This is a genomic window from Arthrobacter alkaliphilus (genome assembly GCF_021483235.1).
Taxonomy (GTDB): Bacteria; Actinomycetota; Actinomycetes; order Actinomycetales; family Micrococcaceae; genus Arthrobacter; species Arthrobacter alkaliphilus.
This window is the reverse complement of the sequence record NZ_JAKEEC010000001.1, coordinates 456,543-497,707: the sequence shown is the minus strand read 5'-3', so window position 1 is coordinate 497,707 and position 41,165 is coordinate 456,543. Positions and strand designations below refer to the sequence as shown.

General features: G+C 62.5%; 41 protein-coding genes, 2 pseudogenes and 1 riboswitch. Of the genes and pseudogenes, 25 read left to right on the top strand and 18 right to left on the bottom strand.

The window, feature by feature from the left end; all coding sequences use genetic code 11:
• Together L0B83_RS02320 and L0B83_RS02315 are read right to left on the bottom strand one after the other, a co-directional pair.
• Positions 1–442: pseudogene (locus L0B83_RS02320) on the bottom strand (hypothetical protein); the annotation flags it as partial.
• Between the two features lie 92 nt (positions 443–534).
• Positions 535–858, bottom strand: a complete 324-nt coding sequence (locus L0B83_RS02315; protein WP_234756561.1) for a hypothetical protein — start codon at positions 856–858, stop codon at positions 535–537.
• A gap of 127 nt (positions 859–985) precedes the next feature.
• On the opposite strand from L0B83_RS02315, the gene L0B83_RS02310 reads away from it, so the two are divergent.
• Both L0B83_RS02310 and L0B83_RS02305 read left to right on the top strand, forming a co-directional pair.
• Positions 986–1,513: an AAA family ATPase gene (locus tag L0B83_RS02310; RefSeq protein WP_234756559.1), complete on the top strand. Its 528-nt coding sequence runs from the start codon at positions 986–988 to the stop codon at positions 1,511–1,513.
• A gap of 29 nt (positions 1,514–1,542) precedes the next feature.
• Complete coding sequence (locus tag L0B83_RS02305; protein WP_234756557.1) at positions 1,543–2,046, top strand: mycothiol transferase; 504 nt, start codon at positions 1,543–1,545, stop codon at positions 2,044–2,046.
• 25 nt (positions 2,047–2,071) lie between these two features.
• Here the strand turns inward: L0B83_RS02305 and L0B83_RS02300 are convergent, their stop codons facing one another.
• Positions 2,072–3,499, bottom strand: a complete 1,428-nt coding sequence (locus L0B83_RS02300) for an MFS transporter (protein WP_234756555.1) — start codon at positions 3,497–3,499, stop codon at positions 2,072–2,074.
• Between the two features lie 115 nt (positions 3,500–3,614).
• Here L0B83_RS02300 and L0B83_RS02295 point away from each other — a divergent pair, with 115 nt between their 5' ends.
• From L0B83_RS02295 to L0B83_RS02275, 5 genes are all read left to right on the top strand, one after another.
• Complete coding sequence (locus L0B83_RS02295; protein WP_234756553.1) at positions 3,615–4,163, top strand: TetR/AcrR family transcriptional regulator; 549 nt, start codon at positions 3,615–3,617, stop codon at positions 4,161–4,163.
• Positions 4,164–4,381: 218 nt separating this feature from the next.
• Positions 4,382–5,473, top strand: coding sequence for a hypothetical protein (locus tag L0B83_RS20110; RefSeq protein WP_504745241.1), 1,092 nt, complete (start codon positions 4,382–4,384; stop codon positions 5,471–5,473).
• Positions 5,474–5,542: 69 nt separating this feature from the next.
• The gene (locus tag L0B83_RS02285; RefSeq protein ID WP_234756549.1) at positions 5,543–6,910 is read left to right on the top strand and encodes an MFS transporter; all 1,368 of its coding nucleotides are present in this window, start codon (positions 5,543–5,545) and stop codon (positions 6,908–6,910) included.
• An 85-nt stretch (positions 6,911–6,995) separates the two neighbouring features.
• Positions 6,996–7,544 (top strand): hypothetical protein, encoded by a 549-nt coding sequence (locus L0B83_RS02280; RefSeq protein ID WP_234756548.1) that lies wholly within the window; start codon positions 6,996–6,998, stop codon positions 7,542–7,544.
• 128 nt (positions 7,545–7,672) lie between these two features.
• Entirely contained in the window at positions 7,673–8,236 is a 564-nt protein-coding gene (locus tag L0B83_RS02275; RefSeq protein ID WP_234756546.1) for a YceI family protein, read from the top strand.
• Positions 8,237–8,259: 23 nt separating this feature from the next.
• On the opposite strand, the gene L0B83_RS02270 is transcribed toward L0B83_RS02275, so the two are convergent.
• Positions 8,260–8,928 (bottom strand): response regulator, encoded by a 669-nt coding sequence (locus L0B83_RS02270; protein WP_234756544.1) that lies wholly within the window; start codon positions 8,926–8,928, stop codon positions 8,260–8,262.
• A 224-nt stretch (positions 8,929–9,152) separates the two neighbouring features.
• Here L0B83_RS02270 and L0B83_RS02265 point away from each other — a divergent pair, with 224 nt between their 5' ends.
• The 3 genes from L0B83_RS02265 to L0B83_RS02255 all read left to right on the top strand — a co-directional run bounded on the left by L0B83_RS02265 (position 9,153) and on the right by L0B83_RS02255 (position 12,073).
• A complete protein-coding gene (locus tag L0B83_RS02265; protein WP_234756542.1) occupies positions 9,153–10,010 on the top strand; it encodes an ABC transporter ATP-binding protein in 858 nt (285 codons plus the stop codon).
• On the top strand, positions 10,007–10,891 hold the full coding sequence (locus L0B83_RS02260) for an ABC transporter permease (RefSeq protein WP_234756541.1): 885 nt from the start codon (positions 10,007–10,009) through the stop codon (positions 10,889–10,891). The genes L0B83_RS02265 and L0B83_RS02260 overlap by 4 nt, the downstream gene beginning before the upstream one ends.
• 69 nt (positions 10,892–10,960) lie before the next feature.
• Positions 10,961–12,073: an ABC transporter substrate-binding protein gene (locus tag L0B83_RS02255; protein WP_234756539.1), complete on the top strand. Its 1,113-nt coding sequence runs from the start codon at positions 10,961–10,963 to the stop codon at positions 12,071–12,073.
• A gap of 94 nt (positions 12,074–12,167) precedes the next feature.
• On the opposite strand, the gene L0B83_RS02250 is transcribed toward L0B83_RS02255, so the two are convergent.
• Positions 12,168–12,359, bottom strand: a complete 192-nt coding sequence (locus L0B83_RS02250) for a hypothetical protein (protein ID WP_234756538.1) — start codon at positions 12,357–12,359, stop codon at positions 12,168–12,170.
• Between the two features lie 490 nt (positions 12,360–12,849).
• On the opposite strand from L0B83_RS02250, the gene L0B83_RS02245 reads away from it, so the two are divergent.
• Positions 12,850–13,182 (top strand): hypothetical protein, encoded by a 333-nt coding sequence (locus tag L0B83_RS02245; RefSeq protein WP_234756537.1) that lies wholly within the window; start codon positions 12,850–12,852, stop codon positions 13,180–13,182.
• A gap of 123 nt (positions 13,183–13,305) precedes the next feature.
• Here L0B83_RS02245 and L0B83_RS02240 read toward each other — a convergent pair.
• Positions 13,306–14,279, bottom strand: a pseudogene (locus tag L0B83_RS02240) (aldo/keto reductase).
• 225 nt (positions 14,280–14,504) lie between these two features.
• Here L0B83_RS02240 and L0B83_RS02235 point away from each other — a divergent pair.
• On the top strand, positions 14,505–15,440 hold the full coding sequence (locus tag L0B83_RS02235) for a 2-hydroxyacid dehydrogenase (RefSeq protein ID WP_234756620.1): 936 nt from the start codon (positions 14,505–14,507) through the stop codon (positions 15,438–15,440).
• A gap of 3 nt (positions 15,441–15,443) precedes the next feature.
• Here the strand turns inward: L0B83_RS02235 and L0B83_RS02230 are convergent, their stop codons facing one another.
• Positions 15,444–16,679 carry an MFS transporter gene (locus L0B83_RS02230; protein WP_234756536.1) on the bottom strand — a complete coding sequence of 412 codons (1,236 nt, stop codon included), beginning with the start codon at positions 16,677–16,679 and terminating at the stop codon, positions 15,444–15,446.
• Between the two features lie 99 nt (positions 16,680–16,778).
• On the opposite strand from L0B83_RS02230, the gene L0B83_RS02225 reads away from it, so the two are divergent.
• On the top strand, positions 16,779–17,060 hold the full coding sequence (locus tag L0B83_RS02225; RefSeq protein WP_234756535.1) for a hypothetical protein: 282 nt from the start codon (positions 16,779–16,781) through the stop codon (positions 17,058–17,060).
• 175 nt (positions 17,061–17,235) lie between these two features.
• Here L0B83_RS02225 and L0B83_RS02220 read toward each other — a convergent pair whose 3' ends face one another.
• Positions 17,236–18,228, bottom strand: coding sequence for an HNH endonuclease signature motif containing protein (locus tag L0B83_RS02220; RefSeq protein ID WP_234756534.1), 993 nt, complete (start codon positions 18,226–18,228; stop codon positions 17,236–17,238).
• A gap of 524 nt (positions 18,229–18,752) precedes the next feature.
• Between L0B83_RS02220 and L0B83_RS02215 the strand changes: the two genes are divergently transcribed.
• Together L0B83_RS02215 and L0B83_RS02210 are read left to right on the top strand one after the other, a co-directional pair.
• The gene (locus tag L0B83_RS02215; protein WP_234756618.1) at positions 18,753–20,147 is read left to right on the top strand and encodes a GmrSD restriction endonuclease domain-containing protein; all 1,395 of its coding nucleotides are present in this window, start codon (positions 18,753–18,755) and stop codon (positions 20,145–20,147) included.
• 418 nt (positions 20,148–20,565) lie between these two features.
• Complete coding sequence (locus tag L0B83_RS02210) at positions 20,566–20,985, top strand: very short patch repair endonuclease (protein WP_308193940.1); 420 nt, start codon at positions 20,566–20,568, stop codon at positions 20,983–20,985.
• On the opposite strand, the gene L0B83_RS02205 is transcribed toward L0B83_RS02210, so the two are convergent.
• The 3 genes from L0B83_RS02205 to L0B83_RS02195 form a co-directional block, all read right to left on the bottom strand.
• Positions 20,950–22,206, bottom strand: a complete 1,257-nt coding sequence (locus L0B83_RS02205; protein ID WP_234756532.1) for an MvaI/BcnI family restriction endonuclease — start codon at positions 22,204–22,206, stop codon at positions 20,950–20,952. The two genes, L0B83_RS02210 and L0B83_RS02205, sit on opposite strands and share 36 nt — an antisense overlap.
• A complete protein-coding gene (locus L0B83_RS02200; RefSeq protein WP_234756616.1) occupies positions 22,184–23,581 on the bottom strand; it encodes a DNA cytosine methyltransferase in 1,398 nt (465 codons plus the stop codon). The genes L0B83_RS02205 and L0B83_RS02200 overlap by 23 nt, the downstream gene beginning before the upstream one ends.
• Before the next feature lie 1,156 nt (positions 23,582–24,737).
• Complete coding sequence (locus L0B83_RS02195) at positions 24,738–25,691, bottom strand: hypothetical protein (RefSeq protein ID WP_234756530.1); 954 nt, start codon at positions 25,689–25,691, stop codon at positions 24,738–24,740.
• A 1,153-nt stretch (positions 25,692–26,844) separates the two neighbouring features.
• Here L0B83_RS02195 and L0B83_RS02190 point away from each other — a divergent pair.
• The gene (locus L0B83_RS02190; RefSeq protein WP_234756528.1) at positions 26,845–27,027 is read left to right on the top strand and encodes a YegP family protein; all 183 of its coding nucleotides are present in this window, start codon (positions 26,845–26,847) and stop codon (positions 27,025–27,027) included.
• A gap of 37 nt (positions 27,028–27,064) precedes the next feature.
• Here L0B83_RS02190 and L0B83_RS02185 read toward each other — a convergent pair whose 3' ends face one another.
• Complete coding sequence (locus L0B83_RS02185; protein ID WP_234756526.1) at positions 27,065–27,430, bottom strand: TfoX/Sxy family protein; 366 nt, start codon at positions 27,428–27,430, stop codon at positions 27,065–27,067.
• A gap of 117 nt (positions 27,431–27,547) precedes the next feature.
• Here L0B83_RS02185 and L0B83_RS02180 point away from each other — a divergent pair, with 117 nt between their 5' ends.
• The 3 genes from L0B83_RS02180 to L0B83_RS02170 are packed head-to-tail and all read left to right on the top strand — an operon-like array spanning position 27,548 to position 29,345.
• Entirely contained in the window at positions 27,548–28,303 is a 756-nt protein-coding gene (locus L0B83_RS02180) for a GAF and ANTAR domain-containing protein (protein ID WP_234756524.1), read from the top strand.
• 18 nt (positions 28,304–28,321) lie between these two features.
• Entirely contained in the window at positions 28,322–28,867 is a 546-nt protein-coding gene (locus tag L0B83_RS02175; RefSeq protein WP_234756522.1) for a hypothetical protein, read from the top strand.
• A gap of 43 nt (positions 28,868–28,910) precedes the next feature.
• Entirely contained in the window at positions 28,911–29,345 is a 435-nt protein-coding gene (locus L0B83_RS02170) for a hypothetical protein (RefSeq protein ID WP_234756520.1), read from the top strand.
• Between the two features lie 15 nt (positions 29,346–29,360).
• Here the strand turns inward: L0B83_RS02170 and L0B83_RS02165 are convergent, their stop codons facing one another.
• The gene (locus L0B83_RS02165) at positions 29,361–30,662 is read right to left on the bottom strand and encodes a magnesium transporter MgtE N-terminal domain-containing protein (RefSeq protein ID WP_234756518.1); all 1,302 of its coding nucleotides are present in this window, start codon (positions 30,660–30,662) and stop codon (positions 29,361–29,363) included.
• Between the two features lie 64 nt (positions 30,663–30,726).
• Positions 30,727–32,388, bottom strand: coding sequence for an Nramp family divalent metal transporter (locus L0B83_RS02160; RefSeq protein WP_234756516.1), 1,662 nt, complete (start codon positions 32,386–32,388; stop codon positions 30,727–30,729).
• Between the two features lie 255 nt (positions 32,389–32,643).
• A riboswitch (M-box (ykoK) riboswitch) is annotated at positions 32,644–32,815 on the bottom strand.
• 47 nt (positions 32,816–32,862) lie between these two features.
• On the opposite strand from L0B83_RS02160, the gene L0B83_RS02155 reads away from it, so the two are divergent.
• Together L0B83_RS02155 and L0B83_RS02150 are read left to right on the top strand one after the other, a co-directional pair.
• Positions 32,863–33,228, top strand: a complete 366-nt coding sequence (locus L0B83_RS02155) for an ArsR/SmtB family transcription factor (RefSeq protein ID WP_234756514.1) — start codon at positions 32,863–32,865, stop codon at positions 33,226–33,228.
• Between the two features lie 56 nt (positions 33,229–33,284).
• The gene (locus L0B83_RS02150; protein WP_234756512.1) at positions 33,285–33,563 is read left to right on the top strand and encodes a YciI family protein; all 279 of its coding nucleotides are present in this window, start codon (positions 33,285–33,287) and stop codon (positions 33,561–33,563) included.
• A gap of 68 nt (positions 33,564–33,631) precedes the next feature.
• Here L0B83_RS02150 and L0B83_RS02145 read toward each other — a convergent pair whose 3' ends face one another.
• The gene (locus tag L0B83_RS02145; RefSeq protein WP_234756510.1) at positions 33,632–35,212 is read right to left on the bottom strand and encodes an MFS transporter; all 1,581 of its coding nucleotides are present in this window, start codon (positions 35,210–35,212) and stop codon (positions 33,632–33,634) included.
• A 63-nt stretch (positions 35,213–35,275) separates the two neighbouring features.
• On the opposite strand from L0B83_RS02145, the gene L0B83_RS02140 reads away from it, so the two are divergent.
• On the top strand, positions 35,276–35,950 hold the full coding sequence (locus L0B83_RS02140; RefSeq protein ID WP_234756508.1) for a TetR family transcriptional regulator: 675 nt from the start codon (positions 35,276–35,278) through the stop codon (positions 35,948–35,950).
• Here the strand turns inward: L0B83_RS02140 and L0B83_RS02135 are convergent.
• Positions 35,947–37,236: a flavin-containing monooxygenase gene (locus L0B83_RS02135; RefSeq protein WP_234756506.1), complete on the bottom strand. Its 1,290-nt coding sequence runs from the start codon at positions 37,234–37,236 to the stop codon at positions 35,947–35,949. The genes L0B83_RS02140 and L0B83_RS02135 overlap by 4 nt on opposite strands.
• A gap of 193 nt (positions 37,237–37,429) precedes the next feature.
• Here L0B83_RS02135 and L0B83_RS02130 point away from each other — a divergent pair, with 193 nt between their 5' ends.
• From L0B83_RS02130 to L0B83_RS02120, 3 genes are all read left to right on the top strand, one after another.
• Entirely contained in the window at positions 37,430–38,608 is a 1,179-nt protein-coding gene (locus tag L0B83_RS02130; RefSeq protein WP_234756504.1) for a hypothetical protein, read from the top strand.
• 40 nt (positions 38,609–38,648) lie between these two features.
• Entirely contained in the window at positions 38,649–39,008 is a 360-nt protein-coding gene (locus L0B83_RS02125) for a VOC family protein (protein ID WP_234756503.1), read from the top strand.
• A gap of 241 nt (positions 39,009–39,249) precedes the next feature.
• Positions 39,250–39,453, top strand: a complete 204-nt coding sequence (locus tag L0B83_RS02120) for a cold-shock protein (protein WP_234756502.1) — start codon at positions 39,250–39,252, stop codon at positions 39,451–39,453.
• 619 nt (positions 39,454–40,072) lie between these two features.
• On the opposite strand, the gene L0B83_RS19840 is transcribed toward L0B83_RS02120, so the two are convergent.
• Together L0B83_RS19840 and L0B83_RS19835 are read right to left on the bottom strand one after the other, a co-directional pair.
• On the bottom strand, positions 40,073–40,411 hold the full coding sequence (locus L0B83_RS19840) for an excalibur calcium-binding domain-containing protein (protein WP_308193939.1): 339 nt from the start codon (positions 40,409–40,411) through the stop codon (positions 40,073–40,075).
• Between the two features lie 58 nt (positions 40,412–40,469).
• On the bottom strand, positions 40,470–40,613 hold the full coding sequence (locus tag L0B83_RS19835; RefSeq protein WP_308193938.1) for a hypothetical protein: 144 nt from the start codon (positions 40,611–40,613) through the stop codon (positions 40,470–40,472).
• Between the last annotated feature and the right edge of the window lie 552 nt (positions 40,614–41,165).

Below are 41,165 nucleotides of genomic sequence, written 5' to 3'. Positions count from 1 at the left end.
ATTCCACCGTCCGCGAGATCTCCTCGACCTTCCCGGCGAAATCAGCGGCTTCCTGGACCCCAAACAAGCGGGCCTGGGAGAGCGCGGTTGAGCGCAGCGCGTCCATTGCCGCCACCACCGGATCAAGACCAGCGGCCGGGAACCGCACAGCCGCGGCCGGGTTTTGGAGCCGGGCCGGGTCTTGCAACCGGGCCAGGTTTTGAAACCACGTACCGTCCCGGAACCGGGCCCGGTCTTGAAGCAAAATACCGGCCTGGCTTTGGAACTGGGCATGCCGGGCACCGACGGGCTTCAAGCGCCGGGTCACGGGCCGGAGCGTCGCGATCCCGCCATCAGACGTCGCGATACCGCCATCAGACGGCGCGCTCCCGGCGTCGGACGGCGCGTTCACGGTGTCGGGCGGGGCTGCCCGACGTGCCGCGAGTTGTCCGATGCCTTCCATGAATAAACCCTGTCACGGGGGTCTGACATTTTAGGCTCCCGGACTGCCCCTCGGCGCAAAGAAAAGCGAAACAGGGAAAAACCTGCAAAAAATCAGGTGCCAAGCTCCCAATGAACCCGGATCGCCTCGGCGATCGGGCCTTCGGCGACGTCGATTTGGAAGGCAACTGGTGCGGTCCCGGTCTCTTCAATGACGGTGTCGTGGTAGACCCGCCCACATGAAGGACACAGAGTGTAGAGGTCCTCATCCTCGGGCCACGGAGCCAGCCCTGCGGGGACCGGTGTCCCAACTTCGGCGTAAACGGGGACGCCCTGCGAGTTGGCCTGAATCAATCCTTCTTTGCTGACCGTGTTTCCGCAGACGCAGGTGATCGTGGTGACATCATGACCGATGACATCAGCGAATTCAGTGTCCATTTGAGCTCCCGGAGTCAGTAGAGACGTCCTGCTTGTAGCTTATGCCCGCGGATCCCCTCCCGTCCCTGCCCTGTAGCCGCTTTGCCTGGGGCAGCGGTGCCTGCAGCCATCCGCCTAGACTCCTCGGATGGCTATGGATCCTGAGAGTGTCTTCCTCAACGGCACGGTTGGTGCTGGCAAGACGAGCACCGGCGAAGCCTTGCACTCGCTCCTCGCCGCCGACGGAATCAACAACGCCGTGATCGACCTCGATGGGTTTCGGCGGAGCTGGCCTGCACCACCGGGGGACCGCTTCAACCACGAGCTTGAACTGAGGAACCTCCGGGCTGTCGCCGGAAACTATCGCGACGCCGGCGTAAGGAGGTTCATTCTGGCGGGAGTGCTTGAGCAACCCGCGGAGGTGGACCGCTATCGTGCAGCTCTCGGGGGAGGAAAACTCACCGTGATCCGGCTGAAGGCGCCTATCGACATCGTTCAGGAACGCCTCAGGAACCGACACGAGCCCAAAAGTCTGGAGTTGGCCTGGCACCTGGATCGCAGCGTGGAGCTCGATGAAATCCTCAGCAACGTCCGTCTCGACACCCATGTGGTGACGACAGAACGACAAAGCCCAAACCTGGTTGCCCAAGCGGTTCGGGCTCTGGTTGGGTGGTAGAGGTAGCCAACGCACAGCGGGAGGAAACGATGCGATCCAACGAACTGCTGCTCGACGCTTTTGCCCGGATCCGCGACATAGTTGCCGCCACTCTGGACGGGGTCGACGGCGAGGCCCTGGTCCGCCGGCCCGACGGCACCGGAAACTCGATCGCGTGGTTGATCTGGCACCTCAGCCGGGTGGAGGACGTTCAAGTGGCGTCCGCCGCCGGCGTCGAACAGGTGTGGACCTCACAGGACTTTGCCAGCCGCTTCAAGCTGCCGCTGCCCGAACGCGACACCGGCTACGGCCACTCGAGCGACAAAGTCGATTCGGTCCAGGCTCCGCCGGAACTGTTGCTCGAATACTACGACGCCGTCCACAGCCAGACCGAAGAGTTCGTGAAAACGCTCGGCGACCAGGACCTCGATCGGATTGTCGACACCCGCTGGGATCCGCCGGTCACGCTCGGCGTGCGCCTGGTCAGTACGATTGCCGATTGCCTTCAGCACGCGGGACAGGCCGCCTATGCCAAGGGCCTAGGCGGCCTGTAACCTCACGGTCCAACTCAAGCCACGGTCAAACTTGAGCCGCCTCCCGGCGTCTGAAGACCAGCCCCAGGACGGCTGCTAGCGCAAGCGCCGAGAGGACGGTTGCGGACCAGAACCCTGCCCGGCCGCCGGTCAGGAAGTCGCCGGGGATCGCGAAGGCCGCGTAGGTCGAAGCCACGATCGCCAGGCCGACAGCGCCGCCCAGTTGCTGCATGGTCTGGAAGAGTCCCGACGCCGACCCCGCGTGCTCGGGTTCGACGTTGCGGAGCGCGAGCGTCGTGAGCGGCATGAACGTCAAGCCGGCCGAGATTCCAGTGCCCAGCAGTGCAAGCAGAACGAGGGCAAACGGGGTGTCCGTAGTCAGTTGCGTCAGCGGCAAGAAGGCGACGACGCGGAGCGCGGCACCGAGGATGACCAGCCTTACGGCCCCGACGCGCTCGAGGAGACGCGGGACGATCCGCGACATCGCGAAGATGCTGAGCGGCATCGGCAGGAACGCCAGCCCGGTCAGTATTGGCGTGAAGTGCAGATCGTCTTCGAGGTACTGGACCATGAGAAAGAACATCGCCAACATCCCGCCGTAGGTGGCAGCCATCGCTCCCAGCGCCGCCACTCGGCTCGGGCTGCGCAGCAGTTGCGGCCGGAGCAATGGGTGGGCCACCCTCCGCTCGGTGACGGCAAGCACTGCGATCAGCGCGGCCCCGACAGCAAGGCCGCCGATCGTGCGCGGGCTGGACCACCCGACGTCGCCCGCTTGGATGAGGGCCCACACGATGGCGATTGCGCCGCCTGTGGCGGTCACCGCTCCGAGGATGTCGAAGCGCCCGGGACGCCGGGGAGTTTCCGCGACCAGGCGCGGCACCGCAATGAGGACGACGACGCCGATCGGCACGTTGATGAAGAGGGTCCACCGCCAGCTGGTGGTGTCGGTGAGGAGCCCGCCGAGGATGAGTCCGAGCGCGCCGCCCATGGACGCGATGGCTGAGAAGAGGGCGAGCGCCCGGTTCCGCGCGCCGTCGTCCTTTGCGCTGGTGGTGATGAGCGCGAGCACGCTCGGGGCGGCGAATGCGGCGCCCAGGCCCTGGAGTGCGCGCGCGACGACGAGGAGGAGGGGCGAAGTGGCCAGGCCGCCAAGCAGTGAGAAGAGCGTGAAGGCCGCGACGCCCACCAGGAAGGTGCGACGGCGGCCGACGACGTCCCCGATCCGTCCGCCGAGCAGCAGGAGGCCGCCGAAAGCGACGGCGTAGCCGTTCAGGACCCAGCTGAGTTCGGCCCGGTCGAAGTGGAGGTCGGTGGCGATGTGGGGGAGCGCGACGTTCACGACCGTCGCGTCGAGGACAAGCATGAGTTGGGCCAGCATGACCAGCCAAAGGCCGATGCTGCTGGCGCGGCCGCGCGGGGTTCCGCTGCTCCGAGCGATCCCGGCGGGTGCGCGTGTGGCGATTGTGGGTGTCATGGGGGTGTCCTGTTCTAGCCGAGGGGGCTGACGTACACTAAGAGGAGAGTTGCTCCGCTTAGAACTATACGGAGACGCTCTCCGTTTTGCAATGGTGTATCGAAAGGTGTTTTCCGTGCGTGCTGACGCTCAACGCAACCGCGACCGAATCGTGGAGGTTGCACGCGCGCTCTTCCGGGCCAAAGGCTTCGAGGCCGTTTCGATGGACGAGGTCGCCAAGGCGGCCGAAGTGGGACCCGGCACGCTTTACCGGCACTTCCCGACCAAGGAGTCGCTGTACGACGCCGTCCTGGAAGCGTGGGCAGAGAAGGTCAACACCGCCGTCGACCGTGCCCTCACCTTGGACGCCCCCGCGCGGGATCGGTTGTTGAAGTGGTTGACGGCCTACGCATCGATGCTGACGGAACACAAGGGCGCCGCCGCGCGGATCACCGCTGCATTGGGCGACCCGGGTTCACCATTTGCCGCGAAGTGCCAGACCTACTTGGGCGCCAATCAGCGCATCATCGAAGCGTTGGACTCCGCCTTGCGCCCCGGAGTCGATGCGATGCAGATCAGCCGGCTCGTCGGTGGCGTTGCCGCAGTGGTGGATAACAGCGAACTTCCCGCCGATGCGGCAGCATCGATGCTCGCGGTAGTCGCTGACGGTCTTATCGCGTCCTGACGAAGGTTCCGCGGTGGGCTGAGTACTCCTGCATGGGCAGTACTCCAAGTGCAGGGCGCCCACTTACGCGCAAATTCGTTAATCAAGTCCAGTAGGGATCACTCAAGGCTGCCCAGAAGCCCGTCCGTAGGATCCGTAGTGAGCCGAAGATGGCTCACTGCCATTGCTTTTGGGACGCAATGTGCGGCAGTACCAGACCCCCGGCAGGGCCCTGATCCATGCCAAGGACGCACATCATGAAAACTACAAAACTCATGGCCGTCGTTTGCCTTTTACTTGCCGGGACAGCCGCACCACTCTCCCCCGCGCACGCCGCACCCATGGAGGCTTCGGGCATCGTCTTGGGCAGCGATATTTCCTGGCCCCAATGTGATGGCGGACTTCCCGCGGGCCAGGCGTTCGGCATTATCGGCGTGAACGACGGCCGGCCGGGCACCGCGAATCCCTGTCTCGCCGAGCAGCTGGGCTGGGCCAGCGGCTCGGCGGGCGGGACTAGCCAACCCGCAGCCGCCGTGTACGTCAACACGGCCAACCCCTCCGAGTACGGCGGGTGGTGGCCTGCCTCCGATGCGGACGTGGTCATGAGCAATCGCAACCCCTATGGGAGCTGCGACGGGACAGCTTCGGCCGCGTGCGCCTACCTCTACGGCTATGGCATGGCCTTCGACGACGTCAATCGGTACGGGGTCAGCGACCCAGCCAAGCGCATGTGGTGGCTGGATGTCGAGACCGGAAATGCGTGGTCTTCGGACACTGTCGCCAACGCCGCGGATATCGAAGGCATGGCCGCGTATTTGCAGAGCATCGGCGCGGCGGTAGGCATCTACTCAACCTCGTACCAGTTCGGGCTAATCGCCGGTCAACTTCATCCTGACAGCAATTTGAACGGGCTCAAGAGTTGGCTTGCCGGCGCGACATCTCCGGAGACCGCAGTGGAACTCTGTTCGGCGCCGCCGCTAACAGCCGGCGGTGTGGTTGCACTCACCCAATTCACCACGGACTTCGACTACAACTACTCGTGCATCCCGCCGGCCCCGGCGCCANCAGCCGGCGGTGTGGTTGCACTCACCCAATTCACCACGGACTTCGACTACAACTACTCGTGCATCCCGCCGGCCCCGGCGCCAGCTCCGGCACCAGCTCCCGCTCCGGCACCAGCTCCCGCTCCGGCACCAGCTCCCGCTCCGGCACCAGCTCCGGCACCCGCTCCGGCAGCTCCCGTTGTGGTCCCGCCGAAGCCCGCGGCTCCGACGCTCACCCAGGACGCCAACGGTAAGAAGAAGCCGCTACAGACCGAAGCGCAGAGCTGACGGTCCCCAAGCGAGGTTCGTGACGCGCCGTTTCGTGACCTCAGGCAACGATGTACCAGACTTAGGGACGTGACCAACCAATCCCGCCCCGGCCTAGCGATCGCTGCACTGAGTCTCGGGACGGCGCTGAACCCGTTGAACTCATCGATGATCGCGGTCGCGCTGGTGGTTCTGCGCCGGGACTTTGCGCTCGACGTCGCCACGGTCACGTGGGTTATTACGTCCTTCTACCTCGCCTCGGCGGCAGGCCAGCCGCTCATGGGCCGCCTGGCAGACCGCTTTGGTCCGCGGAGGTTGTTTACTTTCGGCATGGCGGTGGTCGCCATCTCGTGCCTTCTGGCACCGTTCTCACCGAACTTCGCGCTGGTCTGCGTAGCCCGCGCGCTCATGGCGGTGGGGACCGCCACGGCGTACCCGTGCGCCGTCGTCATGGTCTCGACGCTCAGCCGGCAGGCGAACATCAGCACCACCCGACCCCTGGGCCGCATCCAGATGGCGAACACTTCGGCCGCTGCGGTGGGGCCCGTCGTCGGCGGCCTTTTGGTGAGCCTGGTCGGCTGGCAGGCGCTGTTCGCGATCAACGTGCCGATCTCGCTTCTGGCCCTGGTTGTGGTGCAGCGGGTGGCGCCGCCCGACGTCGGACGCGAAAGCGGCAAGCTCTCAACCCTCCTCCGCGATTCCGACATTCCGGGCATCCTGGCGTTCATTGCCTCGTTGACGCTCGCGATGATGGCGCTGCTCAACGTGATGCCGGCGTACCGCTGGTGGTTCATCGGCGTCGCCGTGGTCCTGGCGGGGCTGTTCGCATTGCGCGAGTTGCGGTTCAGTCCGCCCTTCCTGGACCTGCGGCTGCTCGGCCGGAACCGGCCGCTGCTGGTGTTGTACTTGGGTTTCGCGGTGTTCAGCGCGGTCTACTATTTTGCTTTCTTCGGCCTTCCGCAGTTGCTGCAGCAGGCTGGAAAGTACGACGCCGGCGTGGTCGGCCTGCTGATGCTGCCCCTTGCTGCCATGTCGGTTTTCATGACCCCGGTGACCGTGCGGTTCATTGAGCGGTTCGGCGTGCGGTCCGTAATGATCGCCGGCGTCGTGCTTTTGACGCTGGCTTCCGGTGCGCTCGGAGCGCTGACGTTGTCCTTCTGGCCCCCGTTGGTGCTCGTGCTCACGGCACTAATGGGCGTGCCGTACGGCGTGGTCAGCACGTCGTCCAATCAAGGTTTGTATGTGTCCGCACGGCCGGAAGACAGGGGAGTAGCCGCCGGAATCTTCCAGACGTGCCGATACCTCGGGGCCATCACGGCGACGGTACTTATCGGTGTTCTGTACGGGCCCGGGGTCAACCAGGCGAACTGGGGCCTCATGGTGTTGGTGATGCTGGCGCTGAGCGCGGTGGTGTTCGTGTTGGCCCTGGCTTGGCGGAAACCGGGGGCGGTGGCTTAGCCGGACATTGCGCTGGGCGGACCGGCCAGGCGGGGTCGTAGAATATTCGATACCCCTCTATCAGTTTCGTCGAGGGATGATCTCCGTGAACCGCATGACCTTCGTTGGGCGCTCAGGCGTGGTCTCCGCGATGCTGCTCTCCGGCGCCGCGTTGACGGCCTGCGACGGAGGCGTCCAACGTCATGCCGGCTCAATACAAGCTACCGATCCGGTCCAGATTACCGAAGCGGCGCCGCAGAATGGGAAGCTGTCGTCGGCGGCCGACCTCATCACCAAGGAGTTACGCGGCGACCCCAACTTCGGGTCAGTCGCTCTGGAGCAAGGGAAGCTCGTCATCGTGTGGCACGGCCCGGAGAACGACAGCATCTCACGCTTGCGCAACCAGCTCCCTGGTATTGACATCTCGATCCGTTCGGCAGCATGCGTTCCCGGAACTGTCATGGACCGCGCGGGAACCCTTTTGACGGAAGATGCACGGGTCCGGGTGGTTGCTATGGCCAATGACGGATCCCATGTGGTGGTCACGGTCTCAGACAGCGCAGACAGCAGTGCCCTGGCTGCCGCCTACGAAGCGCGCCTCGGCTGCCCGGTCCGCCTGGAGAAGGGGGACGTGGTCCCGGCTACGGGGAAGTGACTGCTCCGGAGCTGGCAACCATGGGAGTTCCCTGTAAGCCGCCTTCGAGTCCTTGACTTCAACTTCGGGCTCAACAAGGGTGGAAGGGACCCATCCACGCGAGACTCTTTCGAATCAGGAGATCCACAATGACTCTTCCCCAAGGTTTCTCTTCAGGCACCTGGTTGTTGGACATGGCCCACAGCGAGATCGGGTTCAGCGTCCGGCACGCCGGCATCAGCAAGGTGCGCGGCCGTTTCACGGATGCAACTGCCGAGGCCCGCGTGCGCGAATCCCTGGCCGACGCGTCACTCCACGCCACCGTCAAGACCGCGAGCTTCGACTCGGGCGATGCGAACCGTGACGCCCACGTCCGCGGTGCCGACTTTTTCGACGTCGAGAAGTACCCGGAAATGACCTTCCGCGCCACGAGCGTAGAGGGCGACGGCGAGGACTACACCCTCACGGGTGACCTCACCATCAAGGGGATCACCAAGCCGGTGGAGCTGGAAGTCGAGTTCACCGGCGTCGCGGTTGATCCGTTCGGCGCGACCCGCGCCGGGTTCTCCGCCGAGTCCGAGATCAGCCGGAAGGACTTCGGGCTGACGTGGAACGCCGCGTTGGAGACCGGCGGTTTCCTGGTGAGCGACAAGGTGAAGATCAACCTCGAGGCTGCCCTTGTAAAGCAGACCGAACCGGTCGCAGCCGAGTAGTCAAAAGCGAACCGGCCGTCGGCTCAACTAAGGGTGTAGGAGTTGAGCGGGCGGCCGGTGCCGCCATACGTGAGGTCCAGCACCAGCAGGCCCTTTTGCTCCAGGACGCTGAGGTAACGCTGGGCCGTCGGACGGCTGACGCCGAGCTGCCCGGCGATCTCGGCGGCGGTGACGGGGCCCCGGGCGGCCCGGACGGCGTCGAGCGCTTTCTGCATGGTGGGCTGCAGGCGCGGTGCCGGGGCAGCGGGCCTGACCCCCGCCGAGCGCGCGTTGTAGAGGCTGTCAATAGTTGACTGGTCGGCAGTTGAAGCGGATTCCAGCTCCTGCCGCCAGTTCCGGTAAGCCTCCAACTGTGTGCGGAGCCGGTCAAAGCTGAAGGGCTTGACCAAGTAGTAGACCGCGCCGCTGGTCATCGCTGATTTGACGGTGTCCAGGTCCTGGGCCGCGGTAATGACGATGCAATCGACGTCGGTTCCGGCCGCCTGCAGGGATCGCAGCATTGAGATCCCGTCCTCGTCCGGAAGATGTACATCCAGCAAGAGCAAGTCCGGGTTGAGGCGCTCGATCGCCTCCCGCGCGGCTGCGGCGCTGTAAACCTCACCGACGCATTCGAAACCCTCAACCCTGGCCACGCGGGCAGCGTGGATTCCGGCGACCCGGAAATCGTCGTCGACTACCAATGCCTTAATCAACGTCTGCGCTCCATTCTTGCCCGCGACGGTGCGGGCTTCCCCTGCAGTTGATGCGACGGCAGAAAATGCACAAAACGTGCACATTTGCGGCTAAGGCGCACAACTTACTGAAGACTTCTGGCCCGAATGCTGCCTTCCTAAGCTTGTCACAGTTGCCGTGATCTACATCACGAATTCGAGGGACTCCCAATGGAGGGATTCCAAAGACAGAGAGGTCTTAGCAAATGAATTCCAACTATCCCAACCGGCCACCCGTGGCCCTAAAGGGGGCGGAGGTCGCCGCGGGCATCGATATCGTCGGGTTGACCAAGCGTTACCTGACTCCCAAGGGCGAGACCTTCACTGCGATCCGCGATGTGACGCTTAGGGTCGAACCCGGCGAGTTCTGCGCGATCGTCGGACCAACGGGCTGCGGCAAGTCGACCACCCTGGCCCAGGTATCCGGACTGGAGCGGCCAAGCACTGGCTCGGTGCGGGTCCACGATCAGCTGGTGGACGGCATCACCGACGGCGTCAGCTACATGTTCCAGGCGGACGCGCTCTTCCCGTGGAAGACCGTTCTCGGAAACGTCTTGATCGGCCCGGTCCTGCGCGGGACGCCCAAGAAGGAAGCCACGTTGCTCGCAAGGGACTGGCTGCGCCGCGTGGGCTTGGCCGGCTTCGAGGACCGTTACCCGCACCAGTTGTCCGGTGGCATGCGCAAGCGCGTCGCCATGGCGGCGGCGCTGATCAACAACCCGCGGATCCTGTTGATGGATGAGCCGTTCGGTGCTCTGGACGTGCAGACCAAGGCCATCATGCAGAACGAACTGCTGGCGCTCTGGGAAGAACTTCGCCCCTCGGTCCTGTTCATCACGCACGACCTCGACGAAGCCGTGGCGCTCGCAGACAAGGTGGTCATCATGACCAGCAGCCCCGGCACCATCAAGGATGTTTTCGAGATCGATCTGCCCCGGCCGCGTGGAGATGTCCAGAAGATCCGGCACGAGGAGCGGTTCCTGGAGCTGCAGGGCCAGATCTGGGAGTCCCTGAAGGACGAGGTCACCCGCGCGTATGCGCGCACATCAGGAGCAGCAGCATGACAACCCTCACGCATAGTGAAACACGCAAGAGCGAGCAGCCAGTGGAAACCGAGACAGCAATCAAGAACCTAGGCCGGACCAAGGCCCGGCGACGCAACGCATCGATCTGGATCGGCCGCGCGGTGCTCGCCGTCGTGGTGGTGGGCGGTTGGCAGTGGTTTACCACGGTGGGCTGGGTGGATAAGTTCTTCTTCGGCCAACCTTCGCAGATCTGGGACGCCCTGATCAAGCTCTTCACGGAAGGTACGGCTTTCGGCAGCATCTGGGAAAACCTCTGGGTCACGGCCCAGGAGGCATTCCTCGGGTTCTTCCTCGGCACGTTCGTCGGAGTGGTCCTCGGGATTCTCCTCGGCTCGAACAGATACCTGTCCGAAGTTGTGGGCCCGTACATCCGGATCGTCAACTCGATTCCCCGTATTGTGCTCGGCTCGATCTTCATCGTCGCATTCGGCCTCGGGACGTTCCCGAAGATCCTCCTCGCGGCCGTCCTCGTGTTCTTCGTGGTCTTCTTCAACGCTTTCCAGGGCGTCCGCGAAGTGGACCAGAACCTCGTCGCGAATGTGCGGGTGCTCGGCGCTTCACCGTTCCAGGTGGCGATGAACGTGACCATACCTTCCGCCATGACGTGGATCATCGCGAGCCTTCATACGGCATTCGGCTTCGCTATCATCGGCGCGCTGGTCGCCGAGGTGCTCGGCGCCCAGAAGGGGATCGGCCTGATCATCAGCCAAGCCCAGGGCACCTTCGATCCGGACACCGTCTTCGCCTGCATGGTGATCATCGCCGTCGTCACGCTCGCGGCCGAATACCTCATCGGGCTCCTTGAGCATAGGCTCCTCAAGTGGCGGCCGCCAAACCGCTCTGAAGCCCAGACCATCTAGTTTTCACCAACGTTCCCACCCAACCCCAAAAGCTCCAGGATCCCCTGGGCTGACAGAAGGAAAACACCAATGATGAAGCGCAGTATCTTTGCGGTTGCCGCTGCCGGAGCAGTCGCGCTCAGCCTTTCGGCTTGTGGCGGCGGAGCCCCTGCGTCGAGCGGAGGTTCGGCTAGCGGCAGCGCTGACGCTACGAACTCCGGCCCCATGCCCACCGTGAAAATGATGATCGGCGGCATCGACAAGCAGATCTACCTGCCGTACAAACTCGCCGACCAGCTTGGCTACTACAAGAAGTACGGCGTCAACATGGAGCTCTCCACCGAGACTGATGGCGGCGTCGGCGCCGAAGAAGCAATGGCCTCCGGCCAGGTGGACATGTCCGGTGCCTGGTACATCCACACGTTCGACTTCCAGTCCAAGGGCAAGAACATCATCAACATCGTCCAGCTCTCCGGAGCTCCGGGCGAGCGGATCATGTGCAGCCCGAACGCCAACGTCCACTCTCCCGCGGACATCAAGGGCAAGAAGATGGGCGTCACCGACCTTGGATCCGGAACCGACTCCCTGACGCAATTCATCGCCTCCAAGGCCGGACTCACTAAGAAGGACTACACCACGTACAAGGCCGGCGCCGGCGCCACGGCGATCGCAGCCATCAAGACGGGCGCCGCCGACTGCGTCATGACCACCCAGCCCACCGTCGCAGCGATGGAGAGCCAGGGAGTTGCGCAGTCCGCCATCGACCTCGCGACAACCGACGGCGCCACGAAGGCTGTCGGGGGCAACTGGCCGGCCGCTGGCGTCATCGCCAACGCCGACTGGGTCAAGTCCCACGAGGACGCCGTCCAGCGCGTCGTCAACGCCCTCGTGGACACGATGCACTGGATCAGCACGCACTCTGCCCAGGACATCGCGGACAAGCTCCCCGCCGACTACGTCCAGAACAAGAACGTGAAGAAGGAGGACTACGTCAAGGCGCTTGACCAGGACAAGGGCCAGTTCCTCCCGGATGGCATCATGCCTGCGGGCGGCCCGAAGACCATCGCCGCCATGGAGCAGACCCTCGGAATGGACACCTCGAAGATCCCGGTCGGTGGCACCTTCACCAACAAGTACGCCCAGGCCGCGCTCAAGCTCGAGGGCTACACCGCCACAACGAAGCCTGCCGGCGACGACGGCTAAGCTCTTCCTTCAATAGATAGCCCCCCAAAAAACAATCGGCCTGCGTGGTAGTCCACGCAGGCCGATTGTTTTTGTTTCTTGTCAAAGGCGATGATCACCGCAATTGGGTATCGGGCTTGAACCTTGTACGGCGGAACGTCCAGGTAGTGATCCAGAGCAGAACAACGACGATCAACGTCTCGGTCCCGTTCGGAGCAACGCCGAACAGCAAGTAGACAAGGTATGGAATGACAAACACGAGCACCGCCGTCGCTGACGCGGCAACGACAAAAGCACGACCAGTCATCTGGCAGACCTCCCTGACGATCCGATCGGGTCTCCACGCAGGCCGATCGTTTTGTTTCTGTACTTTGCGGACCCGCGGAGTTAGAGGCGCCGCGTACTGCTTCGATTCCTCGTTAGCCATTCCTCGGATTCGAAGAACTTTGCTAGCTCCGGTCCTGCATTCTCGGAGATGCGTGCGTTGCCATCGGTCAAATCAAACAGGGGAAGGTAGCCCTTTTGCTTGGCTAAATCATTCGCTATTTCGAGAACCGACTTTTCCTCAGTTGATACCGGGTCACCGCTGATCACTCGCTCGGCTATGTGCTCGCACCCGGAAACTTGCAGTATGACCATGAGGTCGACACCCCGATGAACCGCACACCAGTTTGAGGGAACAAGCCGAATGGGACTCGACGCCAAACAGAATCAAAGTCACGGGCTTGGGAACGCAAGAACGGCAGTTCGGCGGAGCCGAGGGCTCGTGGCACACAATTCGTGGCATTCTCAGAGGCATGAGCATCGAAGCGAACGCTGTGCTCGATCCTCCCGAGCACTGGCTCGACTCCTGGGCGGGAGGGGCCTCTAGCTACTCAGAGTCGGACCGACATAGGCCAACCGAGTGGTTTCTTAGCCCGGACCGTCAGGAGTTCCTGGAGGGAATCTTTGCCATGATCGATGAAAGTAAAGACTTTTGTCCGCGTATCTCGTCAGGACTTAGCGGTACCGATAGCGGCACCTTCTGCGTCAACATAAATATCATGGCGATCAACCAGAGTTTCGCAGCTTGGGCAGAAAACTACAGCCCGGATGACCTCCTTGTTCGATCTTTCGTTAGGGCCCTCTAGGGGCAGATGCATAACGACACTGGGCAATCAGACGCTGGGCAATCATCCGCATAAGCAAGGGCGGCCACCATGGATACCATGGTGGCCGCCCTCGCTTGCCGAGGTTCGAGAAGAGGTATGGGCCTAGACGTCGATGGTGGCCATGTTCGGGTAGCGGGCTCCGGCTGTGGAGCCGGCAGGCGCGAGCTCGTCCAGCCGCTGAAGGTCTTCAGGAGAGAGCACGACGGCGGTGGCCCCCAGGTTCTCTGCCAGGCGTTCGCGCTTCTTGGTGCCGGGGATCGGGACGATGTGCTCGCCCTGGGCCAGCAGCCACGCGAGGGCCAGCTGCCCCGGGGTGCAATGCTTCTGGTCGGCTAGTTCCTTCACCCGGTCCACTAGTTCGAGGTTCCGTGTGAAGTTCTCCCCTTGGAAGCGAGGGGAGTGCCGGCGGAAGTCGTTCTCGGCGAAGTCGTCCTCGCTGCGAATTTGGCCGGTCAGGAACCCGCGGCCGAGGGGGCTGTAGGGAACGAACCCGATGCCCAGCTCGGCAAGGACCGGGAAGACTTTCGTTTCGGGTTCCCGTTCCCAGAGGGAGTATTCGGTCTGCAGGGCGGTGATGGGATGGACGGCGTGGGCGCGGCCGAGGTGTCCTGCGCGGCCTCGGAGAGTCCCAGGTGCCGGACTTTTCCGGCCGGGACCAGTTCGGCCATCGCCCCGACGGTCTCCTCAATGGGGACGGTCTTGTCCACCCGGTGCTGGTAGTACAGATCGATGTGGTCGACGCCGAGGCGTTGCAGGCTTGCGTCGCACGCGGCGCGCACATACTCCGGCTTCCCGTTGATCCCAACCCAAGAGCCGTCGTCGCGCCTTTCGTTTCCGAACTTCGTGGCGAGGACTACGTCTTCACGGCGACCGGCGATGGCCTTGCCCACCAGCTTTTCGTTGGTGAACGGCCCGTACATGTCCGCGGTGTCCAAAAGGCTGCCGCCGGCGTCGAGGAAGTCGTTGATGGTGGCAATGGATTCGCGTTCATCCCCCTCGCCGTAGAACTCGCTCATGCCCATGCAGCCGAGGCCGATGGCAGATACGGTCAATGAACCAAGCGTGCGGTTTTCCATGGGGTTCTCTCCTCTAGGTGGCAGAACGTGCTGGATAGCACGACGATGCTCAGAGAAGGGTGCGGGTATGGCCACTATAGGCAGGTCGGTGGGGGTCGGGGCAATGCACTCAGTAAATTGGTGTTGGAATGCGAACTAGCCGTCCGGCTAATCGACCGGAAAATCGGGAAGCAGGGAATGGAAATGAGCGATACGGCGCTGTCCGCCGCGGAGGGTGTCGGCACGGTGACCGCCCGCCTTCGGGTGTGCCTGCCCGACCAGCAACTCCTCGAAGCCATGGAGCCTTCCGCCGACGTCGAGTTCGTGGTGTGGGACCTGACGGGTCCTGCCCCGGCGGACAATTTCGACCTGCTGGTGCCGCCCTACATGGGCCGGCCGGATGCGCTCGCGGCGCTGGACGGCGTGCCGGTCCGGCTGGTCCAGAGCCAGTCGATAGGGTACGACGGCGTCGCGGACGTTCTGCCGTCGGGTTGCGTTTTCGCCAACGCGGCTGGAGTCCATGAGACGTCGACGGCGGAACTCGCCGTGGGCATGATGATCGCCAGCCAGCGTGGGATTCCGGACTTCGTGCGAAACCAGGCAACCGGAACCTGGGCCAACGGCCAGCGCCCCAGCCTGGCGGACCGCCGTGTGCTCTTGGTCGGCTACGGGGGAGTGGGCAAGGCCATTGAAGCCAGGCTGTTGCCGTTCGAAACGCAGGTGACGCGGCTGGCCAGCCGGGAGCGGGACGACGAAAACGGCCATGTCTTTGGCATCGATGCGCTGTACGAGCAGTTGCCCCTCCACGAGATCGTGGTGGTCAGCGTGCCGTTGTCCGAGCACACCCGCAAGCTGGTGGACGCCCGGTTCCTCGCGTCGATGCAGGACGGTGCGTTGTTGGTCAACGTGGCGAGGGGCCCGGTGGCGGACACGGAAGCGTTACTGCGGGAGACGTCGTCGGGCCGGCTTCGTGCCGCATTGGACGTGACCGACCCCGAGCCGCTGCCTGCCGACCACCCGCTCTGGACGGTGCCCGGTGTGCTCATCACGCCGCATGTGGGCGGAGCAAGCTCGGCAATGTTCCCCAGGATGGTCCGGCTGATCAAGAAGCAGATTTCGTTGCTGCGGGCAGGGGAGCCGCCCGTGAACGTGGTGCTGGGCAAGGAATCGGTGGGCAAATAGCGGTTAGTGCTGGTCCGCCATTTCCTTGACCTTCGGCTCCGACCAGCCGGCTTCTTTCCGCCCGGGCGGGTAAGCGTGCCGCTTGCCCGTCAGCGTGATGACGAGTGCGACGACGACCGGCAGCGCTGCGGCGACGGGCACCATGAGCGGGCCGGCCAGCACCAGGGCGGCGGAGCCGTAGAGCGCGCCGATGGTGATGCCGAGTTGGATGGTGAGCACGGTGAGGCCGTTGGCGGCATCCCGGTATTCGCCGCCGGCGCGCAGGATGGCGGCCTGGTTGTAGATGCCGATCGCGCCAAGGCCCGCGCCCCAGACTGCCATAAGTGCAATGGCAGTGGGCATGGTTCCGCCCCCGAGCGGGAGGAGGAGCATAGCGATGGCGATTGCCGCCGTCGTAATCAGCAGTGAACGGCGGGGTCGCGAATCCACGGTGATGCCCGCAACCCAGATGCCGACCAGGCCGGACGCGCCGAGGACGGTGAGGGAGAGGCTGATGGCGTAGTCGGGCAGCCCGGCTTCGCGGATGAACGGCGCGATGTAGGTGAACAGCGCGAAGTGGGCGAGCACCAATAATGGCCAAGCGATGGCCACTGCTTTCACGCCGGGCTGGGCGATGGCAGTGCGCATGGAGGGTCGAGCGGCGTCGGAGGTCCGGCGGACCTGGGGAAGCAGCCAAAGCGCAAGGCCGGTCAGCAACAGGCCGAAACCGGCCAGGAAGAGGAAGGCTGCGCGCCAGCCGAGGACTGAACCGAGGGCTGTGCCGACGGGAGCTCCGATGGCCATGCCCAAGCTGTTGCCGCTGAAGACGATGGCGAGGGCCTTGCCTACTTTGTCGGACGGGACCACGCGTGAGACGAACGGTGCCATGGTGGTCCAGAGCAGGCCGTGCGCCAAGCCCCCAACGAGTCGGCCGCCCATGGCCGCGGCGAAGTTCGGTGCGAGGCCGACGAGCACGTTGCTCAACGCGAAGGTGAGGACGAGCGAGACGAGCAGGGTCTTCCGCGGGACCCTGGCCAACAGCCGCGCGGCCGGGATCACCGTAACTACGATGACGGCGGCATAGGCCGCAGCGAGGTACCCCGCCACGGGCTCCGACACCTCCAAGCCGACGCTGATCTGGGGGAGCAGGCCCGACGTCAAAAGCTCGGTGGTGATCGCGGTGAAGGCGATGGTGGCAAGGACCAGCATCGCGGCGATCGGGAAGCGTTTGGGCGCAGGCAAGGGCAGGGCGGAAGACATGGGGGAGTAGATCCATTCAAAAGGGTGGGAAGGAGGACGGCGCCTATGCCAGAGTCCTTCGTCCAAGCTACCCGTTTTGTTTTGCGTGAGGGAGGGTCTGTGAGGGCTAGGTTGGGGGAGCCGGGTTGCCCAACGCCTTGCGAGCGGCTCGCCCTGAATCTGGCCGTCACGGCAGATGAAATGCCGGTGGGCGTAGGCAGCACGGCCGTCCGCCAACAGATCATCACCGGGCTGCGCGATGCCGCGGGTGAAGCGGTGTTCGCATGGCGCTCCGTCGGGCTGCCGACCGGCGGGTATCTGGATCTGCGCACCGGACAGGCATCTGGTTACAGCCGCCACCGACCCGATGATCGTCGGGAAGGACACCGCGGGATGAGCTAGCGATCGGGAGCGCTTCGGATTTGGCTGGCGGTGATACCGCAAATTGACAGCGGTCGTTTCCCTGCTTTTGGTGACCGAGTTCCATCCGCGGTTAGCCGCGTATTCCAGCTGCAGGAGGGCGGTTATGTTCGTGTACTGCTCCAGAGGTGGTGCCCAAGTTCCACTGTTGGGCGCCTCAGGGCGATCGTGGATGCCACCGGAGGTCGGGAGTATTTGCGCCCGCCTGATCAACCTTGCCGGAATGGGCTTGGCGGTGCCATGCAAAGTAGCCGCGTGATCGCTCGTCGTGAGCCCGACATTTACGACCGGCGAGGCCCTCTATCCGGGCACTGACCTGCTTGGACGCCGGCTTGCACGCTTGGATGAGGCCTGACTCGTCGACGACGATGTAGCCGAGCTCGAACAGCGCGTCGCAGCCGAAGAGGCAGGCGAGCATGGACACGTTTCGAGTGTCCATGCGTTCCTTCTCCGAGCAGTCCTTACGGGGCTTGATGTGAGCGGCGACCAGTAGTTGTTCCGGGAAGGAATGACCACAGATCGAACAGGAGCTGCCCCTGAGCAGCAGTTGTTGGTTCCGTAGGAAGCGCTGCTCTGTGCGAATTGCCCCTAATGTCCATTTATCGCTCGGACCACCGAGGTGTTGGTCGGCCGACGCAGCCTCGGGCGGCCCTTCACAAGGGCCGTCAGTGATCTCCAGCCCAGCTTTCTGCAACAGCTGCAGGGCACCTTCTCTGGACACGTCAAAGAAGTAGCCCCTCATCGGCGTGCCTTTTATGGTTAGGGGGCGCTTTCCGGGAGGCAAAATGTCGCGAATGTCGTCCCATGGGATGTGGACTTCACGGACAGGGTCCGTTAGCACGAGCCTCCCCTCCGTGTCGGCGGGCTCTTTGTACCCACGTGCTGGTGGATATGCCAGCACTGGCAGCGTTGCTGCCCGGCTGATGCCGCGGATCGCGGGACGGACATAGTGCAGGACGATGTCACCTGGTCGGACGTCGAGCAAGGTGTCCCAGAAAGCATTTCGTTGTCCTATGCTGCCTCGCAGGGGTGCCCACAGCGTCCCGTCGGGAAAGACGTCCCGGAAGTTCTCCGATTGGCTAGCCCACCAGAAATTCGCTTCACGAGTGACGGATATCTTCATCGGAACAGGATGGGAGCTGCTGGTCATGTACTCATTCATACTGCATAGCGGCCCGTCCATTAGCTGACGACGCCGTAAGATTCGAGGGGGCTTCACGACGCTCAAGAGTGATGCGGTTCGCGCACTTTCCGCCGGGCAGTTTCGCGGGCAGGGAACGTGGCTCGATGAGGTCCGAAATGGCGAGGCTGAGAGAGAACATCAGCGACGCGCTGACTGCCAGTATTTGATTGCCCGTGAAGGCAAATCGAAATGGTGGTGTGTGAATTTGCCGCTCCGGGGTTCGTCCCGCGGATGCTCGTGGATCGGGACCTCGGGTGATTCAGGGCCGATGAGCGAGTGTTCACGGCGATGCCGTCGGCCGAAGGCCTTTGTCGACGACGCCTACGCGGCGTGAGGGTGGCCGCCACAGAGCGCACCTGCACCAGCACCGGGCTCCGTCTCGTCGCCGCGGACAGGGAAAGGCGTTCCGGGTCAGTCCAGCCTGTGCATCGGCTATCCGTTACTGTTGGTGCAGCGAGATGTCGACGATGTGAAGGGTGGCAGCAGTGACGATGGGGGCGAGTGAAATCAGGGTTGACGCGTGGCAGGTTTCCGCATTTGAGCAGGCGCGGTCATCGGGGACTTTAATCGTCTCACCTGAGTACCAGCGGCGCCCAGTATGGGCATCCAAAGACCAGATGCTGCTAATCGACTCGATCGCTCGGGGTGTCCCCATCGGCGCGATCACGCTGTACGCCGACTCCTCACAGGGATATGACGTCTACGAAGTCATTGATGGAAAGCAGAGGCTGACTTCGCTCCTGAACTTCGTCGGTGACAAGCTCACGATCAAGACCTCATATATCGAGAAGGCTGGTCTCGATGATGACGAATTCGACGTTGCGAACGATGAGGTTACGGTCAACTACCACGATCGGCTGTACTCCGACTTGGAGATCCAGTACAAAATGAGGCTGGGGCAGTACCAGATCCCGATCTTCCTTGTGCGGGGCGATCGATCGGCCGCTATTAGATCTTTTGCCCGCATGAACCGAAGCACTTACTCTTTGAAGCCCCAAGAGATCCGGAATGCCTTCTTTACGGGCACCGCTTTCCTCCAAACGGTCATCGACTGCATCAACGACCTTGATGTAGCTGCGTTCGGCGAGAGTGGCACGTCGGCTTCTTCGCTTCTCGTCAAGATGGGCGGGATCTCGGCTGGATCATGGGACCGCATGCAGGACCTGCAGCTGATCTCTGAACTGCTGGTCCTTGTGCTCCACGACGTGCAGCACCGACGCGACTCGCTCGACGAATTCTACGGCCTATACCGCGATCCGAAGGGTGACGCTGCGAAGAAGCTGGCCGACGCCACCAAGCGGCTCCGTGCAATCCTCCTGCAGATCTGGCAACTGGCCCAAGAGACCAGTCTGCAGGCATACCACTTCCCTTCGTCCTGCGAGCACGACCTCTACGGGTTGGTGGGCGCACTGCACATGCGTGGGCCCTTGAGTAAGCCACAGATGGACAGGTTGGGCAAGGAGTTGATTGACGTGGTGTCGGCATTTCGCTCCGAGACCGAGAAGTACGTGGATAAGGTCCGCAAAGGCGAGACTCCTTCGCCGGGGGAATTCGAACCCCTCGTGGAGCAGTACGGCCGTGGGTTCCTGGGCGGGCAGACCAACTCGAAGGCCCGCCGTCAGGAGCGCATAGATGTCTGGGTCGAAGTCATCAACGGCATGGTATCGACACTCGACGACAAGTCCGCCTTCACCGAGACACAACGGCGCCTAATCTGGGCGCATTCGGCCGACAAGATTTGTGCTAGGTGCGGCGAGGTTGTCGAATGGGACGGATTCCACGCCGGGCATAGACTGGCCTGGTCGCTGGGTGGGCGGACCGTGGTCGAGAACGGCCAAGTCGAACACGCCGTGTGCAACGTGTCTGCTGGTGCCACCGGCGTGTGACCTTCGGGCTCGTAAGGCCGGGGAGGTGCTCCGCTCTATAGGGGGCTAGGAGCACCACGACCTTTCGAGGCCGTCCGATTTTTGGGGCTCGAGGCCGGCCCGAGGTCAGGGTTCGGCGCTGGAGCGCTTCTTGGAGCAGGCGCGGATGTCGGTGGCGGGGGGGCCAGACGCACGGGGCGCGCGGCGGCCGTTGCGGGACTTGCAGTCGGCTTCCCGGCCAGTCATGTGGCGACGGACGTCGTTAGTCTGAGCCGTTGAAAGTTCATGCCTATGACGGGCTTGCTGCTCATGATGCGTGCCCGCTTCAATTGTCCCCGTGATCATCTCAACAACTCATCTCATCATTTCGCCGTAGTCGGTGTCCTCGTCGTCTTCCGGGCACTATCGTGTGTCGCGGAAGAGGTCTGTGCAGGGCAGGATGGAGGTTATGGCGGACTTTATGAGCCCGGAGCAGCGAAGCGTCCATATGTCCAAGATCCGGTCCAAGGACACCAAGCCGGAACTCTTGCTGCGTCAGAAGCTGCATGCCTTGGGATACCGTTATCGTCTCCATGATCGTCGGCTGCCCGGACGACCGGACCTAGTTTTCGCCGGCCGGGGGAAAGTGATCTTCGTTCACGGGTGCTTTTGGCATGGCCATAGCTGCCCCGTCGGATCCCGTCTGCCAAAATCCAATACCGAGTTCTGGTCGGCGAAAAGAGCCCGGAATCAGGAGCGTGACGCACTTCAGCTCCCTTTGCTGGCGGATCTTGGGTGGGAGGTCCTTGTCGTGTGGGAATGCGAGGTGAAAACGGACCCGGAGCTAATCGAAAAGGTCAAAGGGTTCCTGAACCGTTAGCAGCGGATCGACCGGACTGCTGGCTACTGGAGATGTCAATCTGACCGGGCGAAGGTCGTGGTAAATCGGGCGCGGGAAAAGCTCGTCGAAGTGTTTCTTGTTGATCTTAAACAGTGGGCCGCGTTCACTGACCCTTCCATGTTTACGAAAGATCAGGTGATCAACGGTGATGGTCCCGGCAGCCAGCATCGGGGCGACCTGCTGGAGGATCGGTTTGGTTGTTTGCATGACGGATTTGAAGTGGATGGATTCGATTCCGCCTTCCTTGCGGGATTCGGCCTGAACCCAAAAGGTGTCGGCGTGCTTTTCTGCCAGCGCCTCCCGGAGTCCGTCAAGCCGCCAGGTGACGGGATGAGGAACCGCGGGATGGGTCGAGGTTTCGTGGAGGAGCCCCGCCTTTTCGTCCACGTGGAGGCCGAGCCCTTGTGAGTTCACCACTTTGGAACTGACGGTGCAGTACAGCTTGAAATCTTCTTCACGTGCGTAGCCGAACTCGTCGAGCATGTCCCGCGAACTCTTGAGCTGGCTGATGTCCCAGTCGGGGACTTTTGCGAAGAGGGTTTGGCTGCGACTTGATGCCCCCGCTCGGGTGGATTTGATTTCCACGCCCTTGTAGTCCGGAGCTTTGCGGGAGTTCGCCTTGACCCCCAACTCGCTTTCAAGAAGGTGGCCCACGCCGGTGTCGCCGGCGCGGATTGTGGGGATGAATCCCCGGGCGGAGATGCCTTGAAGCATTTCGAGGAGTTCTTCGAAGACGCTTTCTCGTCCGCCGACCAGAGGTTGGAGCAGTTGCCGATAGCCGCCCAGTTGGTGGGCAGCGCTGCTGAACCGGACGTGCGTGGCATTAAGGACCCAGATGCGGTCCGTTGCCCAGACGCTGACGAGGATATCCCCGGGCTGGCAGTATTGCTTTAGCCTTGAGAACCAGACCCGGGGGTCGCCGTTCTTTGTGATGGGGCGGTACAGGCTCGCCGGCGCGTCAATAACGTCGCCGGCGAGCGTAATAATGCTGGCGGGGACCATCCGCTTCGCATCGGTTCCTTGAGGCTGGGCATCGTAGTCGTGGATGCCCTGTCCCTTGAGGAATGCCCTGTACTCGGCGGTGGCATCCATGATGCTTTTGCCCAAACCTGTTGAGGTGGGTTCAAGTAGTCCAAATTCCAGGCTGTAGCGGGTGAGGAAGCCGAGGTTTTCTACCTCAAGGTCGGTCAGTTCCCTCACTGCGTGTTTCCCCCAAAAGTGCGGCTATGCGGTTTCCTACCGCCAAGGATAGCCAGGGGGAGACGGCGTTTCCTACTTGCGAATATTGGGGTACTTCCACGCGACGACGGTGCGCTCCAGTCGTTTCCTTGCCGAGGAATTCAAACCCGGCGGGGAATCCCTGGAACCGTGCCAGTTCACGGACGGTAAAGATCCGCGGTTCTACCGGGTGGACGTAATCGTCGGGCAGCGTCACCACGGTCCGTGCCGGCTGGTGCCAGCCCAGCACCTTTTGGGAGTGCTTCTTCGTGGCAAGCTTCTGTACAAGGTGGCATAACTCGTCCAACGTCTGCGCCAGCTCGGTCCCGTCAGGAGCAATCGCTGGCAGCGGGGCGTCCACGAGTTGCGTCTTGGCGTAAAGGGCCGCGTCCGATTCCGGAAGCGCTGCGGCGCGGCTAATGATCCGCTGGTCCAGCCCGCTGTTTGCCAGATACTGGTAGAGCCGGAACCGCTCGGTCGTCCGCGCAGCATGATTTCGAGGGACGTGGTTGCGTTCTTGCGCGGCCGGTTTCCGGCGCAGCTTCCAAGCAGGGCTCCGCATTTCGCGCTGGTAGTCCCGGTTGCCAGTATTCCTCCCCTTGGGCGCATGTGGCGAAAGGTCCGAGATCGCCTGTGCAACTGTCCTGACGTTCTCCCGAGACACCGTCGGTACGGGCGCGAGGTCAGGAAGTGGGTAGGACAGGTTATCAATGAAATCCGACTTCCAAAGTTTCCCGGTCGATGTGACCTTCTTTGCTTTGGCGATGTCGGAACGGAGGGCGATGATCATCAGGCGGGGCCGGTGCTGGGGGGCGCCGTAATGCATGGCGTTGGCTTGGACGCCTTGGACAACATATCCGGGTTCCGTTTCGGCCAACGCGATCTGCAACTGCACGAAGGAAGATTCGTCTTGGGAGCTGAACTTCTGGTTCATGCCGACGACGTTTTCGATGACGACGGCCTTCGGCTTCGTGCGCGCCACGAACTCCAGATACTCCCAGGGGAGCTTATTTCTAACGTCTTCAGGGTTGCGTCGGCCTGCCAGCGAAAACCCTTGGCAGGGCGGCCCGCCAACCACGAGGTCGATTCCCTCCGCTTCGAGGCCGTCCATCAGTGCGTTTTCGCCTAACAGCACGTTCAGTTCGCGGACCAGGACCCCCCGACCTACTTGATCTGCGACAGGTGAAGCAAGGTAGCGGTTCCATGCAATCGGATCCGACGCGTCATCCACCAGATTATGGAAGAACGTCCTTGCCGCCATGTCGGATTTCTCCACTGCGACGACAAGTTCACCTCCCGCGCGTTCGATACCAAGGGAGAGGCCACCACAGCCGGCGAAAAGGTCAACGTATTTCATCACCCATCCATTCTGACGTACCGGTCCGACAAAAGTCCAGGCGACTGCCTGGTCGCATGGCCTCAGGGTACCTTCACCAGACGCGAGTTGGTCGAAAGAGGGGCGTCGGAGCCCGTCATTGCCGTCAAAGCTAGCGACGCTCAGGAGCGAAGGGCCTTTAAAGGCCCGTTCGTGGGCCGCCTGACCAAGTTGTTTCCGCAAACGTCCTTGGTAGCTAGGGATTCGAGTAAGCGGGCGTGAGCGAGTGTTCGTAACCTTCGTCGGTTGAGTGTGGTGCATACAGTTCACTTCGTCGAGGTTCCTCGCGTCATAGCCTGTCCCAACGGCCGGGCTCCTTGTAGACAAGAACCACAGTGTCGATGCTGGCTGAAGGACTTGCCGATATCTTCTCCGAGTCTCCTCAGCGATAGACCTTGGGCGAGGTACGCGGCTGAGTGCGCCGCCGCAAGCCGTATGGCGGAGCGACGCTGCGCACACTCAAACCTACGGATCTGCGCCGCCTTGCGATTGACCCTCAGGAAGCCAGGAATCTCCTCCAAGGCCGTGGACTTCCAAGGCGATTTGATTCCCATCTGGCCGCAGCCAGATGTGCCACGGTTAGGGCGGCCAAGGCCATCCCAGTCCAAGCCAGGCTACCGGTCAACACCCAGAGTGCAACCACGTCTCCGATGGATGTCAAAGTTCCTGTCTTCCTCGTTCAATGCCCGGTGAACCCTATTTGCCCCTGCGCGTGAAGACACGGATCCAAAGGGTAGCGGCTTTCTTCCTTGCAGAGGAGGTTTACTGAGTGGCCGCGCGTCAGGAGGGCAAAGGAGCATCTGGAGCCTAGTTCGATACTCGTTTAACGGCTGCAGCGTCTAAACGAGTATCGGCACAAGACATGTAGTGGCCTGCGTCGCCGCGCACAACGCTCTCATGCGGGTGGCCCGCAGGCTCGCAACCCGAAGGAGCAATCCGGCGGAGAAAATCCTGCGAAGGCACAAGCTGACGAGGTTCGGGCTCGTTTCTTCATTGCCGGTAGTCCGGCCTGTCGGCAGCTAGGGTCCGAATCTTGGATGCATGCCAGGGTAATCGGACTCTTGGTAGGGTCTGCAACATCTATTATGTGCGCGTCCGTGGTTCGAAGGCGGACAATCGACAGGCGGTGACAAGGAACTCAAACGTGGAAATCTATGTCAAGAAATTTCCGAGTAAGTTCTGGATCGGCCGAAATCTCACGGTCAACATGGTTCTGTATGCTTCCCGCAAACTTTTCGCTGAAGTTATTCGTCAGAAAGTCTGAAAAGCCAGTTGCAACCCCCGGTTTTGTGGGCTTCCCCCAATAGTTTCCGCCGGAAAGGCCAAGTACTCGTGTAACAGGAACTTTACCTACCTCAAACTTAGAACCCCTATTTGTCGGAACCGTCATGAATGCATACTTGATAGAACTGTCATGAAAACTTTTTGGGGTTACGCCATTGCGACCCAGCTGAATCGAACTCACGTTTACAAATGGCATGCTTCGATAGATGAGATCCCAGAGCATGGGAATCTGCGCGTTATCATTCCAATTCGTTTTGCATTGAACAATCGCGACCGAACAGGCAAGCGTATCTTCTTTGATTCGATGATCTATTTTTCCAATGGTCAATACGTCGGTTGACTGAGGGTCAACGCCGGGTACCGAGTAGACAACCACATCGGACTCCGTGGTCGTCGAATATCCGTGAAGCGTGACGGAAATTGCATCCGTGATAATAGTCGGTGTGTTTGCTTTGGTTCGCTTGGCTGCCAGCAGGTCCGTGCCATGGCATACAAAATTCAGGTACCAGGTGATGAAGCACTCCCAGACGACGCCGCCGACTGATACGTCCTGCTGTGTTCTTTGGGGATGGTCAGCGCTGGACATCGTCGTGGCTTCCGATAGCTGCTCCGCCCTTATGGCCGCCGGCACGGCGAGGAAAATTTCGCTCAGGCGGTTACCTAACAGATATATATCTTCGCCGGAAGGGTCGTCCACTATGTATTTCGCCATTTCGTGTCGAAGGTGTGGCCAAGTCTCTCTAAAAGAACGAATTGTGAAAAGCCTTGACATCATTTTCATGCGAAAAATATCTACCGGACCGGGCACGAGTCTCCATTAGCTGATGAAATTCTTGGTAATGGTCTATATTGTGTGGCACGCGGCGTCGACCATCATTTGGATCCATATTACGCTATGTTGCTGCTTTCAAAAAAGGCCGAGTGATCCACAGGCGTAATATTTGCGTATTTGCGGTGCATCGGGAAGGGAATCAGCCGCGGGCCGTTCACCCAATACAGTGTTCATTGCACCCGATTAGTAGAGGCTAGGGTCTTGATGGAGAGCCTGCGAGCACGGAGCAACCGGTATAGGTAATCCCTGTAATCTCACGTTCATGCATTCAGGGCGGCTACGGAAACAACTCGCCGCCGCGAAGATCGGTCATCCCACCTACGTTCATGTATGCCTCCAAGCCATCTCGACCGATACGCCACACCCGATCCAACCGAGAAACGAGGCGGGGTTGCTGTCGCGGCAAGGGCGAATGATGATACTGCCGGGGCAGGTGACGACAGATTTTGGCTGTTCGCCCGGTTTCCCTTAACCGTTAGCGCACTCTCACTTTAATGGGCGCTGGGCTCCATTTTGCCAGAGGCTGTATTTGCAGTTTGGAGTGCCCGGCGCGACGGCCTGCTGCGCCCCGTAACCCATCCCGGCTGGCGAGCGCTGCGCACCCGCCGTCGCTCGCCGAAATAAAGTCAAATCGGTTGACATGACGTAAGTCACTTTTTATATGCTGGAATTGGTCAAGCAGCTGGCTTCTCGACGTAATTGCGAGGAGGTCAGTCATGGCACCGATTAAACCCAGTCGCCCCAATGTGCATGGTCGAAGGGCTGGCCATTTCGACGTTCGCGCCGTACAGCGCGGGCCGTCTTGGGCGCAGGAAGCCCCCAGCGACCCCTTGCGCGGCTTCCTACCCAGGCAAACCGCGATCCAAAAGCTTTTCCGGCGATGGCCATTTGTGCCAACGCGCGAACTGGAACGTATCCGGCAGGTGCTTCTTCACTGCGACGAGATAGCCCCTCCGGCCGCAACCCACCGGCTCTCCGAACCAGGCCAGGCGCTATTGGATCTTGTGGCGGGCGAACTGGAGCGGCGACGCGAATCGGGACAGCAGCAGCCGCCCGCAGCCAGCCCGGCTACAGGGCAGCCCGGACTTCCCAAGCGTTCTTCCGGTCGCCGTCGGGAGGGTCTTGTCTAATGGCAGGACACTTTGAAGTGTTTACGGACGAAACCTGCGGCGGTTGCAGGGTGCGGCTCGTTGACGAGTTCGGCGATGAACTTGCAGTCTCGATTCCCTTTCGCGACACGGACGCCGCAGCCCGGGCGATATATGCCGTCCGTGAGATTGCGGCGAGCGGGCTGGTAGAAGACCACACTTAAGAATCTTGAGCTTAGCGGCGGCCGGGCGCAGCGGCGCTCACTTCTTCGACGAACGCGCTTTAGCGGCCTTCGGCGGAAGAGTCGCAACGTAGGCGAAGGCCTTTTCGAGCCATTCCGCCGTCTGCTCTTCGTCTGCGCTCAAAGCTTCCGGCAAGCCGACGTAGCCACCCATCGGTCGGCCTTCCGGGCCGAATGGGCGCGTTTGGTGCGCGGTTTCGAGGGCCTCCCGGTCGGCGTCGGAAAGCCTGACGCCGATCATCGGACCGAACAGTCCGGCGAACATGTTCCCGTTGACGAAGGCGCCCAGGTTGCCGAACATCGGCTTGACCACCACATCCGGGTTGTCGGGGACCACCGCGCGGAAGTGGTCCTTGTCGGCGTCGGACGGTTTGGGAATCTGCATGTGTCTGCTCCGGGGTCGGGGATCGAAAGCCTGGGACTGCATGCAGCATACGACGGCGGGATGCCGGCTGCCAGCGCCGGCACTGTTCCATGCGAACTGGAACAGTAGAATCGAAGAATGTCGAGTTCACCCGAATCCGAGCCTGCGGAGCAGCAGCTTCAGGGCATTTTGGACCTTCAGTCTGTGCTGGTAGGCGCGGAGAATGGATCCGAGTTCCTTACCGGGCTGTCCCGGCTCGCGGCGGCCTCGATTTCCGATGCTGTGGGCGACGAGGTCGAATGTGCAGTCACCGTCAAAGTGAAACGCCGTCCCCTCACTGCCGCGGGCAGCAGCGCACGCGCCGTCGAGATTGACCGGCTTGAGCAGGCTATCGGTGACGGCCCCTGCATCGCCGCACTGCGGGAGATGTCCCCGGTGATCATCGACGACGGGGCGACCGACCCGCGCTGGCCGGCGCTCACCAAGAAATTCACCGAGATAGGCGTTCATAGCTCCTTGGGGATTCCCATGGAAATCAGCGAGGAAGCAAGTGCCGCGCTGAACTTTTTCGCATCGAAGCCAGGCGCGTTCACCCCGGATGTCTTCGACAAGGCCGTCGGCTTTGCCGCTGCTGCCCGCGACATACTCCACCTGTCCGTGCGCATCGATTCCGCCCACTACCGGGCAGAAAACCTGGAATCAGCCATGCAAAGCAGGACAGCGATCGACGTGGCCTGCGGCGTCATCATGGCGCAAAACAGATGCTCACAGGCCGAAGCGATGGAAATCCTCACCAGGGTCTCCAGCAACCGCAACCGCAAACTACGGGACGTGGCTGCCGAACTGATCGGACAGGTCTCCGGCGACAGCGTGGAAACGCACTTCGAGGGGTAGCCGCCGTAGACTCTGTCCATGTCGAGTCGTGGGGGAGCGAGGCCAGTCCTTAATGGTGCTGTAGCCGCCGTGCTGGGTTTGCTGTTGTCCGGTGACCTGGCAGCGTGCACCTACGAGGGTCCCGACGATCCGGTGCGGACAGCCGCCGCCCAGAAAAGCAGCCGCCCCGCGCCTTCCGTGCCGACGAAGAGCCCGGAGGTGCTCGACGCCGAGAAGCGCAACTACGCCGAATTGGAAAAGCGCCTTGCGGCGGCCCAAAATTCCGCGCTCCTTCGCGATTCCGGACCGGCCGACGGGCCCGGTGTTGGTTTCAGCAAAACGGGCAAGGTGACCACCGCAGGCCGCTACACGGTCTCGGCGGCTTGCGTTGGTATCCCGAACGCACAGATATTCATCTCTTCTTCAGCGCTGAAGGAGATGTTGCGGCTTGATGTTGATTGCTCTGGCGTTTCGACGAAGGTTGTCGAGCTGCCGGAGGGCTACGTTACGGCAGCCCTGATGCGACGCGACCCGAATGGTCCGTGGACGGGAGCGGTCGCGGGAGTGAGAATCACGGCTGAATGAGTCGCACGAAGGGAATCCATTGGTCACGGAGGAGGCGCGCGGAATGAAGCTCCCGCGGCTGCTGCGGATCGTGCTCGGGGTGCTGGCCGCCGTCGTCGTGGCCTTGGCTGTGTTCATCCGTGGGGGTGCCGGCTCTGTCTGCCCCGCGGTCGGGCACGCCTACACCGGTGACGCGGAGTTGGTTTTTGCGCACGAGCCAACGTCGGTTTCGGCATGCTTCGGGGAAGGCTGCACCCCGGCCCCGTTGACTAAGACCCGGGATAACAGGTGGCTGGTGCCGCAATCTTCGCCCTACCTCGTGCCGCCCGTCAGTGTCACTTCTGTCTCCGTGGCTGCGGTGGACTCTTCAGGTGTCCGTATGGCGCACGTCCTGCCGATCGAAACGGAGCCGACCGGGGAGCACCCTGATGGACCCGGATGCGGCGGGCCCGTGCGGTTTAAGCCAGTACAGGTGCCGGGCGCAATGCCCGGCACCTGACGAAGGCCAGCTTGTCTAGCGGCTGGTCTGACCCTGCGGCTCGGTGTGGCTGTTGCCTGGTGCCGCGCGGTTGTGTTCGCGCCGTGCCCAGTCGTCGGGGATCGCGGCTTCCAGGGCGTCGTCAACCGTGACGACGCCCAGAACACGACGGTCGGCATCCACCACAGGGAGGGTGAGCAAATTGAAGTCAGCCATTGTGGTTGTTACTTCAATGATGTCGTCGCCGGGCTGCGCGCTGACGGGCTCGGGGTCGGCCACCTCGCCAAGCATCTTCGTCGGGTCCGACTGGAGTGCTTGGACAAGCCCGATGGCACCGGCGAGCGTTCCGTCCGGGTGGAGGGAATAGATGGTGGTCAGTGCCTCAGGCTGCTGGGTGGTGGCCGTCCGGATGCTGTCGATTGCCTCTGCCACGGTGGCAGTGGCGGGCAGCGCCGTGTAGTCGGTGCCCATCAGTCCGCCAGCCGTTGCGTCATGGTAGCCAAGGAGCGCCATGACCTTGGCGTGCTGGACCGCGGGCAGGAGCTCGAGCACCGCCATCCGACGGTCCTGCGGGAGGTCCATGACAGCATCGGCGGCGTCGTCTGCCCGCATGTGGGCGAGCACGTCCGCGACCTCCGCGTCGCTGCGGTCCTTCAGGATGCGTGACTGGCTGTCGTCGTCGAGCTCTTCGAAGACATCCGCCTCAAGCTCCGGGTCGGTATGCACCTGGGCGAGCAGTTCGTGCTGCTCTTTGCCCGAGGATTCCTCGATGAGGTCGGCGATCTGGGCTGGCTTCATTTTGCGGAAACGCGCCGAGGCCGAGCGCACTTTGCTGGAGTCCTTGTGGCCGATGAGAGGCAGGAATTGGTTCCAGTCGCGCGCAGCGTGGGGTTTGTGCGTGCGTTCGGTGCGGAACCACCGCGGTTTGTGCACGTCGAGTCCGGTGGCTTCCCAAGAGCCGCCGTTCTGGCTGAGTTCGACGTCGTAGGCCTTGACCATGATGGTGCGTTCGGTATCGATGAGCCGGTGTCCGAGGACGTCTTCCTTGAGCAGGACTTCTCCTTCGCGCCGGCTGAACGGGCGGAGGTCCAGCTTGGTGGTGCGCAGCCGGATACGCTCGGCCTCGATGCCGACAACGTCTTCAAGGGTCACGAAAATCTTGTTGCCGCCCACGTCGATGACCAGGCCGCTGAGCGTCGGGTACGCGGCGTCGCGCAGCCGGACGATGACGTCGGCCAGGACGCCGATCTGGTTGTCCTTGGAATCCAGGACGGGCTGGCGAAGGAGGGTTGAAAGCATGAAGCGCTGTGCGCGTGCGGTGTCGTTGGTGGTGCTCATCGCTGGGAGCCTTTCAGGTCATGAGGTTTTGATGGTCCTGTGGTGGAATTTACGCTGTGGGGATTCAGCCGCCAAGAGCGAGCTGGACCACCCGTACGATGACCAGGATCATCGCGATCAGCAGGTAGGCGCGCAGCACGGTTAGGCCGGCCCTGCGGGCGGTGGAGAGTTTCGGCGCCTTCAAGAGCGCCAGTGGCGGCATCCGCCATTCGCGGCGCACCGCGTGGCTGACCGCTTCCCGGGCGGGGCCGGGCCGGAAGGCCCGGTAGACCAAGTAGGCGATGCAACCAAGCAGGCACACGCCGCCGCCGATGAAGATGATCGCGACGATCGTCTCCCCGGTCATGTCAGGGAACAGGACGCTCGAGGTCAGGACGAGTGACAGGATCACCAGGATGCCGATGATGAACGAGGTGAAAATGTTCAGGAATTTGCCGTTCACCCATGGGCCGAGGACCTGCCTGTCGTTGCACAGCAGCAACAGGAACACGGTCGCGGAGGGGAGCAGCACACCGGCAAGAACCTGGACGCCGACCGTCAACAGGCCCAGCGGCGCACCCGGGATGAGGACGATGATTGCCGAGATCAGCAGGATCCCGGCGAAGACGGCGTAGAAGCCCTTCGCGTCGGTGAACTTGCGGTGCAGGGAGTGCTTGAGGCCCAGAACGTCACCAAGGGCGTACGACGTCGAGAGGCCCACCGCCGCGGCGCCGATGATCGAGGCGTCGATCAGGGCGACAGCGAAGAGCACACCGGCGGTCTTGCTGACGTATTTTTCGAGGCCGACGGCGACTCCTCCGGCGTCAGTGAAGTTCCCGAACTCAGGCTGCCCTGCAAACGTTGCCGCAGTGAATCCCATGATCGCCGCAGCCCCGACAACTACGATGGCGATGCCGATCCAGAGGTCTGCCTTTTCGTAGTTGATGAAGCGCGGGGTGATGCGCTTGTCGATCAGGTAGGACTGCTGGAAGAACAGCTGCCAGGGCGCAATGGTGGTGCCGACGATCGCGATGATCAGCAGCGTCACTGTGGACAGCTCTGAACCCTCCGGAACACCAGGGACCACGAAGTCGTGGGCCATCTGGCCCAGGTCCGGGTGGACCATCACGATGATCGGAATGAGCAACAGGGAGCCGGCCACGAGTGTCATGCAGACCCGTTCGAAACGCTTGAACGATCCGGTGGAGGCGGCAGCGATGATGATGGCTGCCGCCACAAGGACGCCGATGACCTTCGGGATGCCCAGGTAATCAAGGCCGAGGCTGATGCCGATGAACTCCGTGACGATGGTGAGGGCGTTCAAGATGAACAAGTCGATGACGCTGAACGCGCCCCAGAACTTGCCGAACCGCTCCAGGATGAGCCGCGCGTGCCCCACACCGGTCACGATGCCGAGCCGCAGGACCATCTCCTGGTTGACGTAGAGGACGGGAACCAGGAGCAGGAGGGTCCACAACAGCGACGTGCCGTAGTTCTGGCCGGCCTGCGTGTACGTGCCGAACGCGCCGGCGTCGTTATCTCCGACCATCACGATCAGGCCAGGCCCGACGACGGCCAGGAGGGTCTTCAGCTTGGCCTTCCAGCCGCCGCCGGACTGCTCCTGGTCTACCTTGATGGTGCCGAAGGCACCCTTGATGTCGCCGACGTGCGCGCTGTCGAGGGCTGCTGTTGCTTTGTGGGCTGCGGGCATGGTGGGCTGTGGACCCGTGTTGATGTTCATGGGCATGGGGTGTCCTTCCCGGGACATGAAGACATCCACCCAGGGCATGCTGAAGGCATGCCGGCTTGGGCTCAGGGTGGAGGTCGCGGGCGACTAGTTGGGGGGAATTACGCAAACGCAGGCCAGGCCGGCGTCAAACACTGGATTCAGTGCCGCGAAGAGGCGGCACCGCTGGATCGACTATGATCACCACTCATTCGGTGACCACCTCCAATCGGCGCTCTGCACAGCCAGGGAGGAGGCCGGGCGTCCCACCCGGCGGTTGCCCCTCCTCGTAAGACCTTTGGCACTTCGCGGCGTAAACCCGGCGTTCCGGGAGCCAATCGGGGCCACCCCTTAAAGCCGGGGGGGCCTGTCCTGACCCGGGGCGTCTCTCGACGTTGGGGGTCGCTGGCATGTTTCCACGAAGGAGCCTCAGCTAACGAACGGCACCTTGCTCAATATATATACCTCATTTGGGCGGTATGAAACAATATAAGCATGGATGCAGATAATGCCGTGTGCGGCCGGGAACCGGACAGCCAATACGTCGAGCTCGCCGTCGAAGTCTTCGCGATGCTCGCCGACGCCACCCGGGTCCGAATCATCCTTGCACTGCGCGACGGCGAATTGCCGGTCAACCAGTTGGCGGAGCTGGTCCACAAGACCCAGGCATCGGTCTCCCAGCACCTGGCCAAATTGCGCCTAGGTCGGGTTGTCACCACAAGGCAAGCCGGAACCCGGGTCTACTACCGCCTCGCGAATGAGCACGTCCGCCAACTCGTCACCGACGCCATCTTCCAAGCCGAACACTCCCTCGAGGGAACGCCCCGCCACCACCACGGCGATATCGTGGGTGAGGCTTGAGCTGCGTGTACCAGAGTGGCACTCCGTAGCAGAGTTCGCACTGTAAAGTTTGGCGAATGGAATCCGTTGTGCTGTACACCCTGCGCGAGGGCGTCGACCGCTCGCGTGTTGTCGAAACGTACCCCCGCCACAAGGCCTACTACGAGGCGTTCCACGCTGCTGGTGGTGGACTCATTTCCTTGGGGCCGTTCCTGTCCGCGGATCAGCCCGCAGGGTCGATGGGGATCTTCACCTCACGCGAGGAGGCGGAGCGGTTCGTCGCCGGCGATCCGTTTGTCACCGAAGGGCTCGCCGACCCGAACATTCTCGAGTGGAACGCCGTCCACCTCGCTTAGGACGCCCGCTCGCGTAGGACGCCCGCTCGCCTAGGAGCTGACTCGTTGGGGGAGCGCGCCAAGGCGTTTCACTGGGGCGGTAGGTTTCGCGACTGGAGCGGCTCGGGGGCCGACGTCGGTCCGGTTCCGTAAGGTTCGGTGCCGTCCGGTGCGGGGCCGTCCGGTGCGTCGACGCGGCCGGGCAATAGCGCGAGCGCAGCCAGTGCGGCGGCGATTGCGATGCCGACGCAGATCCAGAGCGTGGTGGACATGCCGGTCTCGAACGCGTCGCGGACGGTGTCGCCGATCTGGGGCATTTTGGTAGCCACAGCCAGGCCTTGGAAGACTCCCGACTTGACCGTGTCCGCCACGCTCCCGGGCAGGTTCGCCGGGAGGACAAGATGCTGTTGGTAGGCCTGGCTCAGGGCGCTGCCGAGGACCGCGGCCCCGAGCGGGCCACCGGTCTTCTGGAGGGCCTGAAACACCGCGGACGCTTGATTGGACTTGTCTGCAGGGACGTTCCGCAGTGCGACGGATGCCGCCGTGACCAACCCGAGCCCCATGCCGAGTCCTGCGATCGCGAGCCAAACGGCCATGTAGAGATCGCTGGAAGGAGCAGCCATCCTGGCCCCGAGGAAGACGCCTACCGCCATGACCAGGTAGCCGCCTGTCGCAACCGCCTTGGGACCAAACAGTTTCGCCACAGGGTCGCCCAGGGCCGCCGCAACGATGAATCCCGCGATAAGCGGGAGCAGCCGCAAGCCCGAGCCCATCGCATCCTCGTTCCGGACCGCCTGCCAGTACAAGGGCAGGATGAACAACATTCCCACCATCGCGAACTGGCCGATCCACGGCACGATGGTACCGGCGGTGAAACCTCGGGCCCGGAACAACGACGGCGGAATGAGGGGCGCTTGGCCTGTAGCGGCCATGTGGTGTTCCCACCCCGCGACGACGATCAGTGAGATCAGGCCGCCGCCGATCCAAGTGAGCGCCTCGGCGTCTGCCCAGCCGTTGCTGCCCGCACGCACAAACCCGTAGCAGAGTGCTGCCAGGCCGCCCACGCCGAGGATCAGGCCGACCAGATCAAGCGGATCACGCGTATCGGGCTTGGATTCCGGAACCAGCGTCAGGACCAGCACGAATGCCAGCCCGGCCACCGGCACGTTCATCAGGAAAACCCAGCCCCACCAGAAGTTTGTCAAGATCCAGCCACCCAAAATGGGCCCGATCGGCAGCCCGAGGAAGGTGGCCGCCATCATGATCCCGACCGCCTTTCCCCGTTCGGCGGAGTCGAACATCACCGGGATCACCCCGAGGGTGACCACCGCGATCAGCGCGGCGGCGAAGCCCATGATCGCCCGAGCCGCAATCAGCTGGCCGGGCCCGGTGACATATGCCGACCAGAAGGCACTTCCGCCAAAGATGAGCAGCGCGGCCAACAGTGTCTTCTTGCGGCCCGCGCGGTCCGCGATCACGCTCGCAGGAAGCATTCCTCCGGCCACAGTCAGCAGGAATGCGGTGCTGAACCACTGCAGTTCGGACTGGGTCGCGTTGAGGGCCCGGGCCAGTGTCGGCAGAGCCACGGCGAGAATCGTCGAGTCCAAGCCGATAACAAGGGTGGACAGGCTGAATGCCACCAAGGCCAGCCACTTGGATGAAGTACGCATCGCACAACACCGCCTCAAAGAGTCATCTTCTGTTATTTGTCAGTCTATGACAGATAACGCTTCATGCCAATTGTCATTCTTGGTATTGTTGGTTCCATGACGATGGCTGCGAGCGAGGGCCTGCGCGAACGCAAGAAACGCAAGACCCAGAAGGCGCTGCAAGCGGCTGCCATCCGGCTGATGAGCGCGAACGGATTCGCAGCCACCACCATCGAAGAAATCGCAGATGCCGCGGAAGTATCGCCCCGAACGTTCTTTCGATACTTTCCCACCAAGGAAGCGGTTCTCCTGACTGATCTGCAGGACGAGACCGTCGCGGCCTACCTGGCCCAGGCATCCGATGACCTAAGCATCATCGACACCTACGAAGCCGCGCTCACCGCCGTGTTCGAAGACCTCACACCCGAAGAGTGGGCCGTGGAACAGGCCCGGGCCCAACTGGTGGCCAGCACGCCGGAACTGCGCACGACGGTTGGCCTGATGTCAGCACTGCGCCCCCTGGATGACGCGAGGGACTTCATCGCCCGCCGCCTCAAGGCGCCGCCCGGGGACCCGCGCCCGCGCGTCTACGCCGCAATGCTCGTTGCTGCAGCCGGAGCGGCAGTCGCGCCTCTTTTCAACCTCGCCGCCGAAGACGCACCGTTGGATCGCGCCACCTTCCTCGACGCCCTCACGGTGGGGCTCGAGCTTCTCAAAAAAGGATTCCCCACCGGGGTCGACGTGCCGTCCACCCGCTAGGCGGCCCGTGGTTCACCCACGCGCCCCGCGACATACTCCGCATCCACGCCCACCCCGCCGACGACCGAGGAGTAATGCCCCGTCAGCCACGGCAAACCAACAACAAAAAGCCCCGGTTGCTCGGTGACGCCCCGGACGTGACGCGGGTAGCTCCACGCATCCAGAACCGGGATGTCCACGAAGCCAAGGTCCAGTCGATACCCCGTGGCCCACAGGACCGAGGTGATGTTCTCGGCCGCCAGGTTCAGCACTGCAGGCGACGGCGCGGGCAACCAGTCGTCCACCGGTCGCGGCAGTGCAGCGGGTGCCTCGATTCCGGCGGCGGCGATGTAGGCGTCGAGGACCCGGCCCATGCGCTGGGCGAATCCGGCCTCGACTGTTGCCAGGCGTTCGGGGAGGTCGTCCGTGAAGGTGAGTTCGCCGTCGTCGGCTGCTTCCAGGTGGCCGTGCAGCCGAACGCCCTGACGGCCGAGATCGCGGAGGTGGACATCGTGGCCGCCGCCTGTGCCTGACAGCAGGGGGTTGCAGGCGAAGCGCGCCGCCGGGGAGGGCAGCTGCCCGACCGTCAGTGCGGTGATCCCGTACTTGGGCCCGTGGATGCCGGCCTGCAGGAGCCAGTAGAGGATGTCGTGCCCGCGGTACCGGCGGGGCGCCTCCGGACACGTCGACACCGCCAGATGCACCTCACGTCCGACGGCGAGAAGTTCCTCCGCGATCTGGCCACCCGACTGCCCCGTCCCGACAATCAGCACGGCGCCGTCCGGCAACTGCTCCGGATTGCGATAGCCGTGCGTGTGAAGTTGCACAACACTGTCCGGAAGTTTGGCCGCCAATGCCGGGACTTTCGGTACTTGGTAAGCGCCTGTCGCCAGCACCACTTTGTGTGCCCGCCAACCGCCGTCGGAGGTTTCAACGGTGAAGCCGCCATCCGACGTCGAGATCCGTGTGACATTCGTGCCCGTCAGGACCGGCGCCTCAATCCGCCGGGCATACTCGCGGAAGTAGTCCACCACGTCGTCGCGCGCCATGAATGCCTCCGGCTCCGGGCCCGAATACGGCATCCCGGGCAAGTCGAGCGAGAAATTCGGCGTGTTCAGCACGAACCCGTCCCAGCGATCCTGCCACGCCCCACCCAGCGCGGGCCGTCGTTCCAGAACCACGTGCTCGACGCCGGCCCTGCTGAGAAAGTAGCTCGTGGCCAGTCCCGCTTGGCCCCCGCCGATGATGAGGGTGTCGATCTCCTGGGGCTGTTTCTGTTGTGCTGTTGTTGGCGGGTCGGTCTCCATGGGCGGTCCTTCCGGTCCCTTGGCAGAACTTTACGCCGAGGAATTCGGGTGCGGGAGGTGGACAGCACTGTGGGCACGGCAGTGCAAGTTTTTGCCTAAGAATTGCCGAGAATTCGCCCATCGACCGCCAAAGGGGAGCGGCTTATGGGAGCATCGGGCTCGGGGCCTTTCCCGATGAATGTTGGGGGTAGTGATGTTCGTTCCGAATTCCGGGGATCATTTCCGCGAGGATGATCTACCAGTCCAGATCCGCGCCTTGCGGATGCCGCGCTGGGCTGGTGCGGCCCTCGGTGCGGGTCTCGTGCTCATCGCTGCGATAGCAGTAGCCGGCTCGATCCTTGTCAACGACCGCGACAGCACAATCATCCCGTCTTCGGCTGAGGGGCTCATCATTGCGGGTTCAATAGTCTCGGCTATCGCGGGTGCCGTCCTACTTTGGTATGCCGGGGAGTGGGTTACGCTTACGCGCTTCGAGGCAACGGTGACGAGGGCATTCGTTGTCCGGGCCAGGATCGACCGCACCCATCTTGAAGACTTTTACCCCTACCTTCACCGGTACACCAGCCGCGGGGGAGTTCAGTACCGCATGGTGCCGACCTTCACCACGAGGGACCCTTACGACCGGCTCCGGGACCTGCCGCTGCCATTCCTGTCCTACTGGAACCCGGAAGGAGGCGCGCAAGCTCCACTGCCACCGCGCGCCGCATACATTGAGGCCTGGGCCCGCGCGGGCTACAGCCCATACTCAAGAGCCGCAGCCACAGGCGTCGTACCGCACACGCTCTCGGTGCATCGGGAGGCCGTGCGCGCCGGCTTGCGACGCCGTTCGCTCATGTGGGCGATCCTCCTTCCGGTCGTCACTATCGGGCTCGGTGTAAGCCTCGGCCTGGGACTCGGGCCTTTCTCCAAAGCCGTCAGCCATAGCCGCAGCAGCTCCGCCAACCGCAGCTTCGACGCCGAAACGAACCGCGCCGGCATCCGTGACCTCAACGACGCTCTCACTCCCGCCGTCACCACCTTCCAGTGGCGTGCGATGGTGTATCCAGCGACCGGCACGAGGAATTTCACCTTCTACCCGACCCTGCGGCCGCTGCCGTCAGCGCCGTACACGGTCCGATACTTCATCCGTGACCCCGCGCAGCACGGCGCGGATCTCAGCGTTCCGGAGCAGAGGTACGGCCGGATTGTCTCGCAGGGGACAATATCCGCTGTGAACCCCACGATCGAGTTCACGCTTGACCACGGCGACAGCATCTTCACGTTCGAGGTCTATGTCTCTGACGACCACGGGCACACCACGTTCAACTCGGACCTCTATAGGAACCTCGGCACGTTTCCGACGACGATCCCCGCGCCTAATCCGACGCCCTGAGCTGGTGCGATCCTCCGGCAACGGTCCTAGAGTGGGGGCCATGGCTATCGCACGCTTTCCCGTCGTCGTCCTCGATTGTCCCGACCCCAAGACCTTGGCCGAGTTCTACAGCGCCCTGCTTGAGTGGAAAATCGAACGGAACGACGATGACTGGTGGTCCATCCGCGCCGATTACGGAGATTCCCTCTCGTTCCAGAAAGTCGACTCCTACAGGGCGCCCCAATGGCCCGGCCAGGACGTCCCGCAGCAGATGCACCTCGACGTCGTTGTGGACGACCTCGACACCGCGGAGGCGGCTGTGCTTGAGCTCGGCGCCACCAAGCATGAGAACCAGCCGGGTACGACATTCCGGGTTTTCCTTGATCCCGCGGGTCATCCATTCTGCCTCTGCCTGGACTGATCATGCGCACCGGTCCGTGTCGCGTGCAGGCCGTCCGGCAGAGTGTGACGAATTTTGCTAAAGACTAGCCATATCGGCAAACCCCTGTATGCTGGTTCCTGTTGTTGTGTTTGGCATTTGGTAGTTCAGGCAGTTCCCGCGGTCCATCAACCGCGACCTTCTGAAGTAACGGTGGAGAACACCCCACACCGGAGGCCCGACAGTCGGGACAACCTCCACCTTCAGTAAGGAAACTGGAAAAATGGCTACAGGTATCGTCAAGTGGTTCAACTCCGAAAAGGGCTTCGGCTTCATCTCCCCGGAAGATGGCAGCCAGGACGTTTTCGCTCACTACTCCGCAATTAACGCCGGCGGCTACCGCTCCCTCGAAGAGAACCAGAAGGTTTCCTTCGACGTCGAGCAGGGCCCCAAGGGTCCGCAGGCAGTAAACATCCAGGCTCTCTAAGCTTCGGATTTCAAAAGCAGGGCCGGTCAATTTTGACCGGCCCTGCTTTTTTGTGTTTGTACGCTTTCGACGCGCAAATTACCTAGCGACGCGCTAAATTCCTGACGCTACCGGAATTCGCGTAGCGCCAGGAATTTACGGAGTCGCTGCGCCCTGCCCGGCCAGGGCGCCTTCGTCAGGGGATGTCTGGATGCCGCAGGCCGAGCGGCTGTCTTTCGACGCGCAAATTTCCTGGCGACGCGCGAAATTCCTGACGCTACCGGAATTCGCGTAGCGCCAGGAATTTACGGAGTCGCTGCGCCCTGCCCGGCCAGGGCGCCTTCGTCAGGGGATGTCTGGATGCCGCAGGCCGAGCGGCTGTCTTTCGACGCGCAAATTTCCTGGCGACGCGCGAAATTCCTGACGCTACCGGAATTCGCGTAGCGCCAGGAATTTACGGAGTCGCTGCGCCCTGCCCGGCCAGGGCGCCTTCGTCAGGGGATGTCTGGATGCCGCAGGCCGAGCGGCTGTCTTTCGACGCGCAAATTTCCTGGCGACGCGCGAAATTCCTGACGCTACCGGAATTCGCGTAGCGTCAGGAATTTTCCGTGTCGCTCAACCCTGCTTTGGCGATTTGCACCTATTCGCAGGCTATGCCGTCCCCATCCCTGTCCAGCTCGGGCCGGTAGCCGGGTTGCCCGCGATAGATCGGTGCGGCGCCGGCGGCGCGGGCTGCGGTGCAGTTCTTGTAATAAACGGACGAAGGCGCCTGTTGCTGGACCTGCCTGGCCTGGGCTTGGTCTTGTTGGGCCTTCGCTGCGGTCGCATCGGCGTCTGCCTTGGCCTGGGCCGCGGCGTGAGCTGCCGCGGCATCTGCGGCCGCCTTGTCGGCTGCAGCCTTATCTGCTGCCGCCTTCGCAGCCGCTGCGGCCGCTGCCGCACGTGCATCCGTCACTCTCTTGGACTCGGAGCTTTCCATCCAGAGCAAGGCTCCTGCGTCCGATTTTGTACAGATATACACCTTCGGTGGATAGCTCTCAGTTGCGTTCTCCGTCACGCAGGACGTGGATCTCGGTGCGGTAGCCGTTGGTGTGGGAGTGGGTGTCCGAGTTGGCGACGCCGACGCCGAGGTCGATTGGGTTGCACCCGCTTGGGATGTCCCTGGGCTGGCACCGCCGCACGCGGAAAGTGAGAGTGCAGCGGCTCCGAATGTGACGATGGCTACGATCTTGAAGATTGCTTTGCGAGATTTCAGGAAGTCATGCGACGCATGCTTTATCTCCCCGGTGTTTCCGAGCGCGCGAGTATTCATTTATTGCCCCCATGATTCAGTTTTTAACGCGAATGTCAGCAGATCCTAGCATCTCAAATGCGAGAATAGAAAACGTTGTCCACATAGGCTAGAAGGCCTCTTGACGCAAGTCTCGATGGCGCGGCTTGGCTCCAAGATTCGAATCTATGTTCGATCAAGCAAAATAAGATTCGAATAAATATCCACATACGTGAGGTTGGATCTAGGGGTGGCCGCGAAACCCCCGTAGCGTCGTAAGCAAGAGACCGCCACTAGGAGGGCCATGGAGAAACCACCGCGAAACCTCATCTCCGTGGACGCCGGCGGAACACTGAGTTTTGATCGGCGCACACGGAGATGCGGAACAAAACCCCACGTCAGCACACGGAGACGCCTCCCCGCGCACACTGAGTTTCGCCAAAACACCACTGAGATGGCGGTT

Coding starts and splice junctions, on each gene's coding strand:
- L0B83_RS02135 (WP_234756506.1), bottom strand. CDS start 37,236: ATGGAGACCGACCCGCCAACAACAGCACAACAGAAACAGCCCCAGGAG.
- L0B83_RS02275 (WP_234756546.1), top strand. CDS start 7,673: ATGACTCTTCCCCAAGGTTTCTCTTCAGGCACCTGGTTGTTGGACATG.
- L0B83_RS02175 (WP_234756522.1), top strand. CDS start 28,322: ATGTCGAGTCGTGGGGGAGCGAGGCCAGTCCTTAATGGTGCTGTAGCC.
- L0B83_RS19840 (WP_308193939.1), bottom strand. CDS start 40,411: ATGGAAAGCTCCGAGTCCAAGAGAGTGACGGATGCACGTGCGGCAGCG.
- L0B83_RS02120 (WP_234756502.1), top strand. CDS start 39,250: ATGGCTACAGGTATCGTCAAGTGGTTCAACTCCGAAAAGGGCTTCGGC.
- L0B83_RS02245 (WP_234756537.1), top strand. CDS start 12,850: ATGAGCATCGAAGCGAACGCTGTGCTCGATCCTCCCGAGCACTGGCTC.
- L0B83_RS02155 (WP_234756514.1), top strand. CDS start 32,863: ATGGATGCAGATAATGCCGTGTGCGGCCGGGAACCGGACAGCCAATAC.
- L0B83_RS02230 (WP_234756536.1), bottom strand. CDS start 16,679: ATGTCTTCCGCCCTGCCCTTGCCTGCGCCCAAACGCTTCCCGATCGCC.
- L0B83_RS02310 (WP_234756559.1), top strand. CDS start 986: ATGGCTATGGATCCTGAGAGTGTCTTCCTCAACGGCACGGTTGGTGCT.
- L0B83_RS02140 (WP_234756508.1), top strand. CDS start 35,276: ATGCCAATTGTCATTCTTGGTATTGTTGGTTCCATGACGATGGCTGCG.
- L0B83_RS02165 (WP_234756518.1), bottom strand. CDS start 30,662: ATGAGCACCACCAACGACACCGCACGCGCACAGCGCTTCATGCTTTCA.
- L0B83_RS02260 (WP_234756541.1), top strand. CDS start 10,007: ATGACAACCCTCACGCATAGTGAAACACGCAAGAGCGAGCAGCCAGTG.
- L0B83_RS02315 (WP_234756561.1), bottom strand. CDS start 858: ATGGACACTGAATTCGCTGATGTCATCGGTCATGATGTCACCACGATC.
- L0B83_RS02170 (WP_234756520.1), top strand. CDS start 28,911: ATGAAGCTCCCGCGGCTGCTGCGGATCGTGCTCGGGGTGCTGGCCGCC.
- L0B83_RS02125 (WP_234756503.1), top strand. CDS start 38,649: ATGGCTATCGCACGCTTTCCCGTCGTCGTCCTCGATTGTCCCGACCCC.
- L0B83_RS02145 (WP_234756510.1), bottom strand. CDS start 35,212: ATGCGTACTTCATCCAAGTGGCTGGCCTTGGTGGCATTCAGCCTGTCC.
- L0B83_RS02255 (WP_234756539.1), top strand. CDS start 10,961: ATGATGAAGCGCAGTATCTTTGCGGTTGCCGCTGCCGGAGCAGTCGCG.
- L0B83_RS02215 (WP_234756618.1), top strand. CDS start 18,753: ATGGGGGCGAGTGAAATCAGGGTTGACGCGTGGCAGGTTTCCGCATTT.
- L0B83_RS02305 (WP_234756557.1), top strand. CDS start 1,543: ATGCGATCCAACGAACTGCTGCTCGACGCTTTTGCCCGGATCCGCGAC.
- L0B83_RS02130 (WP_234756504.1), top strand. CDS start 37,430: ATGTTCGTTCCGAATTCCGGGGATCATTTCCGCGAGGATGATCTACCA.
- L0B83_RS02250 (WP_234756538.1), bottom strand. CDS start 12,359: ATGACTGGTCGTGCTTTTGTCGTTGCCGCGTCAGCGACGGCGGTGCTC.
- L0B83_RS02190 (WP_234756528.1), top strand. CDS start 26,845: ATGGCAGGACACTTTGAAGTGTTTACGGACGAAACCTGCGGCGGTTGC.
- L0B83_RS02150 (WP_234756512.1), top strand. CDS start 33,285: ATGGAATCCGTTGTGCTGTACACCCTGCGCGAGGGCGTCGACCGCTCG.
- L0B83_RS02185 (WP_234756526.1), bottom strand. CDS start 27,430: ATGCAGATTCCCAAACCGTCCGACGCCGACAAGGACCACTTCCGCGCG.
- L0B83_RS02300 (WP_234756555.1), bottom strand. CDS start 3,499: ATGACACCCACAATCGCCACACGCGCACCCGCCGGGATCGCTCGGAGC.
- L0B83_RS02265 (WP_234756542.1), top strand. CDS start 9,153: ATGAATTCCAACTATCCCAACCGGCCACCCGTGGCCCTAAAGGGGGCG.
- L0B83_RS02180 (WP_234756524.1), top strand. CDS start 27,548: ATGTCGAGTTCACCCGAATCCGAGCCTGCGGAGCAGCAGCTTCAGGGC.
- L0B83_RS02210 (WP_308193940.1), top strand. CDS start 20,566: ATGGAGGTTATGGCGGACTTTATGAGCCCGGAGCAGCGAAGCGTCCAT.
- L0B83_RS02220 (WP_234756534.1), bottom strand. CDS start 18,228: ATGACCAGCAGCTCCCATCCTGTTCCGATGAAGATATCCGTCACTCGT.
- L0B83_RS02200 (WP_234756616.1), bottom strand. CDS start 23,581: ATGAAATACGTTGACCTTTTCGCCGGCTGTGGTGGCCTCTCCCTTGGT.
- L0B83_RS02160 (WP_234756516.1), bottom strand. CDS start 32,388: ATGCCCATGAACATCAACACGGGTCCACAGCCCACCATGCCCGCAGCC.